Genomic DNA, 57,671 nt, shown 5'->3' with positions numbered 1-57,671 from the left:
CTAACAGTAACATGATTGATGACGCATTAGATAAATTAGTTGAATAATAATAAAAAGCCGCTGTCTTCAAGGAGACAGCGGCTTTTTATGTTCTAAGCAAAGAAAATATATAAGTACAGTCGTAGAAGTAATCATGCTGAATAGGAAGATAGGTTCCTATTTATGTCAAGCCGCTTTATGCTTAGTGGTAATTTTGAAATGATTCATGTGCTGGGATACCGTTCCGTCCAACCACTCCGCGTCCTGCGGGGCACGGCTGAAGCTAACTTTGTGAAGAAGGGCGCTTCACAAAGTGGATCTTCAGCGCCTGCATAATCCCGCGGGAGTCTACGTGGTTGGCCTACGCTAGGATGTGGACTCGACAACTTTTGTAAGAGAAAGCATATTGATCACTGTATATATAACAGCAATTGAATGAATAACATAATGCCTAGATCCACTGCTTTTAGCTGTTCCATATGATGTAGAACTTCCCTAAAGCGTAGTAAATAGGCGGAGACTCCCGTGGAATCAGCGCGAGCTGAAGATCCACTTCATTTGTGCCTGTGTCTTCTAGTATCGCTTCGAGGTAAGCTTCCTCGGCACAAGGCAGCACAGATGTATTTCAAGTAGTAGCCTAGCTGAAGCCTGCCCACAGGACGCGGAGCCTATTTCCGGAGCTTTGCAACGCAGATAAAATATATCAAAATGTTCATTCTGCAATACAGCCTTTGTTTGCATAATCCATATTATAGGTAGCGATATAATTCAATTGGGTAGGAATTTATCACGGCGCTAACCGTACGTCATACCCCCACTTTAAGATTCGGGAGATAGATAAGAAGTTAAGTGGGGGATAAACGAACGATAATTCCTGATAATTTTCGCTACTAATCAGTGAGGATATGAACTTTCACTGATTGAAGTCTCACTTTATTGATAATTCGAAAAAGGCTAGCCGGGCGACAAACGGACTTATATACAGAGATAAGCCAGCAATATTCCAAGTGCCCCGAATACTGCCGAGTAAATCAAATTGTAATAAGTGATATAATACGGACTTTGTTTCAGGCTCATGGATGTAATCGTGACGACGAGGCCGTAAGTACCGATTGGTACAGTGGACACGCCGCCAATAATGAGGCTGATAGCAAGACTTAATGGGCTGAGGATATCCATTAGCATCGTACTAATTCCACTCAAAATCCCCATTGTGGCGACAGGATGGACACCAAACATACTTAAAATTACGAACAACAGCTGAATCATTATTAAAATCAAAATTGGATAATCGGACACGTAAATAATTGGCTCCTGCAGCATCGTCAAAGCAGGTGATTCATTCAATGTATTGGTAAAAAGAGCAAGTGTAATAAATAGCACCACGAAATTATCCATATGATTGACGCTGTTTTTCCATCGTTGCCATCCGATAGTCCAGAAACTTTTCCATCTGCCAATTACGAGTGCCCATAAACAGGCAAATGGAAAAACGAGTAAGGTAACCGAGACGATAAATTCCACGTCAAAAATAACCCCTATTAAAATAACCAGTAATAAAAACGAACACAACGCAATCACTAATTGTACAATTTTTGACCGATTTTGACCGTTTTGTTTTCCGGCTATTACTTTCTCTTGAACTGGATAAGCATATTTTTTGAAATAAAGTCTTCCCCATAAGCTGTCTAATACATACATCACAACGGTGATCAACACCATTAATGGCATCAATGTCGTATAGCTTACCCCTGTAATGAAAATCCCCATTGCCAGTAATACTTCTAAAGGACTCCAGGGTAAAGCTAATGAATAGCCTCTTAAAGTTGTCATCATAATAAACTTGTTGGCTGTCTTTTTGACGACAGGCTTCAAGTTATCCACTAATACATCTTGTGCAATGGTTGCAGAAGATACGTTTAAGAATGCAGTTAACGACATCATGGTGGTTGTACTTCTTTGATAGAGCTGCCCTAAGTGTTTGACGTTACCACGTAATAAGTGCTGCATTAACCTGTCGTAACGACCAGCAGTTACGATGCTGTTCATCCATGGTAAAACAGCCAGAAGTGTTAACAATGACAAGTTATCTCCAAGTAAAGGAATGACTTGATTGACCGATAAATCAGTAGAAAAATACATGGCAATACCTGCAATAGTGAAGGAAGCGCCAAGTATTTGAAATAATCTTGATGCTCGCCTAAAGCTGATTAACAGCATAATCAAGGAAAGTACGCCTAAACAGTAGGCTAGAGCATCACTCGGAAAAAAGATCGAAAAGATATGTAAACCAAACACGAAAATCAAAAATAAGAATAAATAGCGCATAGTAATCCTTCTTTCCATATCATCTCTAGCTATCATAACATAATTAACTTGTGCAATAGTGATTGTTTTTGATTGAATGTGATTGACAATGACTGATTTTGAATGTATATTGAGTGTAAGCGATTAACGAATTAGTGATTTTATCACGGCGCTAACCGTCCGTAATACCACCACTTAAGATTCAAAAGATAAATAAGAAGCTAAGTGGGGGATAAACGGACGATAACTTCCATATAAGTGTCGCTAGCAATCAGTGGGGGGGCAAACTCCTGCTGATTGAAGTCTCACTTTATAGATAGAGGATGATCCCATTTGTTAACTATAGAACGGCAAGAATTAATTTTATCTCTTTTGAAAGAACAAGATGTTGTTACCGTTAAACAATTCTGTGAAACGGCCAATGCTTCTGAATCAACGATCCGCAGGGATTTAACGGAGTTAGAAAAGAAACAGTATATTAAACGTGTGCATGGAGGTGCCTCTCTATTAAAAAAGAAGAGAGAGGAGCCTACCATTCTAGAAAAATCAACCCAGCATCAGCACGAGAAAAGCATGATTGCCCAAAAAGCAGCCTCTTTTATTGAGCAAGGAGACACAGTATACCTAGATGCGGGAACCTCCACAATGGAATTAATCCCATTCTTAGCGGATAAGGAAGTTGTTGTCGTCACAAACGGTATTCCACATGTGCAATTATTAATCGAAAGTGGTATTGAGACATATGTCATTTCAGGGAAGGCGAAGAAAGGAACGGCAGCATTAATTGGCACGAAAGCAGTTGATGCGATTAAAGAATTTCATTTTGATAAGAGTTTTCTTGGGATTAATGGGATTCATCTTGAGCAGGGCTTAACAACCCCCGACCCAGAGGAGGCAAGTGTGAAACGGACAGCCATTGCACAATCACAGGCAAGCTATATGTTAGCAGACCCATCGAAATTCGGAGAAATTGCATTCGCGAATGTTGCACAGCTTTCAGAAGTTAGCATTATCACAACAAACGGCATCTCACAAGAGCAACTAAGAGAAATACGTAAGCAATCAACGTTGGAGGTAGTAGAAATATGATTTACACCATTACATTAAATCCAGCAATTGACTATGTCGTAAAGGTTAATTCCTTTGAGAAAGGCGGGATCAACCGCAGTCAATATGATTACAAAGAAGCGGGTGGAAAAGGAATTAACGTATCCCGCGTGCTGCAACAGTTTGGTCAAGCCTCGACAGCACTGGGATTTGTCGGTGGATTCACTGGTAAATTTATCACCGATAGTTTAACAGAGATGAAGATTCCGTATGACTTTGTCCAGTTGCAGCAAGATACACGGATTAATATGAAAATAAAAACAGAAACAGATGAAACAGAAGTAAATGGTCTTTCACCGACAATTGGAGAAGCAGAATACCAAGCATTACTAGCCAAACTAAAACATTTAAATGAAGGTGACATCGTTGTTTTGGCAGGGAGTTTGCCACATTCACTTTACAAAGCTGTATATCGTGAAATGGTTTCACTATTGCATGAGCAAGGAGCACTGGCGGTATTAGATACCAGTGGGACACCGTTAAAGGAAGCAATTCAAGCGAGTCCTGCTTTCATCAAGCCCAACCACCATGAGTTAGCGGAATTGTTTGAGGAAGAAGTACGTGAGGATCATGACATTGTTCGGTTGGCTAATCGTCTGCATCAGGAAAACGGTATTAATCATGTCTTAGTATCGATGGCAAATGCAGGTGCTATTTATGTTGGTGATGGCGGAATATTCAAGTTGCATGCACCAAAAGGTAAAGCGGTTCATTCGGTTGGTGCAGGAGATTCTGCGGTAGCTGGTTTCATCTACAAATGGAACGATACAAAAGATGCCAGGAAAGCTGCAACGTATGCAATTGCAGCTGGCAGTGCAACCGCATTTTCTAAAACACTTTGTACGCAAGCGGAAACGGATGTACTACTAGAACAGGTTGAAGTAATAGATTTATCACAGCGCTAACTGTCCGTAATATCCCCACTGATTTGAAGCCTCACTACTCAATAGAATTATAGAATTTGCAACAAGAAAGGATGAATAATGATGAGAATTACAGAATTGCTCGGTAAAGAGTTGATTATATTAGAGGCAGAAGCCCAAACGAAAGAGCAGATTATTGAAGAATTAGCAAATCAGCTTGGCAACAATCATTATTTACATGACCAGAAACAGTTCACACAAGCGATTTGGGATCGTGAAAACCAGACTAGTACCGGAATTGGAGATCATGTTGCCATTCCACATGCCAAGACAAAAGCGGTGTCCAAGCCTGCAATTGCTTTTGCCAGATCCAAGGATGGTATTGATTATGATTCATTAGATGGTCAGCCGACCCATTTATTTTTTATGATAGCAGCAAGTGAAGGTGCTAATAATGATCATTTACAAACATTATCAAGATTATCAACATTGTTAATGGATGAGGACTTTCGTAATCAACTAATGGAAGCGAATTCCATAGATGAATTAATAGAAATGGTAGATGCAAAAGAACAAGAAAAACTGGGTGAAGAGCTTGCAGACAATAGCAGTTCTAGTGAGGAAAAAGGACCGGAAATTTTAGCAGTGACTGGCTGCCCGACTGGTATTGCCCATACGTATATGGCAGCTGACGCATTGAAAGATAAAGCAAAAGCATTAGGGGTCTCGATAAAAGTAGAAACAAATGGTTCTGATGGTGTCAAAAACCGTTTGACAGCAGAAGAAATTGAACAGGCAAAAGCAATTATTGTTGCTTCTGATACAAAAGTGGAAATGGAACGTTTTGCTGGGAAACAAGTGTTACGAAAAGCAGTAACAGACGGAATTAGAAAGCCGGAAGAATTGATTCAAACCGCAATAAACGGAGAGGCATCTGTCTACCAAAGTGAGGGTGGCGGTGAAGGTGCAAGCTCTGGAGGCAGCAGATCAGGATTTTATAAGCACTTGATGAATGGTGTGTCCAATATGCTTCCGTTCGTCGTTGGTGGCGGTGTACTAATTGCGATTTCTTTTTTCTTCGGTATTCATTCAGCTGAGCAGGGTCATGAACAATATAATGAATTTGCCGCGGCTTTAAAAGCGATTGGCGGTGAGTATGGCTTTGGCTTAATGGTTGCTGTCTTAGCTGGTTTTATCGGGATGAGTATTGCGGATAGACCTGGTTTTGCACCAGCTATGATCGGTGGTTTTATGGCATCAAGTGGTGATGCTGGATTTTTAGGTGGTTTGGTTGCCGGGTTCCTAGGTGGTTATGTCGCATTACTTGTAAAACGTCTGCTTAAAGACTTGCCAAAATCGTTTGATGGGATTAAAACGATCCTTTTCTATCCTGTCATGAACATTTTTATTACTGGACTGATTATGTATGTATTGATTGAACCGATGGCCTCTATTATGTCAGGACTGGAATCTTGGCTTGGTGGATTAACTGGTGCTAACGCCTTGTTACTAGGCTTGATTTTAGGTGGTATGATGGCGGTTGATATGGGTGGACCAATTAACAAAACCGCCTTCACATTCGGAATTGCCATGATCGAAGCTGGTAACTTAGGTCCGCACGCAGCGGTAATGGCAGGTGGGATGGTACCGCCATTAGCACTTGCCCTAGCAACGACGTTTTTCCGTAAAAAGTTCACCAAAGAAGAACAAGATGCTGGAAAAACCAATTATGCCTTAGGTGCCTTCTTTATCACGGAAGGGGCTATCCCGTTTGCTGCAGCAGATCCCGGACGTGTTATTCCGTCGATTGTAGTAGGTTCTGCTGTTGCTGGAGGATTATCGATGCTGTTTGGTGCAGGTTTACCAGCTCCGCATGGCGGCGTGTTTGTTATTCTGGCAATAGAAGGGAATAGCTGGTTGTATTTGCTTGCTATTCTAATTGGAGCAGTTATTTCAGCGTTAATGATCGGGTTTTGGAAGAAGCCCATTCAAAAATAACTAAAGTGAAAGCTATTCTGCTGTTGCGGAATAGCTTTTTTCTATATTAAAGGTTTTTGCAAAAATTGGCGTGGTGTCATTTTCGTATGTTTTTTAAAGATTTTTGTAAAATAGCTTTGATCAGAAAAATTTAACAAACTGCAAATCTGAATGAGTGTATAGTTGGAATAAAACATAAGTTTTTTTGCTTCATCGACCTTTACCTTTTGAATATAGGAACTGATAGATATACCTACTTCTTTTTTGAATAAATTGGACAAATATTTTTTATTTATTTGCATGTCATCTGCTAGCTTTTCTAACCCAAGTTCTTTGTCGTATAAATGTTTGTATATATGTGCCTGACATTGGCTGATTACTTTGGTGTATTGCAATTTTTTACTCTTGGCTACTTTGGATGCAAATTCATACATAATTTCTTCTTTTAATTTTATCACGCGATCAGGAGTAGTCATTCCTTCTGATTGCTGAATAAATGCATCTCCTAATGAGTAAGCAATTTCAGGATGAACGCCTCCTCGAATTGCTGCACGTGTAGCCTGGGTGACAAGTGCAATGGTTAGGTTTTGTTGATTTCGCAATTCACTTCTTGTAGAAAGTATAGCGTGTTCGAAATCTGGTCTGCTTGTAAATGCTTTAAAGTAAGGTATGACTTCTGAAGTGTTCCCATCCTCGATAAATTGATAACATTTTCTTTCGAGTAAAGGATCGTGGTGAAAAGATGCATTTTGTCTTTTTTGATCAATATATTGAATGTGTTTTGGCATCTTCTCACCATTTATATCCTTATCTATAATAGATAATTGCTGATGAAGATTTATTTGCTCATGGAATAATAAATAAAAAATGAGATTACTACTTTTAAGTAATATGCTTCGATCGATGACGGGGAGTGATAAATAATAATCCTCCATTTCATCCAGGAGGTATTTCTTTTGCAAGTGAGAAAGTAACTGTTCGATAGCAATGCTTTTGGGTTCGGGATAAACAGTTGGACCAATAATTAGCCAGCCCTTCTCGAGGTGATGTTCAAATGAGATGCTAACAAATTTTTCAGAGTAGTCTGTTTCAATTAGACTGAACTGTTCAGTTAGAAGATCCGTATTATTGATAAAATCCTTGACGTTAGGAAAGAGGGGATTTAATGGGAAATCTTCAGGTATGCAGCTCAACTTGCCTTGGTCACGGATAATCATTATAGGAATGCCCAACGTTTCATAGGCCGTATATAAGAGTGTTTCTTTTTTTGTAAAGAATTCATTGCACATAATCGATCCTCCAAACAATATTTTTTGTAAGCGCAAACAACAAAAATGAATAAGTACCAAAATAGTACTATACCTACCATTATTCATTGTTTGTGTGTCTTATACTAGTCGCAAGTTACTTAAACAGTAACTTACAAAAACCAAGGGGTGATTAGTGATGAAGAAGCAATATTTTTCTGTTTTTCTTATTACTGTAATGGTTTTGTTGTTGACAGCGTGTAGTGGTTCTGGTGAAAGTGCAGCGGATGTATCGATTCCGCAGAATCCGGAAGACGTAGAAGGAGATGTGACAGTTTGGGCTTGGGCCTTGGAAGCAAACTACTTGGAGAAAGATGTGCTTCCAGCATTTGAAGAGAAGTATCCAAATGTCAACGTAACGATCGAACACATTGGAGTCGATCAAGTATATCAAAAGGTAAGTGCAGGATTGTCCAGTGGAGGAAGTGGCTTACCAGATGTTGTTCAAGTAGAAAATAATCGAATTCATTCTTTCACTGATGAATTTCCGGATGCCTTTACGAATTTAAGTGAACTAGGCTATGACGAGCATGAAGACGAATTTGCAGAAGCGAAAATAGCAGGATTAAAAGATAGCGATGGAAATATTATAGCAATGCCTCGAGATTTGGGACCTGTCGCTGTCCTTTACCGCACGGATATTTTTGAAGAGGCGGGAGTCGATCCGGCAAGTATTGAAACCTGGAATGACTATATTGCAGCCGGTAAAAAGGTATTAGAACAAACCGGCAAGTACTTTTTAGGTACGGACGGTGACGGTATTTTAAGAATTATGATGCAACAGCAAGGCAGTTATTACTTTGATGAAGACGGTAAATTAGATATATCATCCGACGCCGGTGAAAAAGCGGCAAATATATTACAACAGATGAAAGATAGTGAATTGATTACGTATACAAATAACTGGGACGGACAAGTGGCAGCCATGAAAAATGGAGAAGTTGCAACACATCCAGGTGCAGTATGGTGGAGTGGTACGATGATTGAACAAATGCCTGAACTCGCTGGAAAATGGGATATGTTTAAGCTTCCAGCCTTTGAAGAAGGTGGAACACGTGCTTCCAATGATGGTGGCTCTGCGTTGGCTATTCCATCTGAATCTGATAATAAGGCAGCAGCATATGTATTTGCGGAATTTGCGACGACTGACGTTGATTCGCAGATTAAAGCATTGACAAACAGAGGATTGTTTCCAGCTTTAACAGCGGCATATGAAGAGCCAGTTTTCTCCGAGGAACAGGAATATTTTAATAATCAGCCATTCTTCAAGAAGTTTGCTGATATTGTGCCAGAAATTCCTGCTGTCAATCATGATGGTGCTGAACTAGAAGTGCGATCGGTTATGGGCAGTGAAATAGAAGCCTTTCTGTTAGATGATAAGCCGGCACTGGAGATGTTGACCGAAGGAGAGAAACAGGCAGTACAACAAACTGGGAAGGAAACAACAGAATAAATAGGAATACCTTGCTTATGTGCTTGTATAAGCAAGGCGAAGTCTCCAAGGAAGTGAGGGATGATTATGACAAGTACAACGAAAAGACTGGAAGCTAGCAAAACGAAAAAAGGATTTATCACACCTAAAACAGCACCATATATTTTCGTGTTACCAGCGTTATTATTGTTTCTGGCTTTCACTGTTTATCCGATTATCGCATCGTTCTTATTAAGTTTTCAGACCAGAATCAGTGGTGTCTATTCTTTTACAGGGTTAGATAATTATATACGTTTATTCAGCGATCCTGTATTCTATAAAGCTTTAGGTAATACTTTTATCATCTTGCTGGTGCAGGTGCCCGTTATGTTATTTCTTGCTGTCATTCTGGCAGTGTTGTTACAATCAAAACTTTTAAATATGAAGGGCTTTTATCGAGTATCTTTCTTTACACCTGCCATAACTTCTCTGGTAGCGGCGTCTATTATTTTTATCTTGCTGCTTAATACGGATTATGGTCTGGTCAATTATATTTTGACATCAATAGGGATGGAGCGTGTCCCGTGGCTGAGTAATGGGCTTTGGGCTAAGATTTCATTAATTATGGTAACTACATGGAGATGGACTGGATACAACATGGTGATATTGCTTGCCGGATTGCAAAATATTCCACATGATCTATATGAAGCGGCCAGTATTGATGGCGCGAGTAGTATCAAAAAGTTTTTTCATATTACGATTCCACAGCTAAAGCCTGTTTTATTATTCTGTTTCGTGTTATCGACGATCGGGTCGTTTCAGTTATTTGATGAGCCATATAATTTAACAGGTGGAGGACCTAATAACGCTACACTGACGATTACTTATTATTTATATAATCAAGGCTTCGGTTATTTTGATTTCGGCTATGCCTCTGCAATTGCCTATGTGATTGTATTGTTTATTGCTGTACTATCGTGGCTTCAGTTTAAGGTGGTGAAAGAATAATGAACAATATTTATATAAAAAAATCATTATTGCATTTTATTCTGATTGTAGGTGTTGTGATTTCTTTAGGGCCTTTTTATTGGATGATCGTTGGAGCGACGAACCCATCAGGAGAAGTGTTAAGCTTTCCGCCCACGATCGTACCTGGAAATTATCTGCTGGAAAATCTCAAGAACTTAAGCGAAGCTATTCCGATTCTCAAAGCTCTGTTCAATTCAGCCTTGATAGCTGTTATTTTTGTTGGAGCCAGTTTACTTGTTTGTTCAGCGGCCGGTTACGCATTCGCAAAATTTAAGTTTAAAGGAAGTAATGTGATCTTTTCTAGCTTCTTGCTAGCAATGATGATTCCTTACCAAGCAACCATCATTCCGCTCTTTCAAATCTTTGGTGCATTAGACTGGATTAATACCTATCAGGCTGTGATTTTGCCGCAAATCTGCTATCCGTTTGCTATCTTTTTAATTAGACAGAACATGAAGGGGATTCCAGATTCTATGATTGAAGCTGCCAGAATCGATGGCGCAGGAGAGATCAGCATCTTTTTTAAATTAGCGTTACCAACCATGAAGCCTGCGTTAGCTGCAGTAGGGATTTTCTTGTTCACACACCAATGGAATAATTTTATGTGGCCGCTTATTGTGATGACGTCCAGTGATAAGTACACATTACCTGTTGCATTATCAACATTAGCAGGGTTAAATTCTGTCGACTACGGGCAATTAATGTTAGGGACAGCTATCTCGGTTTTGCCAATCATGGTTGTATTCTTATTTCTGCAAAAGCATTTTGTTTCTGGCATATTAGGTGGTTCTGTAAAAGAATAATGATAATATAGAAATAACTTACTAACGAAAAGGAGCATCATGTATGAAGGAGATTATCAATGAATCAGCAATTACACTAGGAGTCTGTTATTACCCGGAACATTGGTCAGAAGACTTATGGGAAAGTGATTTCGAAAGAATGAAAGCGCTAGGCTTTCGTTATGTCAGAATGGCGGAGTTTGCCTGGACCATATTTGAGCCGTGTGAAGGAGAATTTGATTTTAGTTTATTTGATAAAGCTATCAATCTAGCTGGGAAGTATGATTTGAAAGTAATTCTTGGTACACCTACTGCAACACCTCCAGTCTGGTTAACAGAAAAGTATCCGGAAGTATTGAATGTTTCACAGGATGGTGTCACTTATCGTCACGGCTCTCGCCGTCATTATAATTATAACTCAGATAAATATCGTGAACTGTCTGCAAGGATTACAACGAAAATGGCAGAGCATTACCACAATAATAAAAATGTTGTTGGCTGGCAAATTGATAATGAATTAAATTGTGAGATTAGTGTGTTTTATTCTGATGCTGATCATGAAAAATTTCGCGAATGGCTGCAGGAAAAATATCAATCCTTGAATGCGTTAAATGAAGCGTGGGGCACGGTGTTCTGGAATCAAACGTACACCGATTGGAATCAGGTCTATTTAACGAGACCAACCGTCAATGATTCCCAAAATCCGCATCACGCGCTGGATGAAAAACGATTTATATCAGATAGTACGATAGCCTTCGCCAAAATGCAGGCAGATATTATTCGAAGCTATACGAAGCAGCAATGGGTAACAACAAATGGGATGTTCGGTCATTTGGATAATCACAAATTGACGCAGGATATATTAGATTTCTATGCGTATGATTCTTATCCTAATTTTAATAAAATTATTGAGGATACTTCCGTTAAGCCATTACAGGATCGTAAATGGAGTCTTAATTTAAGTACAGTAAGAAATCTAGGTGGACCTTTTGCAATATTTGAACAACAGGCAGGTCCTGGTGGCTGGGTTAATCGTATTGAGCAGCCAACACCTAAACCAGGTCAATTACGGTTGTGGACGTATCAGTCCCTTGCACATGGTGCAGATATGATCCTCTATTTCCGCTGGAGAACAGCGACAAAAGGTTCTGAAATATACTGGCATGGCATCAATGATTATCATAACTTACCTAATCGCCGAATTGCTGAGATTGAGCAAACAAGTCAAGAAATTCAGAAGATTGGAAGCGATTTAATTGGTGCTAGTTACGAGGCAAACGTAGCCATTTTAACAGACTATGATAATGAGTGGGACGGGGAAGAAGATGTATGGTATGGACCATTTCTGAGTGAGAGTAAAGAGGCTTGGTTCAAAGCCTTTCAATATAATCATATTCCAGTAGACATATATAATCTGAGTGAGACAACAACGCTTGATGAATTAAAGAAATACCAAGTGCTTGTGTATCCACATGCCGCTATATTGACCGAAAAAACAGCAACGTTGCTAGAGGAATATGTGGCACAAGGTGGTAAGATCGTCTTTGGCTGCCGGACAGGGTACAAGGATAAAACTGGCCAGCCATATATGATGGCCTTTCCAGGTTATATTAAAGAATTAGCAGGCGTCACTGTGGAAGATTATACATTGCTGAATCATTTACAACCATCACCTACAGTCCAGCTGTTTGGCCAGGATAAACTGGACGTGCATGGATTTAATGAAATATTGCATAAGGAAAAAGACGATGTAGTGTTCCTGGGGTATTATGGTAATGCTTATTATGCTAACAAACCTGCCTTGTCTCGAAGAAGTCATGGAAATGGCTGCGCCTATTATTTTGGCGGAGTGTTTAATTTCGAGATTGCGAACGCCATTTTAGCGGATTTGAATGTACCGGATTATCGTAATGAATTCGATCTTACCGATAATGTCGAGCTTGCTGTACGTAAGAAAAAAGATAAGACTTATTATTTGCTGTTAAATTTTTCTGATAGCAAACAACATGTATATTTAAAGAGAAGTATGCGTGATTTGATTAGTGGAAAGCAATTAAATGGTGAAGTAGAAATAGATGGGTATGATGTGTTTATCTTGTCAGGTAAGAAAGTATAAAATTATTAGTTGTCGTATCACTTTCTAACATGAACAGCCATGTCCAGCTACAGCGCCCAGAAACTAGGCGACTTCCTGCATCGCCCTACGATAAGTCATCATCGGTTCGCAAGCTCACCGTGATTCCTTTATCTCAGTTGATGCCGTCCAGTCACTACGTTTCAAAACGGGCGCTTGCGCTTTTCCTAGAATAGATAGGAGGAGGCGCTCTGATGAGAGCGCCTTTTAACTATGTGTTTACTTTACAAATGTATATATTTCATCGATCGTTTTTAATTCTAAGATTTGATCAATCAACTGATTTAATGTTTCCTCATCCTGATCGTATAACTTTTTTTCCAGGTCATCAGGGATGGTGTCTATCTGTTTATTAATTAATTTAATAGCCACCTGAGCTAATGTTTGTTTTTTTCCTTCTTTTTTCCCTTCTCTTTTTCCTTCCTCTCGAAGCATATCTGCAATGGACATGGATATTTCGCTCCCTTCTGGAAAATAGTCTTCTATAAAATTTATCATATCATGAAAATGCTGATTTGTAAGATTACGATCTTATCATATGTATGGTGCTTCTTTTTTATAAGCAAAGAAAGTATATAAGTACAGTCGTAGAAGTAATCATGCTGAATAGGAAGATAGGTTCCTATAATATGGATTATGTAAACTAGCTGCTTTATGCTTAGTGGTAATTTTGAAATGATTCATGTGCTGGGATACCGCTCCGTCCAACCACTCCGCGTCCTGCGGGGCACGGCTGAAGCTAACTTTGTGAAGAAAGATCGCTTCACAAAGTGGATCTTCAGCGCCTGCATGTCCCGCGGGAGTCTCCGTGGTTGGACTACGCTAGTATTGGGACTCTACAATTTTTGGTAGAGCTAGAATATTGATCGTATACATATATAATAGTTATTGAAAAATGCTTAGAACCACTGCTTTTTGCTGTTCCATGCGTTGTAGCACTTCCCTTAAGCGTAGGAAATATGCGGAGACTCCCGTGGAATCAGCGCGAGCTGAAGATCCACTTCATTTGTGCCTGTGTCTGCAAGCATTGCATCGAAGTGGGCTTCCTCGGCACAAGGCAGCACAGATGCTTTTCAAGTAGTAGCCTAGCTGAAGTCGTGCCCCATAGCCGTCAAGCTAAGGAAAAGTGAGCTTAAACTGTCTTACATGTTCGGCCTATCATATAATTCATTCTTATGGACAGTTGAAAAGAGAAAGAGCAAAAGTTGTCTATAAGAATGGGTCTTATGGACAGTTGAAAAGAGAAAGAGTAAAAGTTGTCCATAAGAATCAAAAATATGACCACTCAAGGATATCAAAAGGACTCTTGCGGTCAAAAATCCGATTTCTTGTGCCAATACTTCAGGAAAAGCTACTATAAATGATATCTTACACTCAACTCACAAAGAATCACTGCACAATAGATAACTTGTATTCATTACGGCAACATATTCACTTTTCTTTTTAACAGCATTACCTTAACTTGACGGCTATGAGTCGTGCCCACAGGACGCGGAGCCTATTTCCGGAGCTTTGCAACGCAGATAAAATATTTCAATATGACCGTTTTGCCATATATCCTTAGTTTACATAATCCATATTATAGAAGGTTGTTTATTAATGAAGTCAACTAGGACCGGGTGGTTTATGGGCGGTTTTTCTTTTATCACTAATGGTCCGTTATCCTCCATCTTAAGTCTATTACGAGTAAGACGTGAGGATAACGGATCGACTAACTATTAGCTTGAAGAAGTAGACGCTTCGTTTTTATAGTGAATTCTTACTCATAAACAGCCGCCTGAATCTCTTCATCTTCCAAATTCGTTTGATCATACCAATAGAAACCAGTATCAATATTTTCCGGTACCTCTTCACCATTTATGGCACTTACCGCTGCTTTGACTGTTTCATAGCCTATTCCTTCAGGGTTCTGGGTGATTGCTCCGGCCATCACGCCGTCCTTGATAGCGTCAATTTGCTGTTTGCCTGAATCAAAACCGATGACGGTTACTTCTTCTTCTTTGCCTAATTCTCTTACAGCATTGACCACACCTATCGCAGAACCTTCATTGGAGCCATAAATTCCGGCAAGGTCAGGATTTGCCTGCATCATGGTTTTGGCAAGGTTTGTTGATTCTAAATGGTCACCTTTACCATATTGTACATCGACAATTTCAATATCAGGATATTTCTCCTCGATGGTTTCGACAAAACCATCGCGTCTTTGTGCACCTGTAACAGAAACCTGATCGTGAACGACAAGAGCAATCTTTCCTTTTTCACCAATTAACTCAGCCATTTTGTCGGCGGCTAGAGCTGCGGCTGCATAATTATCTGTAGACGCTGTTGTTAGCGGTATCTCACTATCAACACCAGAGTCAAAGGCAATAATAGGAATCCCTTTTTCATCGGCTTCTTCTAATAAGGGAGAGGAAGCTTGTGAATCTAATGCCGCAAAACCGATAGCATCTGGCTGTTTATCCAAAGCTGCCCGCAGCATTTCCATTTGCTTATCAACTTGTGATTCATTTTCTGGTCCTTCAAACGTAATCTCTACATTAAATTCTTCCGCAGCTTTTTCAGCGCCACTCTGGACAGCTTGCCAAAATTGATGCTGGAATCCTTTAGATATAATGGCTATATACGGTTTGCCAGAGTCTTCTTCCGCAGCCTTTTCATTGTCTGATGATTCTGTGTCCCCAGAACCAGAATCACTTGCCTCCTGTTCTGATTCGTTACCACATGCTGCCAACACGAATAAAAGTGACGTAAAAACAATTAGTATAGCGAACATTATTCTCTTCTTCACTGATTAACTCCCCTTTGCAGATTTTTGTATGAATAACTCCTAAAAAGAGTTGATTCCATCAGGCATTCTTTTTCCTTAACATATCAAAATAAACAGCCAGTAAGATGACGAACCCAATCACTACTGTTTGCCATTCTTGAGGTATGGACATGATGCGCAAGCCGTTTGTTAGTACGCTCATGATTAAGGCACCAATCATCGTTCCAATTAAGGAACCCTTGCCGCCACTTAAAGAAGTTCCGCCAATCACCACTGCTGCAATCGCTTCCAATTCGTAACCCATTCCTAGAGCGGGCTGAGCAGAATTTAAACGAGAAGCCATGATAACACCAGCAACCCCTGTGAAACATCCTGCAATCGTATAGATGATCAACTTCCACTTTTTCACATTAATTCCCGAGAGTCTTGTTGCTTCTTCATTACTGCCGATTGCAAAGGTATAGCGACCGACAATGGTCTTGGATAATAAAACCCAGCCAATCAAAACCATGAAAAAGAATACTAAAATAGCATTAGGAATCGATATGCCTGGAATGACAGAACCTAAAGCAATCGAATTGAATCCTTCGATATCGCTGAAATAAATCGGTGAAGCTCCGGATATAACGAGCGATAAGCCCTCTGCAATCATCATCATTGCCAATGTTGCAATAAATGGTGGAATACGCAGAATCGACACTGAAAACCCGGAAATAAATCCAATACATGCTCCAGACAAAATACCTCCGATAATACCGACAGAGAGAGGCAGTCCTAAATAGACAATGAATACACCTGTCATAACAGACGTCAATGTCATCCCTGTACCAATGGATAAGTCGATTCCTCCTGTTATGATGACAAAGGTAGTACCTAATGCCAGGATACCGATAACAGTAGTGGATAGCAGTATTCCCTCAATATTTGACCAATGCAGAAAATTGTCCGACGCAATAGAAAAAAAGATAATTAAAATAATTAAACTGGCAAAGGCAAGAATTTGTTGCAATGCTCCCGTTCCTTTAAAGTATTTCTTCTGAGCAGTCGCGTGAGAATTTGCAATATCTGTGGTCATTAACTTTCACCCCTTCATATTTATCACGGTGCTAACCGTTCGTAATACTCCCACTTCACACAAAGAAGCTAAGTGGGAGTAAACAGACGCTAACACCCTGCTAAGTTTCGCTAATGATCAATGGGGATCAAAAACCCCACTGATCAAAGTCTCACTTTATTGGTGGCTTGTAGCAAGTTCCATAATTTTCTCTTGATTCGCTTCTTTACTTGATAATTCTCCAGTTATGCTTCCTTCGTTCATGACGATAATACGATCACTTAATCGAAGTATTTCGGGTAATTCAGAGGAGATCATAATAATAGATTTGCCGGTTGCTGCCAGCATTTCTAATAAGTCATAGATTTCTTGTTTAGCACCGACATCAATCCCTCTTGTCGGTTCATCAAAAATCAAAATATCACAGTCCTTCAGAAGCCATTTAGCGATAACAACCTTTTGCTGATTACCACCAGATAGCAGTTTTACCGGCTGATTCACACTAGGTGTCTTCACCTTTAATCGTGCGACATAGTTCTCTGCATCTGCTGATATAGGGCTAGGCTGGACAAAAGCAGCTTTGGCATAATTTTTCATAGAAGAAAGTACGATATTGTCTTTGACACTCATCTCTAGCAATAAACCAAATTGCTTTCTATCCTCTGATAAATAGCCTATTCCATGCTTTACTGCATCTGCTGGTTGATTAATCGAAACAGTCTTTCCGTTTATCCTGATGTTACCGGTAAAAGGATCTGCTCCAAATATAGCTCTGGCAACTTCCGTTCTGCCGGCACCAACCAATCCGGCAAATCCTAGTATTTCCCCTTTGTTTAGATGAAAAGATACGTTCTTTAAATAGGTATTAGAAATGTTGTTTACTTCAAGAACGGTATCTGAATAGATACTTGGATCTGACTTTTTTTGCTCCATTGCTACTTCTCTGCCAACCATCAAAGAGACGACCTTTTTTATTTCGGTTGTGGCAATCGGTAACGTTGTGATATATTCGCCATCTCTCATAACGGTGATTCGGTCTGCAATCCGCTTCAATTCTTCCATACGATGGGAAATATAGATGATTCCCACGCCTTCTTTTTTTAACCAGAGAATGATATCAAATAATTTGTCAATTTCCTTATCTGTCAATGCAGCAGTTGGTTCATCCATTATTAGTATTTTAGATTCAAAAGATAGTGCCTTGGCGATTTCGACCATTTGTTGTTTGGCAACCGTTAAGTCAGCGATTTTCTTCTTTGGTTGTAAATCGATGTTTAATTTTTCAAACAATGCTGCTGCCTGCTGATTCAAATCTTTATTTCTTAAAAAGAACCGCATCCGATCCCTTGGTTCACGCCCTATGAATATATTTTCGGCAACCGTTAAGTCTGGCATTAGATTTAGTTCCTGGTGAATCATACTGATACCTAGCTCCTGCGCTTCCCTTGTGTGGGATGGCGCTATGTCTGTACCGTTATACTTGATGCTGCCCTGATCCATCTGATAAATGCCGGTCAGTATTTTCATTAATGTTGATTTTCCTGCACCATTTTCCCCAACCAATGCCAAAACTTCTCCTTTATTTAAATCTAATTGTACATTCGATAATGCTTTCACTCCGGGGAAAGATTTAGTAATGCTGGTCATTTCCAATATTTTTTCGGACATCTGTAAACTCCTTTCTTTTCCATAGTCTCGAAGCTTTGGTACCGATAACAGAATCTTATGCAGTCATTTGTATAAAATAGCGCTTACAGTTATCGGGAGCAAAAAGATTCAAATGCTAATACTAAATTTTTATGTGTGTTGTCGTGATTTTATAATAAAAATATACTAATTGTTTTCCTAACATGTTTTTCCATTTTGGGAGAGGTAGTTATATACTCTATTTTTTTGAATATAAATGTTATCGGTACCAATAAAATGATAAATGAGGTAGAAGCCTATGGTGACAATCTATGATATTGCTAAAAAAGCAAATGTATCACCAATGACCGTATCCAGAGTAATTAACAAAGCTCCTAATATAAGAAATGAAACGAGAGAAAAAGTAGAAATAGCAATCAAAGAATTAGGCTATATACCGAATTCTGCTGCACGGAGTTTAATCTCTAATCAGACAAAGACATTGGGGCTTATTTTGACCGATATATCGAATCCTTTCTTTTCAAAGATTGCAAGAGGAGCTGAGGATGCAGCAGTCCAAAGGGGGTATCGTGTCTTGATGAGCAATACGGATGAAGATAGTGAAAAGGAAATCAATTATATCGATATGATGCTTTCTGCACGGGTTGATGGAGTACTTATTGCTCCTACTAGTGATAAAACGCTCGAGCAAATTGAGCGTTTTAAGCGGCACCGTATTCCGGTAGTTCTGATTGATAGATTGATTGAAGGATTTTCAGGAGATTATGTAGTAGGAGACAGCTATGAAGGCAGCCGAAAACTTGTCGAGCACCTCATTGACAACGGTCACCATAATATTGCGCTCATCAATGGACCATCAAATGTCTCGACTGCAAGAGAAAGGAAGCGCGGTTATACAGAAACGTTGAAGTTAAATGACCTGCCTGTGTATGAGCATTACATCTCAGAAATTGACTATAGAAATGTCGAGGAAGATAGCGCGAAGATCATCGTGGATAGACTCATAAAGTCAGAGCCGGAAAAACGTCCCACCGCAATATTTGCCGCTAATAATTTTATTGCCATCAGTGTCATGAAGGCAGTAAGAGAATTGGGGCTGCAGGTACCAAAGGATATGTCGGTCGTTTGTTTTGATGAAGTGGAACCTGTCGCATATTTTGACCCATTCTTTACTGTTGCTGCACAGCCGGCTAATGAGATGGGCAAAATCGGTATTCAATTTCTAATGGAACGGGTGGAGCAAAAACAGGTTAACAACCAGAGAAAAGTAGTGTTACCACCTGATATCCACATTCGTAAATCTACCTGTAAAATTAGTTATTAAGCTTCAGGGAAAGGGGGAGTCTAGCTATGTTGAAACAAATACCGAGTATTATTTCACCTGATTTATTGAAAATACTTCATGAAATGGGGCATGGTGATGAAATTGTTTTGGGGGATGGCAATTTCCCTGCAGCTAGTCATGCTAACAGATTGATCCGTTGTGATGGTCATGATATTCCGAGATTATTAGAAGCCATTTTGCAACTGTTGCCTGTAGATACTTATGTGGAACAGCCGGTCCATCTAATGCAAGTAGTGGAAGGGGATAGTGTGCATGCGCCAGCTATTTGGAAAGAATATCAGGAGATTTTAGGGAACTACCAAGTAACGAAGCAACAGATAGGATTCTTGGAGCGATTTGCGTTTTATGAACGTGCGAAGGAAGCGCATGCAATTATAGCTACATCAGAACAAGCATTATACGCCAACATTATTTTAAAAAAAGGTGTTATTTCTTAAGAGGATGGTGAAGAGAAAATGGTCGTAAGTAAACAAGCATTATCTAACTATGCTGCAAAGTTAGTGGATACCGGATTGGTAGTAGGGGCAGGAGGTAATTTAAGTGTGCGGGATGGCGATGAAATGTATATATCGCCGAGCGGATTTGATTTGAAAGAAATTCAAGAGGATCAATGGGTGAAAGTCAATATTACCACAGGGGAAGTGGAAGGGAATATAAAGCCATCTTCTGAGGTGCTCATGCATTTAGAATGTTTTAGAAAGAGACCGGATATCACAGCAGTTCTGCATGCACATCCTAGTTATAGCGTCAGTGTGGGTTCTGCAGAAAAAGATATTCCGAGTATGTTTCCCGATTTCCCAGCAATGGTGAAGCAAGTTAGGTACTTAGATTACATGATTCCGACAACACAAGTACTCGCAGATGCAGTTGCAAATGTGATAACAGAAACAGATGTTGTTATCATGCGCAATCATGGCGTATTAACGGTTGGCAAATCGCTGAAGGAAGCCTATTTCTTTATGCAGCTTACGGAAGAGGCAGCAAAAGTGTATGCGATTTCCTGTATGGTTGGAACTCCAAGAGTATTAACGGAAGGAGAATGCCAGGAACTTAGAGATTTATCCAGTGAAAAATACCGTGCCAAATTATTAAAAAATGATTAAAGGGGGGGGAGGCACTCATGAAAAAAGTATGGGCATTTGATATAGGAGCATCAAATGGCCGATTAATGTTAAGCAGTTTTGATGGTCACAAGCTTTACCTAGAAGAAATATACCGATTCTCGAATCAGCCTGTTCACCTTACCGGTCATTATTATTGGAATATCCTGTCTATCTTCACTAAAATGAAAAAAGCGATGCAAATGAGTGTGCAACAAGGGCATCAGCAGATCGAGAGTATGGGGATTGATACATGGGGTGCTGATTTCGGGCTGCTTTCTGACACAGGCGAATTACTTGCGAATCCATACAGCTATCGAAACCCGCTGAATGACCGAGGAATGAACGAAGCATTGCAACATATATCGGCAAAGGAACTCTTTGATATTACTGGTGTTGAAACTGCAGCCATTAATACGGTTTTTCAATTATATACGTTAAAAAAATACAATCCGGCCTTACTGGATAATGCTGATATGTTATTGTTAACGCCCAATTTATTAGCTTATTTGTTTTGTGGTGAGAAGCAAAATGAATTTACCATCAGCTCGACTACGCAACTGCTACGTGCAGGTGAAACAAGCTGGAATAAACAAATCTTGCAAAGATTATCTCTTCCTGATGATCTTTTAGCACCAACGACAGCTTCGTTGACAATTGCTGGTCAGTCTTTATCAGTAATTAATCGGGAAATTGGAATGAGTCCGGTGAAAGTAATTAACACGGCAAGCCATGATACCGCGAGTGCGATAGCTGCACTTCCGTTAGAGGATCAGTACTCTGTATTTATGAGTTGTGGTACATGGGTATTGATGGGAGTGCCTGTGGAGCGACCGGTTATCAGTGAGGACGTGATGGAATCAGGGTTTACCAATGAAGGAACGATAGATGGCAAATATCGGTTGCAAAAAAATAATATGGGTATGTGGTTGCTGCAGCAATGTCGTGTCAGCTGGGAAAGGGAAGGCATTGCAACGGATTTTAATAAGGAGAATCAGCTATTTGAAGAAGCACCAGCCTTTCGATCGTTTATTAATCCGGATGATCAGCGATTTTTTAATCCTTTAAATATGATGACAGAAATTCAAGGCTATTGTAAAGAAACGCAGCAACCGGTTCCAGCAACTCAAGGTGAAATGATCCGCTGTATTCTGGAGAGCCTGGCTTTAAAATATGGCTGGCTGCTTCATCGTTTAGAAAAATTAACAGGAAAATATTTAAAGCGCATTCATATGGGTGGGGGTGCGATTCGCAATCAAACGTTATGTCAATTAACAGCGAATGCGACTGGAAGAGAGGTAGTTGCAGGACCAATTGAAGCGAGTGCGATTGGTAATGCTATTGGTCAGTGGATTGCATTAGGAGAAGTAAAGGATTTGAAGCAAGCAAGACAGCTTGTGAGAGAATCATTTCCTCTCCAATATTACCAGCCACAAGATCAAATCAAATGGCAAGAGGCTTACCAGCGATTTGAACGATATACAGGACTATAATACGAGGGGGAAATAATATGACAACTAATCAACGATTTATAGGAGATATGCCGAAAATAGGGATTCGTCCAACCATTGATGGCCGTAGAAAAGGTGTAAGAGAATCCTTAGAAGTGAAAACAATGAATATGGCAAAGTCTGTAGCAAATCTGTTAGCAGAGAGTGTGCGTTATCCTAATGGACAACATGTCGAAACCGTAATAGCTGATACTTGTATCGGCGGGGTAGCAGAAGCAGCGATGGCGAAAAATAAATTTGACAAAGAAAATGTTGGTGTAACGATAACAGTGACTCCGTGCTGGTGTTATGGATCAGAAACAATGGATATGAATCCGCAAAGGCCCAATGCAATATGGGGATTTAACGGAACAGAGCGCCCAGGTGCCGTTTATTTAGCTGCGGTGCTGGCAGCGCATAACCAAAAAGGATTGCCGGCATTTGGGATTTACGGTGAGGATGTGCAAGATATCGATGATGATGCCATCCCATCTGATGTTCAAGAAAAAATAACTCGTTTTGCAAGAGCAGGGCTGACGGTTGCTATGCTCAAGGATAAATCTTACTTGTCTATTGGCTCGGTATCAATGGGGATAGCTGGAAGCATGGTGGATGAAAGCTTCTTCCAAGAGTATTTAGGTATGCGCAATGAATATGTAGATATGACAGAATTAACGCGGAGGATCAATGAGGAGATTTATGATAAAGAAGAATTTGCCGTTGCTTACCAATGGATAAAAGAAAATGGTATCTTTGGATCTGATATAAATAAAGCGGCAAATCAACGAAATACAGTCCAGAAAGAGGAAGACTTAAAAACGAATATAAAAATGACGATGATCACTAGAGATTTGATGCAAGGCAATGCTAAGTTAACAGAGTTAGGGTATGAAGAGGAGGCAATGGGACGCAATGCCATTGCTTCAGGGTTTCAGGGGCAGCGTCAGTGGACTGATCATTTTCCTAATGGCGATTTCATGGAGGCAATCCTGAATTCTTCTTTTGATTGGAATGGGATACGCGCACCATATATTGTAGCAACTGAAAATGATACGTTAAATGCTGCTACAATGCTATTCGGTCATTTGTTAACGAATACTGCGCAAGTATTTGCCGATGTAAGAACGTATTGGAGTCCATCCGCTGTCGAGCGTGTGACCAAACATCAGCTTGAAGGCAGAGCAAGTAATGGTATTATTCATTTATTAAACTCAGGGTCTGCAGCGCTTGATGGTACAGGGGAACAAGAGCGACATGGCAAACCAGTGATGAAGCCTTTCTGGGAAGTGACGAAAGAAGAAGCCGCCAATTGCTTGCAGGCAACAGAATGGAGACCAGCAAATACCGAATATTTCAGAGGTGGCGGCTTATCGAGTAACTTCAAAACACGCGGAGATATGCCAGTCACCATTGCACGTATTAATTTAATTAAAGGTCTTGGTCCGGTACTGCAACTTGCAGAAGGGTACACAGTGGAGCTTCCGGAGCATATACATGGAGTACTGAATGATCGCACAGATCCGACATGGCCGACCACCTGGTTTGTCCCCAATCTAACAGGTCATGGGGCCTTTCAAGATGTCTACTCGGTGATGAATAACTGGGGCGCAAACCACTGTGCGATGAGCTATGGTCATATCGGTGCCGATCTTATCACGCTAGCATCGATGCTGCGGATTCCTGTAAACATGCATAATGTTGCAGAAGAAAATATTTTTCGTCCAACTGCCTGGAATATGTTTGGTACCGGTGATAAAGAAGGAGCAGATTTCCGAGCCTGTCAGGTGTATGGACCATTATATAAATAAGATAACTTCTTAATCATAACAACAACCGGGCGGAACACGTATCCAACAAAAATACGTGTTCCGCTCGATTGTCTACATTTGTAGTACGAACATTCGTCTAAATAATATCTAATCAAATCGTGAAAAAGCGCGAGTCAATCAATAAGAAAACATTATGTTGACATATGCAAAGCTCCGAAATAGGCTCCTCAGTTGTTTTTATCACGACGCTAATCGTCCGTAATACACGACTGTTTGAAGTCTCATTTTATTATCCTGTTCTTGGCTAAAAACTAAGCACTTCTTTATTCGTTCGCGCCAGCAATTCTTTATAAAAAGGATCCTTGCCAATGGTTATTATACGATCACATAGTGCGGTAATCTCATCCATGTCATGAGAAGTGTAGAGTATCATCTTTTGGTGCGTCTTAGCTTGGTTACGTAAATAGGCGCCAATCTCTTTTCGAGACTTTAAATCAATTCCTGCTGTCGGTTCATCTAATAGCAGGAGGCCAGGGTCATGAATCAGGCTGATAGCCAGGTTTAATTTTCGTTTCATCCCGCCAGATAAATTCTTTACCGGCGTTTTCCAACGGTCCAAATTCATATCAAGACAAAGTTGTTCGAGCTGAGCTTTCGTTTTTTTCTTCCAGGATAGTTTCTCGAAAAATACCATGTTTTCTTCTACTGTTTGCTGTTCCCATATCGCAATATCTTGTGGTACAAAACCAATGTGCTGCCGTATTTGTTTTATGTGTTTATGGTAACTGGAGTCATACAAAGAAATCTCACCTGCTGTCGACTTCATTGTGGTAGCGAGTATTTGAAGCAGTGTAGACTTTCCAGCACCGTTTTCGCCAACAAGACCAACTATCTCACCTGGATAAACAGTAAAGGAAAGCTGATCTAAAACATGTTTTCTTTTAAAATGTTTTTGTAGATCTTCCACTTTAAGCATTATTTTTCTCCTCTCGTTTAAACCAGATTACGATGCCGATAAGGCAGACAACGAACCAGCCAATTGTCCATTCACCTGATAGAAATCGATCTAATGGATTAAGGAAGGATAGCCATATATGCAGGTTCCCGATCCAAGGAATGTTGCTGATGGCAATTAATACTATAATCCAAGTAATCGCTGCAACATACATGAAATAGACGTTTTTCCAAACGGTTACAAACAAAAAGGCAACGAAACAGATTGTCAATCTGAATGTCAGCAACGTAATTAGGGAAATCTCTGCTCCATATTGTAAGGACAGTACAATAGCCGTTACCCCATCCGTGATAAGAAATAAAATCAGGTATACGAATACGTTATATAATATATATGCCGGATAGGAAACCTTCATAAACTGAAAGCGAACACGCACATTTTGCTGACGCTCTTTGATTATCCAGTCGAAAACAAAAATGGTAATCAACATGGTTGAAAAAGCCCAGATCATCCAAGGGTTTAATGACCTTCTGCTATTGTCTGCGGCCGCTTTCTCTCCTTGGTATTGAAATTGATGGATCAGCAAATTTTCTGTTGTTTGTATTTGTTTCGACTTGGCTATCACTTCATTGATCGACCAATCTTCTGCACCATTTAATTGCTGTTCTAATTGAATAACAGTGTTAGCGGCATGTACCCGTCCGGTCTCTTGTTGAAGAATCGATACAATAGATTCTTTTACAATATCATAGGCAAAGGAGCGATCGGAATAATATCCTTCCAGCAAATTGTTTCTGTTTCCTTCTTGCAAGGCGTTTTGATAACCTTCCTTTATCACAAATACACTATCAAGTTCATGCCTTTCTAATTGTCGAAGTGCTTTCCGTTCTGACATTACAGTAGCCGTAACAAGCGATGTGTTATTTAGTTCGTTGTATAAGGCGAGAGAAGAATTGGTTTCTTCTTCTAAGACAATACCTATTGGTACAGTAAAGTCTTCTTGTACCGACTCAGTCACAGAGAGAATGGCAATGGTGATCAAGAGTGGCAGAAACAACCAGATGCAAAGACTGAACGATTGTTTTTTTACTAGTAACCAGCGTGTGTACAGAATGTCTTTCATTTATAAACACGCCCTTTCCATGAGGACACAATGAGAAGGACAATCCAACCGATCAAAACCGTCCACATCAGGCTCTTCATTTCAGCATAAAATCGTCCATTCAGCATAATTTGTTCAATCCAATAAAAGGATTGATGAGCAAAGCTGTATGAAAATAGATTTTCCAGATAAATAGGAAAATAAATTTTGGGAATAATAGCGCCGCTGAACAGGATGACAATGGCGGTGAAGATTGTCAGCATTAATAATGTAACTTTTTGAGATTTTAGCAGCCATCCAATCAATGTAAAGCTTTGCAGAACAATCATACTATGCAATAGCAGTAAACAAGCTATTCGGATGGCATTTTCTGTCATAATCGTTATATCTTCAAAGAAATAAAGGTATGATAAGAAAGTAACGGTTGCCATTATAGCTGTTACGAACAAGGTAGTGATGATGGCAGCAGCTGCTTGTTGAAAGTCTGTCACTCCATACAATTGGACGCGCTCTTTCATTTTTGTACTGATGTCCTTTTGCAACATTGTGTAAATAATCACTAACCAGATTGTTACTATCGTGAACCATCCAGCCAAACTGAAATATTCAGTAGGGGAGGAGGTTGCGTTATTGGTCAGTTTCTCCTCGGTTACCACTCTGTCACTGCCCAGAACATAAAAAAAGTAATCAGTGAATTGTTCCAGCAGTAGTGCGTTTCTTTCTTGATCGTTCATTTCTAATTGTGTGGCGTAGTGATTGATGGTTAGAATGTTAGCCTGTGAACTACGAATGTGACGTGTAAGGGTTTCGATTAATTCATTAATTATTTGGCTTTGCAGCGGTTTTTCGGGATTCCCAATAATAGAAACTCGCGATGCTTCTCCATTCATCAGTTTTTGAAAAAAGTTCTCCGGAAAAATGACGTAAGAACTTAAATTATTGCTGGTTATACCTTGCTTTGCTTGTGTCTCTTCCATTTCTTGCATGGATAATACATCACCAAGCTGGGAAGAGTCCTCTAATAATTCAATAATCAATTTCGTTTCCTCTGATTGATCAAAATCGACTAGTCCTACCGTGAGGGATTCTGTTTCAGCAACATCCATCATGGATACAAGCGAAAAGGCAAGAAGGCCAGTAATAATTATCGGTACCAGTAAAATAAGAGGAAGTGATACCCACTTCCTCCTTAGTTGGATTAAATTGCTTTTTGTAAACAAGTAAATATGTTTCAAAGATTTCATCTATGACACCTACTTTAAACGCTAATGTTAAAAGCCGCCGGTTCCCATTCCACCCATCATATTACTCATCCACACTTGAAATTGTTGCATAACGTCTGTTTCAACGTATTCTGTAATTTCTTCACCGCTCATGTCGCTTAAGTTTTTCACTTGATCTGTGTCTGGGGTTTCTACCTCACTGATAGTAGTACCTTCTTGCGAGAGTTTGATGGACAAGCTGTCTTGATTGAGTGTCGCGCCATCTTCCGCGAAAAGCGTATGATCCACCGTCATTTGATCCTCTTCATACGTTCCTTCACCAATCCAGTGAAGGCTCATTAATTGTGTACCTTGCTGTGAAAAAGAAAAAATATGTTCAAATGATTTATCTGTCTCATTTTGCTCTGTCTGATTGGACTCAATCGTAAAGTTTGCATCAGGAACAGATAAGGTAATGACATCGTTGGTTGTTCCGTCTTGTTGAGACAGATCAGCATTCATATTCATTGTCTCTTCTGTATTACCATCATCTACCGTGAAGTTATAATCCAATACTTGAGTAGAATCAGTGATGGCATTCGTTCCGTCGACCCGAACTGTTGCTGTTGTTCCAGCATCTTCAATTGTAGCGGAAAGTTCCCTTTTTACGATAATATCGTCTTGCACCCAAATCACGGATTCAAAACCGTCTGGAAGTTTAATGGCGTCTACATTTGCTGAAGCATCCTCCATTGTTGATACGAAGTCTTCTTCAAATGCAGTGATTTCTTCATTAGCTACTTCTACATTAGCGTAGTCGAGATAAAAGGTTTGATTAACGAGGATTTCTCGAAGTTTTTCATCGGCTGCCATTTTGTCGAACAGACCCTTTAGTATATTTTGTACTTCTTCCTCTGATAAGGAAAAGGTAATTTTTTCAGCGTTCACACTATTATCGCCAAGCGTAATGTCCTCTGATGTTGATTCAAATGCCTCATCGGGAATTTGGTCATATAGATACATCATGTATTCTTCGTTAATGTAAGTAAAGTCTTCTGTCATGAATGGATTTTCGTTATACAATGTACTGAAGTCTATATTTTCCTCTCCAGAAAAGGTTTCAGGATCGAGTTCCTGCAGAATTCTTCCGAGATCGTCTCCATTTACTTGAATGATGTTATCCAGAAACGGTAAACCTACGTATAAGTCATTATTGTCGAGTGTTGCTTCCATACCATTCAGTTCAATACCAGCCATACCCGCTGAAATAGTAACGGACGACATGTTTTCCTGTCTATCCATTGCGGATTCTATCGTAATATTGGCGTTATTAATAATTTGGTCATATCCCATCCCCGCCATGCTGGGAACGTTCATTTGACCAGTTATTTCTGTTACAGATTCAATGGCATTTTCATCGGTGTGTTCTTTCCAGGCTATTTCCTGCTCGAACCTTGATTCGAAGGTTTCCTGCAATTGCTCAATCGATTTCTTCTCAGCTAAGAAATAATCTTCTTTAGCCGATGTAAGTATAAAGGCTTGAACAGATATGATTCCTGCGATTAATATAGCCGCAACTGCCACCGCAATGATAATCCATTTTGTTCTCTTTTTCTGTTGTTTGGGTTGTTCTTGCTGAATCGCTTCTTCCATAGATTAGTCCTCCCCTAAATTCAAATGGCTTACAATGATTCCCCATATATTCTCTATTTGTTATGATAGGTATAAAGACGTGATGTTCGTGGATAAAGATGGAAAATCACACATAGTTGCCATAATATCATGAGTCATTAAAATCATCTATACTTTCGACAATTAAAGACAAGAAAGTCGAAAAATATACCGAAAATGGACAGGAGAGAGCAGATCCCATGAAATACGAACATGGTTATAAAAGATATATTCCGAAAGCAAAGCACTATTTTCAAGATAAGGAAAAATCGAAACAGTTATTAAAACAGGCAGAAATAAAAGCAAATGATAAAAAAGGTAAGTTAGAAGAAGTGTGGGGAAAGCTGCAATTATTATTTGAAGCACTTCGGGCATGGATTCAAGGCGAGTATAAAGAAATTCCGAAGGGATCTATTGTGATGATCCTGGCAGCAATTATTTATTTCGTTACTCCGATAGATATCGTTCCTGATTTTTTAGTTGGGTTAGGTTTGTTTGATGATGCGGCTGTGCTTGGGTTTGTCATCAGACAAGTAAGTGAAGATTTAGATCGGTTTAAGGTGTGGCAGGAGAGCCATGGTGAGGAAAAGCCATCTGTGGAGGAAGGCTGATTCTCCAAGATGACTAGTTCGTTAATTATTCTTTAGCTGATCACTGTTTACGCTGGGGTGATATCCGAGCTCTTTTATAGCGTTTGAGATATCCCAAGGCTTATCGGTGTTATTCGATACACCATAATAGGTACCATGCTTTGTGTTTGTTTCGATGGCAGAGATAAATAAATGGATTAAGTCATGTTGAGAAAGTAATGTGCGTGATACTCGATCATTTTCAAGTAATGCCTTCTTTTCATCCTTAGGTACTGAACCGATTCTGATATTAATAACGGATAAATCCGTATGTAATGAAAAAATAAAGCCTGCTTCCTCTGAGGTTACTTTTAGCACACCATATAAGCCTTTAGGATAAGGATAATCCTTGGTAGTAATTTCTCTTCCTAATTGAGAGTATCCATTTTCCTCATAATAATCAGAGGCATGATTACTGCTCGCATAAATCACTTTATCTATGTGATACTCCTTGGCAATCAGCATGAGATAATAACTCGCCTTAAAGAATACATCTGTCATTTGATCAAATGCCTCTACGTCTTCAATCGCTCGACTCGTTTCTATACGTAATAAATTGATCATGACGTCGGTGTCTTTTGGGATTTTTTTAAGCATATCATGATAGTTTGTTGCATCCATTTGTTTATGCGTAGCGGTTTCGTTTTTAACCATTTTATCGAAAACCAGCACATGATAGTCAGGTGATAAATGTTTGTATAATATCTCTCCAACGGTTCCTGCTCCGCCAATGATGATGACTTTTTTCAATTGGAAAACACCCCTTTAATCGTTCTAGGCATTAGTCTGGCTTATTTAGGTGAGGACATTCATCTTGTAAGCAAAGAAAGTACAAAAGTGCAGTCACAGCAGTAATCTTATGGAACATAAAACGGACTTCCTATAATATGGATTATGTCAACTGGAAATGTCTGACATGGAGTTAATTATGATAGTTTTCATCTGCTTAGCAAAGCTCCGGAAATAGGCTCCGCGTCCTGTGGGCACGGCTTCAGCTAACTTATGAAAGAAAATTCTTTTCTTTCATAAGTGGATCTTCAGCTCGCGCTGATTCCACGGGAGTCTCCGCCTATTTCCTACGCTTGAGGGAAGTACTACAACGTTTGAAATAGCTGTGAGCAGTGGTGCTAGGCATTATAAATTATAAAAATGGTGACTGATTTATGTAGATAGCAATCGATATCCTTCCTATGACATCAGTTGTAGAGCAATCATCCTAGCGTAGGCCAACCACGGAGACTCCCGCGGGATTGTGCAGGTGCTGGAGATCCACTTTGTGAAGCGCCCTTCTTCACAAAGTTAGCTTCAGCCGTGCCCCGCAGGACGCGGAGTGGTTGGACGGAGCGGTATCCTAGCACTTGAAACATTTCAAAATTACCGTACCGCTAAGCAGTTAGTTTACATAATCCATATTATAGGAAGTTGTTTATTAATGAAGTCAATTAGGACCGGGTGGTTTATGCTCGGTTTTTATAATGAATCTATCAATTAAAAAACTTTTGTAATTCCCCATACAAGAACACTTATAGCGAATAGGATATATAGTATATGGAAAAATGTCCATTTTTTTGTGCCGTCTTTAAGAGAGCGATATAAATCGTAAAAACCTTGAAAAATATAAGCGGCAAATATAAGTAGAATACTGATACTATCATTATAATAATGATTATCGAAAATCATTATACCAGCCCCTGTAAGCAAGGTGGCGACTATAGCGTAGTAGCCAAATTTTATTGCTTTTCCATTGTCAACTCCCATTTTATCACCTTTCATCATTTTTTGCTTTTGAATATACTAACATAAACAGCGAGTTATTTTTCGTAAAAAAGAGTGTGATAGACTTAACTATCAGCACTCCGTTGTTTTAACGATGTTTTTTCATTTTTCGGTGTTGTGTAGCCTGGTGACGATAGTGTTTTGTCTTTTCGATTTTGTCCCGCATGTATGCCGTTGAATTCTCAATAAAAGCTGTTTCTCTCAGCAACTTTAAATAACTGTGATACCGTGCTTCAGTTATTATTCCGTCCTCTATTGCTTTTTGAATCGCGCAGCCTGGTTCTGATTCGTGCTGGCAATCACGGAATTTGCATGCGTTTTCTAACCCTTTAATATCTTGAAAAGTGTTGGATACCGCTTCCTCTGTGTTCCATAATTGTAACTCTCTTAAGCCGGGTGTATCCAGAATCAAGCCTTTATCAAATACTAACAGATCCCTTGAAGTAGTAGTATGTCGTCCTTTGTCGTCATTTCGGATAGCATGGACCGCTTGTTGTTCTTTCTCCGATAATATATTTGATAACGTTGATTTACCAACACCAGATGAACCAAGCAACGCGATGGTTGTTCCTGACTGCAAATATTTGTTCAAGTCCTCTATCCCCTGATGGGTAATCGAGCTTGTTACATGGATGGGAACGCCGATCGCTACTTCTTCCACTTCAAGTACTTTTGCATCGATGTCGTCAGATAAATCAGCCTTTGTGAGTACAATCACCGGACTTGCTCCTGATTCCCAAGCTAATGTCACATATCTTTCAATTCGCCGAATATTAAAGTCATTATTCAAGGCGCTAACTAGAAAGACCGTATCAATATTACTGGCGATTAGTTGTTCTTCCATATTATTGCCGGCTACTTTCCTTGAAAAAACACTTTTCTCTCTAAATTACCGTGAATGATGGCAAATTGGTCACCGTCTTCATGAGCGAAGACAACCCAGTCACCTACAGCAGGTAACTGCGACGATACTTCTGCTTCGAATAACAGCTTGCCGGCTATTTTCGCGTTCATATCACCTTGTTTTGTCGCTAATTTATAAATGTTTTTCCCTTGGCCTACAACTCGACCAACCTGCCATTCATTCGAAAATCTCCGTTGAAAATCTGTTTCAAAAAATGCAGACCATCCTAATCTCTCTAAATTCACCGTTTTTTCCTCCCAAAGAATGTAGTGGTGGGAGAAAATCTCTGGGTTAAGCCGTTAGAAATCCTCCCATTTTAACAAAAACTCCTGTATATACACTCATCAACAACACGTCCTTTCCTTAATATTACATTAAGATTAATGTGAGTTTGCCTGTTAGTCAAGCAAATATGAGATGTGTATGAAATAAAACAGTAGGGGAGAATGAAGGACAGTACAAATAGAGTGGGGAGTATAGAAAGCGGACGCTAGCATTCAATTCAAGCAGCGAAAATAAGCAATAATTATGGATTTAGAAGATTAACCTGACTGTGCCTACTGCAAATCCGGATTGTGTAATGTGCTTTGTAGACATTTTTGAAATGGTACGTGTGCTGAAATAACTTCTGCTAACGACTTCGCGTCCTGCGAGACACGGCTGAAGCTAGGCTACTACCCGAAATACTTCTTTGCTGCCTCAGCACATGGCAGTACAGAAGCAGTTTAAGTTGTAACCTAGCTAACCCGATCGATACAGGACGCGGAGCAATTTTTAGGGGCTTTGCTAGTACCTTTAAAATATCAAAATAACCTCATAGATAATGCGGTTCCACTTGACTTAATCCATAATTTGGCAAAGTGATATAAGACAGTGAGGGTTTTTATACTAAACTTCCTCTACTTTGTTAAATCAACAACAACCTTGACAGTATCTTTTGCTTCGATTGCTTTATCAAAAGCTTCCTGGATCTTGTCTAATGGATAGACTTGTGTAACCATAGTGGAAATATTAGTCTTCTTTTGGTTCAAATGGTCAATTACACGGGTAATGTTATCGTGAGTATATCCGCTCGCACCGATGATTTTTACTTCTTTACTCATGATTTGAGCAAGGCTTACAGGCACCTCGTTTTTATACACAGCGATGATAGCAATACGAGCCTGTGGTTTAACGATCTGCATAACTTGTTCAAATAATGGGGGAGCACCAGCAGCATCAACAAAACCATGTACATTTGGAACATTGATTCCGTAAACATTCTCTTCGCCAAAATGGTTGATCAATCCTTCTGCAAGGCTTTCATTTTTGGTGTTAACGGTTCGTGCACCTAATTCTTTAGCCTTGTTCAGGCGGAAATCATCGATATCTACAACGCAGACATTAGTAATTCCTTCTCCGATCAGACCGGCTGCAGCAGACAGTCCAATTGGTCCTGCTCCAAGCACAACAATGTTTTCGTCTTTTTTCGGTTCGATGCTGAAGGCACCGTGAAAGCCTACGCTCATTGGCTCCATTAACACAGCTTCTTCTGGTGTTACCGAATCATTCATCTCATATAAATTATAGTTAAGTTCAGCATCTTCAATTAGCACATATTGGCTGAATGCTCCACATTCTAATGAAAATCTGCGACCTGCACGTTTTGCTGTAATCGGATTGATACCAACACGCATTCCTTTAGAGATGGCTGAAGGGACATCTTTTCCAAGTTCGACTACTTCGCCAAACAATTCATGTCCAAATTCAGCACCAAATCGTATCCCCATTTCATTTCCTGCTTTTACGATATTGATATCGGTTCCACAGATGCCCCCACGCAACGTTTTAATTAATACATCCTTAGCGCCGACAGAAGGGATCTCGCGTTCTTCAATCTTCACATCATTTTGTCCATGATAAATACCAACTTTCATACGCCACACTCCTTACATTAGTAGTACTTTAATCGTAATCTGTTTGGATGAGAAAGACAATGAACAAAAAAATGAATGATGGTGACTAATCAACAAAGGAAGCATGATTGTTGATTATTGATAAGAAGTGTGGAAATAAGAGGGGAATAAAAGATAGCTTATTTATCATTCTTAATAGTGCTGTAGATGACAAAGAAGAACAAGGAAAAAATTACAACACCGACACCAATAAACAGGCTGATTAATTGGTCCATTAAAATTTCCTCCTTATAAAGGTAATGGTATGTATCCTATGCAAAAGCACCCGGTAATATGAACGACTTTCATCGTACGGATCACCTGGGTGCTAAATAAATTAAATATAATTTTTAGCTTCTAAGAATGCCAAGATGTCTTCAACGGCTTCTTCAACTGACTTTTCCTCAGTGTCTACAACGAGCTCTGGCGCGACTGGTTCTTCGTAAGGCGCATCAATGCCAGTAAAACCTTTGATCTCACCTGCGCGAGCTTTTTGATACAAGCCTTTTGGATCACGAGCTTCACAGCTTTCAAGACTGCACTTTACATACACTTCGATAAATTCACCATCGTTTAACAATTCGCGGACATTATCACGGTCTTCACGATAGGGAGAAATAAACGCGGTCAATGTAAATAAGCCAGCGTCATTTAAGAGCTTGGAAACTTCACCGATCCGACGTATGTTTTCTTTACGATCATCTGGACTGAAGCCTAGATTATTGTTAAGGCCGTGACGGATGTTATCACCGTCAAGTCGGTAGGAGCGAATGCCACGATCGAACAGTGCTTTTTCTAATGCCACCGTAATGGTAGATTTGCCTGAACCTGAAAGTCCGGTGAACCATAGTACAGGACTTTGATGCTGATTTTGTTTGATACGATCCTGCTTTGTTACTGCTGAATCGTGCCAGACAATATTTTTTGTCTCTGCCATTAGTTTGAACCCCTTTGTAATCCTTTAATTAATACCTCTGCCACTTCCGGTCTCGAGAACTGTCGTGGTAAAGCTTCACCGTTACGAAGCTTCTCGCGGACCTTTGTGCCACTTAAATGAACGTGCTCAGACTTGTCGTGTGGGCATGTTTTTTGTGATGCCATATTTTCGCATTTCTTGCAGTAGAAGGCATGCTCAAATTTGAAAATTTGAATGCCAAGCTCTGCTTCATATTCAGCTATTAAATCTTGTGCCTCGTACGTACCATAATAATCACCGACACCGGCATGGTCACGACCGACGATGAAGTGGGTACAGCCATAATTTTTACGGACGAGGGCATGCAGAATAGCTTCACGTGGACCTGCATAACGCATTGCGGCCGGATAAATTACTAAACGAGTACGATTTTTCGGATAGTAGTGTTTTAGAATAACTTGATAGCTTTCCATACGAATGTCAGCGGGGATATCGTCAGATTTGGTTTCACCAACTAATGGATTTAATAATAAGCCATCAACCGATTCCAGTGCGCATTTCTGAATGTATTCGTGCGCGCGATGGACTGGATTTCTCGTTTGGAATCCGACCACTGTTTTCCAGCCAAGATCCTGAAATAGTTGTCTTGTCTCAACAGGATCGAGATAAAAATCTTTAAATTGATCATGGTTTGGGCGATTTAATAAAGAGATAGGACCTGCTAAATATACATTGCCTTTCTCATACAATTTCTTTACTCCTGGGTGTGCTTCCTCTGTTGTGCCATAGACCAATTGTGCTTCTTTCTCTTGATCATAGCTGTACTTCTCGGTAAGCTCCAATGTACCGTATAATACATCGTCTTCACCATAGAGGGCAATATGTTCACCAATCTCTAATTCATTTGCTTCAGCTTCTGTTACCGCAAGATTAATTGGGATACTCCATACAGTGCCGTCTGCGAGATGCAAATTCTCGACGACTTCCTGGTAGTCCTTCTCACCGAGAAAACCAGTCAATGGGCTGAATCCACCAATTCCGATTAATTCCAGATCAGAAATGCTCCATGCATTAATGGTAATTCTCTTGAATTGTTCTGCTTTGTTAAGTAATTGTTCTCTTTCGGCACCTGTTACTTCGCGATTTACTAATTTACCGCCATGTGCTTCAATTGTTTCGTTTGCTTTCTTCTCGATTACTGCCATTATAAAACTCCTTTCTGCTCACGGTGAAACTTTCTGCCATCATTCACTTCATCCACATATTCTTTGCGGACGACGAAGTCACCAAAGTGTTCCTTTTCATTTCGATTGGTTGCGTAATCATGAAAAATTTCTTTCAATGTTGCCAATATTTCCTCTTCGCCAATATTTTCACGATATAACTGGTTCAAGCGGTCACCGATAAAACTTCCACCAAGATAGAAATTATATTTACCAGGTGCTTTTCCAATAAAGGCGATCTCGGCAAGACCAGGACGTGCACAACCATTAGGACAGCCGGTCATTCGGATCACGATTTCTTGCTCTTTCAGTCCTTCTGCTTCTAACAATCCCTCGATTTTATCAATGAGAGAAGGGAGGTAGCGTTCAGATTCTGCCATAGCTAGGCCACAAGTTGGGAAGGCAACACATGCCATGGAATTTCGGCGCAACCCTGAATAATTTTTTCCTTCTGTAATGCCATAAGCTTCAATAATTTCATTGATTTGCTTTTTCTTTTGGGCGGTTACGTTGGCAATTACTAGATTTTGGTTCGGTGTCAAACGGAAATCACCAGTGTGCACGTTCGCGATTTCTCGTAGTGCTGTCAATAACTGATAATCGTCGGTGTCTTTCACTCTGCCATTTTGGACAAAAAGCGTAAAATGCCATCTGTTATGGCCTTTTACCCAGCCATAGCGATCGCCATTGTGGTCGAAATGATAGGGTTTCGCTTGCTGTAATTCGAATCCTAGACGTTCGTTCAGTTCTTCTTTAAACCAATCCAGTCCATAGCGATCGATAGTGTATTTAAAGCGTGCATTTTTTCGGTCAGAACGATTACCGTAATCCCGTTGAATCGTCACCACTTTTTCCGCAACGTCAATAGCATCTTCTTTGTTACAGTACCCGGCGATTTTTCCGACTTGCGGATAGGTGTCGGTATTTCCATGCGTAGAACCCATACCGCCTCCTACTACTACGTTAAAGCCTTGAACTTCATTATCTTCAATGATGGCAATAAAGCCTAAGTCTTGAGAGAAGACGTCGACATCATTGGATGGGGGAGCTGCTATCCCGATTTTAAACTTTCGTGGCAAATAAGTTTTGCCATAAATAGGCTCATCTTCTTCTTTGGAATCAATAATTTTTTCTCTATCTAACCATATTTCATGATAAGCTCCGGTTTTTGGTGAGAGATGATCGCTGATTTTTTGCGCCCAATCTTGAATTTCTTGGTGAATGTCCGATTGATAAGGGTTCGGATTACACATTACATTCCGGTTAACATCCCCACAGGCTGCAATGGTTGTCATCAATTCATCGTTGATTGTTTTTATTGTATCTTTCAAGTTCCATTTCAATATCCCGTGCAATTGAAATGCTTGACGGGTGGTTAATTTGATTGTCTGATCACCATATCGTTGTGATAAGTCATCAATAGAAAGCCATTGCTTAGGAGTGGCTACACCGCCAGGAATGGCAACACGAAGCATAAATTGATAAGCAGGTTCAAGTTTTTGCTTACGTCTCTCATCTCGGATATCACGATCATCCTGCTGGTAACTTCCGTGGAACTTCAGTAACTTTGTATCGTCTTCGGAAATGGCTGAAGTGATAGGATCTTGCAGGCCTTCTTCAATCGTACCTCGTAAATAGCGACTTTCGACTTTCAATTTTTCCATTGGATCTAGATTATTAGAATTGTTTCCCATTGTATTTTCCCCCCTAATACACGTCTCGTTGATATCTCTTCTCTTGTTTTAATTTATTGATGTATTCTGTCGCCTGTTCTTGTGACAGCTTCCCTTGTTCACTGACAATGGCGAGCAGTGCCTCATGAACATCTTTAGCCATTCGTTTCTCATCCCCGCATACGAAGAAATAAGCCCCTGCTTCTAGCCATTCATACAATTGTTGAGCATTTTCCTTCATGCGGTGCTGTACGTAAACTTTCTCCTCAGTATCTCTTGAGAAGGCTACATCCATTTTGCTTAAAAAGCCTTTGTTCAGCCAATTTTGCCAATCAACTTGATAAAGGAAATCAGAGCGGAAATGCTGATCGCCAAAGAATAGCCATGTTTTTCCTTTTAGTTCTAATTCTTCACGTTCTTCAATATAACCTCTAAAAGGCGCAACTCCAGTACCTGGTCCCACCATAATTACCGGTGTTTCTTCATCAAATGGGAATTTGAAATTTGGATTTTTGTGTACATAGACATTTAACTGATCACCTGGCTTGATTCTGTCTGCTATTTCTCCGGAACAAACACCATTGCGATCACGTCCATGTGTATTGTATCGAACTGTTGCAATAGTTAAATGCACTTCATCCTCATTTGCTTTGTAGCTGCTTGAAATCGAATATTGTCTCGCTGGAATCTTACGTAAAATCTGCATAAGTAAAGATGGTTCAAATGGTGCAGGTGGATAATCGATAATTAGATCAAATAAGTCGCGGCCATCGATATACGATTTTACTTGCTCTGGTTCAGCGAGAAGCTTGGTCAGCTTTTCGTTCTCAAAATGTGCTGCCGCTTTCTCCAGCAAGCCTTTCGTTAATCTAGTAATCTCAAATATAGAAGTTAACGCTTCCTGTACAGATCGTATTTCTCCTTGTTTATTAATCGGAATTGTTTGTTCAGGATTCCATTTAAACTCGTTTATAATTTGCTGTACGAGTGTTGGATCATTTTTCGGATAGATAGCTAAGCAATCACCTGGTTCATAGCTTAAATTGGAACCATCTAACGCAATTTCTATATGTCTTGTCTCTTTGTTAGATCCTTGACCGCTAAGTTTAATATTATCTAATACTTCTGCAGTATAAGGATTACTCTTTGAATATATCGGTTGTTCTGCTGGGGTTGGCTCCGTAACGGTAGCATTAGCTCCTGACTCGTTTTCTTGTTTCATGTAGTCGAGTACACCTGCAAACCATTCCTCAGCTAGTTCTTCATAATCGACATCACAATCCACGCGTGGGTGGATTCGTGTAGCTCCTAGCTCCTCGAGTCGTTTGTCAAAATCTTTACCAGTTTGACAGAAATGCTCATAGGATTCGTCCCCTAATGATAAGACGGCAAAGTTCACGTTATCCAATTTTGGCGCTTTTCGACCATGGAGAAATTCATGGAATTGAATCGCATTATCAGGCGGATCTCCTTCGCCGTGGGTTGCTGTAACAATGAATAAGTCTTCTGCTTCTTTTAATTTTTTTGGTTTATAATCGTCCATACAGGAGATGGTAACATCCCTTTGGATTGATTTGAGTTGCCCCGATAATTTCTCCGCAAGCTCTTGGCTGTTACCTGTTTCGGATCCGTAAAGAATCGTTGCCGTTCTCGTTGCCACTGGCTGGGTGGCAGTTTGTTCGGGAGCAGGTGCCGCCTGGCTAGCGTTAGCCTGAGAGGCGGCTAAATATCCTGCTAGCCAATTCTTCTGTGCATCTGTCAATGTTGGGAGCAGCTGATTTAAGATTTCGGTCTGTTTCTGATCAAAGGGACTATTTACTACTTGTAATGTCAACGCGTTCACCTCTTTAAATAATTAATCCGATAGATTTACTTTGTTATAGCCATAAAAAAATAGTTATTTTGCCGACTGCGGAGCAACGTGAAGTCCGCATTCTGTTTTATTGAAATTGGCCCATCTGCCTGCACGTTCATCTTCGTTATCCAATACTTTGGACGTACAAGGTATACAGCCAATGCTCGGATAGTTCTCATCATGAAGTGAGTTGTAAGGTAATTGATGATCTTTAATGTAGTTCCAAACATCATCCCAAGTCCAATGAATTAATGGACATACCTTTACAGATTCGAACCTGTCATCTTTATTAATAAAGTCGGTATTAGCTCTTGAAGGTGATTGAGCTCTTCTCAGACCAGATATCCAGGCTGTCGCTCCACTCAGCACTTCTTCAAGCGGTTTTATCTTACGAATGTAGCAGCATTGATTAGGATCGCGGCTCCATAGGGCGGAACCATATTGTTCCCGCTGTTCGTCGACTGTAAGAGAAGGTTCTTTCATGACGATATCCAGTTTTGGATATTTTTCCTTCACTTCGTCGATTAAATCATAGGTTTCTTGGAAATGGAGACCAGTATCTAAAAATACCAATTTGGCATCTGGTTTCACATTCGCAATCAAATCTATCATTACCATACTCTCAGCACCAAAACTACAAGCATAGACAAGTGAGTCACCATACGTCTGATAAGCCCAATTAAGGATACCTTGTGCACCTTTGGTTGGGTCCGATGCAGATGGTTCCTCATGATTTAAAGGACTGTCGCTATAGTTTGCGTAAGTCAACATGATTGCATCCTCCTTATTAAAAAAACCTTCCTATCGGTCTGTGATAAGAAGGTTGTCAGTGTATCAGCATTCCTTCTTATCTTCCGGTTGCAACATATTCGTTACACCGCAGGATTTGGCACAGTGTTTATTCCATACAACCTGTTGCCGAGATTTCATTGGGCCTGCCCCTCCATCTCTCTGGATAAGAATTCCATTCATTTTCATTTAATAACATAGTAAATGTTATAGCGCTAAATGTCAATACAGATACATGTAAAAATTGTAAAAATCATCATTTGTTTTTGCTTATTCGATCTGTTTCGTGGACTGCTGCAGTTTCTGGAAACTTGTAATACCAGTTTGTATTAAGCTCTATCAGGGTGTTTGATTAATGATTCCAAGGCATCTTTAACAGTTTGAAATACTTGTTTATTTTTTAATTTTTCACTAAGCAATGAGGAGTGCATGGCTGATTGACTTCTTATTCCAGTAAATATTATCGTCAAACCAATTAGCTCCATCAGTTGTACCGTATAAAAAAGGTTATAGATACCAGAGTCGGTTACAGTTTTTATCCCAGTAAAATCAAAAATCACGTAATCCATTTTCGTTTCTGCAATGTGATGGATAGTAGTGTTGATTAAAAGTATTGTCTTGTTATCATCCAGTGTACCAATTAACGGACAAATATCAATATCATCGTCCACTTTTATAATAGGTACGGGAAGGTCTTGTGCATGTTTATTGTCTGAACGAGGAGGCAGAGATTCCTGGTGAGAATCAAGATAGCCATGGATAAACCCTGCATTGTAAAACAAAATGATTTCATCTATTGTTTTTCTTATGCCATCATATTCGTAATTGGGGAATTTGTGCAACATTTTCTCCTCCAATAAGTGCTGAATAATATGGGCGCTAATATAAGGAAAACAATCGATCATCTGCAGGAAAATACGTTGATCTGTTATAACATGCCCTTTTTTATATCCGATTTCTTTTATATTGTCTAAAACAGCTTCCCCTGTCGTAATAGGTAACTTCTTACTGATTAAGTAGATTAGACTTTGCAACAGAACAGTCAGCTGTTCTGATTGTTGATGATCGTTAAGTGACGAGACAATTAGTTGCCTCTTATCTTTCATCCAGTTTGAAACCTGTTCTTTTGATACGGGTGAGGTCACATATTGCACTCCTTTCTGTAGAAACGTGCGTTTGGTTTTGTATTGGTAAACGGCGACAAAACGTTGTCTATCCTAAAAAAAATAGCATCACTTACTAGTTTATAAGATTAAAAGAATATTTAAAGTGGTATATTTATATATACCTTATAAGGAGCGATAGATGATGAATCAGAACTTGGAGAGTATAAAGGTGACTTTAGATGTTGTTTGTGGAAAATGGAAAGCAGTTATTTTGTTAACCCTTTATGAGGAAGGTACTTTACGTTTTGGTGAATTAAAGAAGCAGATCCCGTTAATCAATCATCAGACGTTGATCAAACAGCTAAAAGAATTAGAAAACGATAGGTTAATCAAGAAGAAGTCCTATCAGGTTGTACCTCCCAAAGTAGAATATTCATTAACAGACTATGGACAAAGTATCAAAGGTTTATTATATAAAATGATAGAATGGGGGGAGCAGCACAGCGAGCAGAACAAAACACCTTCCTGAGGAATAATGTCGACATTCCCATTTATGTAATCTAACAAAATGAGTGATCAAGATAAATGTAACAATTTATAAGTAATACAGCGTAGAAGCAAACTGCGCAGCAACTTTAGCGATAGATCATTTTGAAATAGATAATGTGCAGGGATACCGCTCCGTCCAACCACTCCGCGTCCTGCGGGGCACGGCTGGAGCTAGGCAACTACCCGAATTACTTCACTGCTGCCTTGCACCGAGAAAGCCTACTTCGAAGCGTTACTAGTAGACGCAGGTGCAGACGTAGTGGATCTCCAGCACCTGCACAATCCCGCGGGAGTCTCCGTGGTTGGCCTACGCTAATATTTAGGCTCTACAACTGATGTAGGTTGTAGTATTTTTGAGTGTTATTCATAAACGTTCATCCTACACTACTACTAGAATAATGCCTAGAACTGTTGCTTTTGATTATTGCAATCGTTGTAGCACTTCCCTTAAGCGTAGGAAATAGGCGGAGACTCCTCATGCCTCAGCGCGAGCTGAAGATCCACTTGGTAAAGAAAAGAATTTTCTTTACCAAGTTAGCTGAAGCCGTGCCCACAGGACGCGGAGCCTATTTCCGGAGCTTTGCCAAGCACATTAAAAATATCAAAATGACCAAATCGAAATAAAATGTTTTCCTATTCATATGATCACGCTTTTTCTAGATCTGTTTTAGAACTTACTTCGCAGTATATCCATACTACATAAATGCAAAGCCGAGTGTAATACGAACAAATGAGAATTCGTGTTACACTCGGCTTTTGTTGTGTCTGGAATTTTTCTCCCGACTCTATTTGTCTACTTATCTATTGCAGGATTTCTTCTACTTTTGCCAATGCCTCCGGTGATAGTTCGATGCCAGACGCTTGCACATTCTCTTCAATTTGTTCTGGTCGGCTTGCCCCTATTAATGCGCTGGATACGTTCGGTTGGCGAAGAATCCATGCAATAGCTAATTGGGCAAGTGATAGGTTTTCGTTGGCTGCGACATTTTTTAACGCTTCGACACGCTCTAAGTTATCATCCGTCAACTTACGAGATAGATTTATGTTGTCCTGCGCGGCTCGGCTATCGGACGGGATAGACGCTCCTTTTTTGTATTTGCCGGTTAAGATCCCCTGCGCTAAAGGAGAAAAAACGACTTGGCCGATGCCGTGCTTTTCACTGACCGGAATAATTTCTTGTTCAATATTACGGTGGAGCATACTGTAATTTGGCTGGTTGACCACAATACGATCTAAAAGTTTCTGATCAGCCAAATGGATGGCTTCTGTCATTTGCTCTGCTGTCCATTCACTGACGCCAATATATAAAACCTTACCTTGCCGTATCAAATCATCCAATGCTCGTAATGTCTCTTCAATCGGTGTGTCTGGATGATAGCGATGACAATAGTAAAGGTCGACGTAATCCAAACCTAATCGCTGCAAACTGGCATCGCATTGCTCCATAATGTGTTTACGTGACAAGCCTTGATCATTGGGACCATCTCCCATTTTCCCAAATACTTTGGTTGCAAGAACATAGGAACTGCGCGGGTATTTACGTAATGCTCTCCCTACGACTTTTTCTGCCTCTCCCCGCATGTAAACATTGGCAGTATCAAAGAAATTGATCCCGAGTTCATACGCCTTATCAATAGATGCCTCGGCATTCTTTTCAGCTACATAACCCCCGTATGTAAGCCAGCTGCCTAAACTTATTTCACTCACCTTCAGTCCAGTATTGCCTAAATGTCGATATTGCATGGAAATACCTCCTAATATTAAGCGTTTACATTATTATAAAAGATAGTTGAATAAGTTGCGAATAATCTGATCCTTTACTTGAAATTATTTTATTAATAATAATTTCATATAATCCTGTAATTTCCAATCGTTTATGATATATTTAGCTTGAATATATAGTGATCACGGAGGTTTTTTAGTGGGATTCTGGATATGGTTTCTGCTTTGGATATTAACTTGGTCTGGTGCGATTTGGCTGGAATGGTGGCATGGATCGGTTGCTATCACATATTTGCTATTAATGATGGCGTTGTTTTTTGCTGTTTTTTTCTTTACCTCTATGGGCGAAAGAGTTTTCGGGGTTCTCTGGTTTGTTCTGATTGTAATTGTTTCAGTTGCGTTTATATGGCCGGTTAATGCCGTTTTTAATCCTTTTGTCTTACTAATGTTCTGTTTCATTCTAGCTATTATGATAAGGCGAGCAGAGGGCTGGTCCTTATACTTATTGGTTGCCGCGTGGTTACTGGCGTTATTTGGCCTGCATATACAATATAGTTCAACATCTATTATTCTATTTTTCTTATTATTGAGTACGTCTTTATTCCTCTTTGTTTATTATTACAAACAACATGTAGTGGATCAACATGACATATCTTTACGTTATCAAGCATTGCTGCAAACGTATCGACAACTAAAGCGTGACTCTGTTGCGAAAGAACAATGGACTCGACAGCAGGAAAGGGTCTTTATTGGCAGGGAGATTCATGATCGTGTCGGGCACACCCTTACAAATCTGTTAATGCAAATTGAAATATTACGTTTGCAAAATGATAACAAAGATTTAGAGCAACTAAAACAATTAACTCAAGAAAGTTTATCTGAAACAAGGAAAGCAGTAAGGGCATTGCAAGATGATAATGAGACCGGCTTAGCAGCTATTCTTCATCTTATTCGGAAGTTAGAGGCAGAGCAATACATATCGATACAATTCTCCATGAAACAAAACGTTCTTTCCGTTGTATTAAATCCGGATCAGGCTGTTGTATTATATCGGGCGATTCAGGAAGCTTTAACAAATGTGATGCGACATAGTTCAGATAAAGAAGCGGTAATTGTATTGGAAGTACCTGGTTTGTCCATTTTTCGGTTTGAGGTGATTAGTCCAATAGAACAGCAGACAGAAATAAAAAAAGGATTTGGCCTGAACGCGATGAGTGAGAGACTTGCGCAAATTAATGGTTCACTCGAAATACAACAATTTGATCAGCAATTTATCATTAGAGGACAATTTCCGTTAGAGGAGGTTACGAGATGACCGATATATTACTAGCTGAAGATCAGGCGATTGTAAGGCAAGGTATAAAGATGATGTTAGAGACGGAACGTACATTTACAGTTAAAGGAGAAGCGAAAAATGGAAAAGAAGCGTTGGCATTACGTGAGAAATACCATTTTGATTTGGCGCTGTTAGATATACGGATGCCTGAAATGGATGGTCTGCAAACAGCAAAAGAGTTATTAAGACGATTTCCTAAAATGAAAGTTTTAATTCTGACTACATTTAACGATCAGGACTATGCTATACAAGCTTTACGAATAGGAGTACATGGATATTTACTAAAAGATGCGGAGGCAGACCAGCTCATTCACGCAATTAAGGATTGTATCGCGGGAGGCTTACAGTTGCCTGGATTGGTTGCGCAAAAAGTAGTACCGGAATTATTAGAAAGACATGAAAAGAAAGCCGTAGAAGTAGCTGGCCATTTAACGAAACGGGAGATGGATATCCTTTCGTTATTAGGCGAAGGAAAAAGCAATAAAGAGATTGCTGCAGCACTATCGTTATCTGTAGGCACAATCAAAAATCATATTACTCATCTGTTGGATAAATTAGGATTGAGGGATCGTACCCAACTAGCCATTTATGCGATTCGAAATGGTCTGGTATAAAAAGTGACGGAGGTCACGATTAGGGTGAGAAGTGATGACGGAGGTCAGTGTTCGCGCTGTCCTTTTTTACGTAGAATGAAAAGAAAGATTGAAAGGAGGAATACGGCATGCTTGAAACAGATTCGTTACGTAAGGAATACAAAGGCAAAACGGCGGTTGATAATGTTAATCTCTATTTAAAACAAGGAGAATCAGTTGGTTTGCTTGGTCCCAATGGTGCAGGTAAATCAACTTTAATTTCGATGATGGCAACTTTGTTAAAGCCATCCTCTGGAACAGTAACGTGGAATGGTGAAGATATACTGAAAAATACAAACGTGATTCGTCCCATTTTAGGAATGGTGCCACAGGGAATTGCACTTTATCAAGAATTATCGGCTTATGAGAATGTGAAATTTTTCGGGAAAATATATGGACTGAAAGGCAAACAACTTGAAGAACGAACACAGGCAGTCTTGGAATTAGTTGGCCTTGCTGATCGTCAGAAAGAAATAGTCAGAACATATTCTGGTGGTATGCAGCGCCGCATCAATATTGCGGTCGCTTTACTGCATGAACCAGCGATTATCATTATGGATGAGCCGACAGTAGGAATTGATCCTCAATCACGATTTTATATTCTGGATATGGTGAAGAAGCTTCAGGAAGAACAAGGGATGACCGTTCTGTATACGTCGCATTACATGGAAGAAGTGGAGAAGTTATGTGATCGGATTTATATCATGGATCATGGTAAAGTGATTGCAACTGGTTCAAAGGAAGAGCTGATCAGTATTTTGTCTTCAGAAGAAATGATTAAGCTGGAATTAGATCAGGTAAGTGTTACGTTTAAACAAGCGCTTCAAGCTCAAGAACACATATTAAAAGTAAATGATTGGGAAAAAGGAATCCAATTAGTTGTCTCCAAAAACAACAGAAAGCTGGCGACTATTTTTCGGTTGGCGGAGGAGCATCAAGTTGCTGTTCATAGTGTGCATGTTGCTGTGCCATCATTGGAAGATGTATTCCTTCATTTAACCGGAAGAAAGCTACGTGATTAGGAGGTAGAGTCATGCTGGATTTTATCAAGAAAGATTTAAAACTCCTGTTACGAGACCGAACCGAGTTAATGGTGATGATCTTAATGCCGTTTATATTAATGGTTATTTTAGGATTTGCATTAGGTGGAGTCATGGGGATGAACAGCACTGGTACGGATATTCATGTTGGTTTAATTGATAAAGACAACGAAGAACAAGGTCAGAAGCAGTTTATGAATCAGATACAATCATCACCGGCATCAAAGGCATTAGAGACCGCAGCAAAAATAGTAGCTCCTAAAACCATCCTGACAGAAGTATTGAAGGAAGATTTGAAAGGGGTTGTAACGGTTCAAACGATGACAGAGGCAGACGCTGAAGAAGCGATGGCATCGCAAGAGATAGATGCCTTGATCGTCATTCCGGAGAATTTTACTTATCAGACCCTGATGAATATGCTGTTAGCTGAAAAAGTGACAAGTACGTTGGTAGTAAAAAAAACAGAGCATGCGCACTTTGAAGGAGATATTTTTCAAACGATCTTAGAACAGTTTACACATAGAATGAATGTAGAAGCAGCTATCGGGCAGGTAACACAAGGGAATGCCGTTGCATTAGAGGTCGAGAATGTTGGACAACACGAAACGGTAACCGATAAAGGACCAATATCGGCAATGGAGTATTATACCACTGGTATGGCTGTAATGTTTGCTTTGTATGTTGCGTCAACGATTGCTGCGATGGCCTATCACGAAAAGAACCAGCAAGTGGTAGAACGGATTTTATTGTCCGGTAAGCCTCCGTTATATTTTTTATTAGGTAAAACATTCACGACAATTGTGATTGTCTTTTTTCAAATATGGATTTTATTAGCGATGTCTTCGATCCTGTTGCAATCTTTTCAACCTTACGATGTGGAATTAATTGTAAACGCGCTGTTAATTTCTATGTTTTATGCAATTGCTGTTGGATCTATGGCAAGTTTGCTCGTCGCTTTAACGGTTCGTTACAATGAACCATCGATTGCTGGCATTTTCTCGAGTGGGATTGTCAGTGTCATGGCATTATTGGGAGGAAGTATGATACCTGCTAACAGTTTTCCGGAGGTGATCCAAGCGGTAGGGGACTGGACTCCGAATGGAATGGCGATGAAGGCTTTTATGCTGGTGAATCAAGGAATGTCAGTACAAGATGTATTCCCTTATCTAACACGTTTATTACTTGTGACAATGATTGTTTTGTTGATCAGCTTGCTTATTTTTCCTAAAAGGAGGGTGCAATCATGAGACATATCTTTGTTTTACAGTGCCAACGATTAAGACGGAAACCTTTTATGACCATATCGATGATTGCTCTTACTTTTATTTTTATCATGTTCGTTGGTGGTGCCAATGCTGGGCAACAAACAATTGCAATTCCTGTTCACTTCTCAGAAGATGTCTCGAAAGAAACAGAATTATGGTTAATCGATAAATTGGAAGAACTAGACGGTTTTTCATTTGAAGATACGGAATTGGGCCAGATGAGAGAAGATGTAGCGTTAGGAAATGTCAGCTTAGGTATTACATTGGCAGAGGGTCAATATACCATTATAGCCAGTACCGAAAATCAAAATCAAATGCTTATCGATAATCATCTTCAACTTGTTTACTGGGAAAAACTGAAGCTTGATCAAATTGCAGTTGAGGACCATATAGCAGTGGAAGAGGCATTACAGCAACCTCCTATTGAAGTGGAAAGTTCTTTGAATGAAACAAGCAGCGATGTCCCGCTGTTTGATAATAATTTGCAGGCGTTATTTGGAATGACCTTATTCTTTGCTATTTATACCATAGTTTTCAGTTTGAGTGAAGTAGCAGAAGAAAAACAGCGGGGCAGCTGGGATCGTCTGATTTTGTCTCCTGTTCGCAAATGGCAAATTTATATCGGCTATCTAAGCTATGCATTTGTGATAGGAATGGTGCAAATGATGCTAGTGTTTATTATGTTTGATCGTCTGTTTGACTTTGACATTGGTGACAGCTGGCTGGCTATTATTGTGGTTTGCAGTTTCTATACGTTTGCGATTGTAGCACTTGGTATGCTGTTAATTGGTCTGGTAAACCGATCGTCACAATTAAATGCGGTGGTTCCAACTATTGCGGTAAGTATGGCGATGCTTGGCGGGGCATACTGGCCAAGTGAAATTGTGGATAATCAAGTGGTTGAATTCGCTGCGCAACTGATTCCTGTAACATATGCGATGGATGCTTTAAAGGGAGTGGCAATCTATGGGCATCCATTACAGGACATTACGCAATCAGTCGTCATCCTGTTTTTAATGGGAGTGTTTTTTATGGGAATCGGTATTAACCTGATGGAGAGGCGATAATCGCAGCTGGTACACGCTCCATTTCAGTTTGTTAAACCAGAGTCTATAATCATTGGCTTACAGAAATGCTTAAGCCAACCGTTATTCGTCTTGAGGGAATCGGAATGGTTGGCTTAAGTTGCAGGATTGAAAGTCGAATATTGAACGGAGCATTTATTTTAATGATTACCACCTATTTGTATTCCTTTTCTTATACTGTATATGATGGTGACGATCACTAGCACAATGGCACAGGCATAGGCTGTTACGGCGACGTTCATATAATCTGATTGATTCTTCACACCAATTCCGATAAAAGCCCAAATAAACACTAGCACATAGAAAATATCCTTTTGGCTCCAAAGAAAAAAATAAGCTAATAATGTAGCGACGATAATCATTACCATCGTCCAAAAAACCGCATGCTGATCCCATCCAATAAATACTAGATAATAGCTAATATTAGCAATAGTCGCAACACTGATCCATCCTAAATAAATAGAAAAGGGTAAGATGTCAAAGGTTGATCCTTTCACTTGTCGCGCACGTAAGTACAGTGTAATTAGGGTTAGCAACAGACCGATCATCAAGATGGTGCTCAGCCAGAAGATCTGATAATGCCAGCAAAGTAACCAGGCCACATTAAGAATGGAACTAATCCAGAATAATTCGCTGCATGCTTGATACACAGGAGCATTTCGTCTGTTGCTAGGTAACTGCGCAAATACCCAGATAGCCAGTAATAGATAAATCAGTCCCCAAATACTAAAAACATAACCTGCAGGAGTAAATAAAACAGTTAGTTGATTAGATATTTCTCCAGTTGTCATGCCGTTTATCGGGATGATATTTGCTAAGGCATTAACAACTACAACGAGTAATAAAGCGGTCAAGTTTACCCAAAAATTTCTCAATGGTTACGTTCCTCCTTTTTAAGTTGCTGGAAAGTCTCCAACGCACGTTCTCTGGCGTATTGGTGTTCAATAATTGGATGTGGATAGTCTTTACCTAGCGTTATACCTGCATCTTGCAATACTTCCTCCGGTGCTTTCTGAGGAAAGTGGAGGTGTTCGATAGGTAGATCTCGTAATTCTGGCAGCCATTTTTGTATATACGTTCCATCTGGATCGAATTTCTCTGCTTGTTTCACAGGGTTGAAAATTCGAAAGAAAGGGGAGGAGTCAAATCCTGTTCCAGCTACCCATTGCCACCCCATCGTATTATTAGCTAAGTCATGATCCACTAACAGCCGTGAAAACCAGGCCTGTCCTTCCAGCCAGTGAATTAACAGATGTTTAACTAAAAATGAACCGGTAACCATACGCACACGATTATGCATGTAACCTGTTTCAAGAAGCTGACGCATACCAGCATCGACCAAGGGATAACCAGTTAGTCCTTTTTTCCAGCTCTCAAGTAGCATAGGATCCGGCTTCTGCCATTGAAATGCTTGAAACTTTGTCTGAAGTGGCTGATCGATAATGTGAGGAAAAAATGTTAGCTGATGATAGGCGAATTCACGCCAAACAAGCTGTTTCAAAAAAGTTTCCGTGCTTTCTTCCATTGTATGTTGTAATCGATTTTCGATGCTGGTTATTTCTAATGCATCCTTAGCTTCATGCCAGATCAGCTTTGGACTAATCTCGCCATGTGATAAATGATGAGATAAGCGAGAGGTAGCATCAACTCCTGGAAAATCGCGATATTCCTGGTAGTCGTCGATTTGATCATGCAGAAATCGACGCCATTTGTATAGCGCTTGTTGCTCACCTGCTTGCCAGTACATGTTTAATTGCGAATTTTTGGTATGTGGGACTGTCGATGCTTTGCCGTTATACCAATCCACTTTATGCGGTACTGGATAAGGTTTGGCTATTGGTAAGGAACGCAAGCTTTTCCAAAAGGATGTAAACACTTTGTATGGCTTTTGTTGTTTATTTAAAATAGTGCCAGGTTCGGTAAGCACGTTCCCGTGGAATCGTCTGACTGGAACTGATAAGCAGTCCATTAGTTGTTCGTCTTGTTTGCGGCTCTCTGGTCCGTATTGATAATGATAATACACCGCATCCGCATTAAATGCTTGGACAACCTCTTGTATGATTTGAACAGGATTTCCTTGTTTGATAACTAAAGTGGCACCTTTGTCTTGTAGTTGCTGCTGAAAGGCAGTAATAGCCTGCAGGCGGTACCATTCACTGTTGGTATCTTCAGTTTCATTATGTATATAAAGGGGTATCACTTTACCATCCATAGCGGCGTGGTACAGAGCCGGATGATCCAAAATGCGTAAGTCATCTTTGAACCAGACAATTATTGTTTTATTCATTGTAGGCACCTCACTATTCTATTTGTAGTATACCCGTTATTACTTCTGATGAACGTAAAAATGTAAGGAGATGACGATGAACCAACTTCAATTTAACTATTACAGAAAAATGTTGATGACTGAAATTGCTGATAACGCGACACAGGCAAATCTTGTTGCTTTTCAAACAAGACATAAATATCTGCTAATGGCACTAGCGCCAGCTACACAAAAAGAAATAGGACGAGTGATTGCTAATCATCAACAGCTAGAAATAACAAAGATAGGTAAAGAAGTGCAAGGAAGGATTGCATTAATAAGTGACATTCCTTCTCGTGGAGTGGTAGCAAATGCTGTCAGTCATATGTTTGGGTATTTTCGAGAGGAGTTAACCGTAGAGGAGAAAGATCAATTTTTATGGAAACTTACAAAATATCGTGAAGGGAGTATACAGCTGCCAGAGATTTTGCATCAAATAGCAGAGTGGGCATGGCTTTTTCAGAAAAAGTATGTGCAAGTCCAATCGATTCTTTCTGGATAGTAAAGAAAGCATAAAAGTGCAGTCACAGCAGTGATCATATGGAATATGAAGTGGAGTTCCTATAATATGGATTATGTCAACTAACCCATCGCTAGCCAAGCATTCATATTGATATATTTAATGTGCTGGGATACCGCTTCGGCCAACCACTTCGCGTCCTGCGGGGCACGGCTGGAGCTAACTTTGTGAAGAAGAACGCTTCACAAAGTGGATCTCCAGCACCTGCACAATCCCGCGGGAGTCTCCGTGGTTGGCCTCCGCTGATGTGTAGCTCCACAATTTATTCGACAGCTAGGATATGAAGCACTATCTGCAAGATTCATACCATAATTGATGAAATACATTGCTAAGCACCACTGCTTCTAGCTGTTCCAATCGTTGTAGTACTTCCCATTAGCGTAGGAAATAGGCGGAGACTCCCGTGGAATCAGCGCGAGCTGAAGATCCAATTAGGAAAGAAAAGTATTTTCTTTCCTAATTTAGCTGAAGCCGTGCCCACAGGACGCGGAGCCTATTTCCGGAGCTTTGCTAAGCAGATAAAATATTTCAAAATGACCATTCAGCAATACAGCCTATGTGTTGACATAATCCATATTATAGGAAGTTATATATATAATTTATTTCAATAAAACCGGGCGGGGTTGCTCGGTTTTTCTCTATTAGATGAGAATAGATGATAGAAAAAAGGAAACAGCACTAAATGATTGGCTGCTTCCTTCTTGTTGCTTAGTTTTGGATATATTTTTCAAATACTTCGCCGAAATCTTTACGAGTATTCTCGTTGTAAGTAGCCTGAAACCAGTCATAGGCAAAATGGGTTGCTTTCTCAAATTCGGTTGCGATATTTCCATCATGGAATCGGTTGTCGGTAAAAAGAGACTGTGAAGCTTGTAAACTGTCTTTAGCAAAATCTTTCATTCGTGACTCTTCATCCTGAATGTGTGAGATTTTTACTAATGATTTATATAAGTCTGCGATTGCTTCGCCTTCTTTTTTGTCAATATCGACGGAAAGGGCTTGGTTGCCAATCGAAAATTTAATTTCCAAATCTAAATCGATTGTTCCAGCTGTCTCAACGGAAACATGACGAATTTGATGCTGATAGTAATCGTAACGGAAGATGTTTCGTTTACTGCTGGAAGCTTTTTCACCGTCGAGGTGGATCAAAGCGCGATTAGTAAAGCAATATTCATCTGATTTTGATTTGATTAGAAAATGAATCTTTTCCCCATCTTCATGTAATACATAATCATCAGAGTCTGTTTTGTCAAAATCTTCTGGAAGAATGATCTTACCAATATCACTTAATCCTAAAGCGTCACTTGCAATTTTTTTAAACATATAACTCCTCCTCAATGTTTAGATACATGTATATCTTAACGTATTTTTCCCCATACAAGAAGTAATTCACGAACGAATCTTATTCTTTTTTCTAGTGCGCCAAAGAATTCCTCCGAGAAGCGCGGCAAAATAAATAATTAAAGCTAGCATCGTATACACATACATAATTGGTTGATTTTGTACATATCCAACTACTGGAATGTTTAAAATAAGTAATAACGGAAAACCGAAAAGTAATGCTGTCCCGCTACCCATCACAAGATTGTCTGTTGTATTGGAACGGAATTTTGGGTCCACAGCTTTGACCAGCGCCATTCCCGTTGAAATCGTTCCTGTCTGCATGCCGTAGAATCCAAGAATGTTCGGTAATACGTCCTCAGGATACACTCTTGGAATAATCCATACAAAGAATAAAATGGTAATAAGACCGCCAGCCGTGGTAATGATCACTACTGGTAATAAGTAATCCTGTAAGGCATAAATCGAAATGGCAGTAATCGCAGCTGCAATCATATAATCAAAAGAGAAACCAGCAATACGCTGCAATAAATAGTTATTCGGTGTGTGTTCTAATTTGAAACCACGATTTTTAAGTTTATTTAAGATGATACGGAATAGTACAGCATACAGACTTCCGATAATGAAGTGGAAGCCGATTAACAACTGTCCTAAGGTTTCTCCGAACGCTCCAATAGGGGAGAGTAAATCACTTAAGCCATAAATGGTGATATACGTAATGAAATAAATAGTCCCGATTAAGGCTACCTGGAACGTCAGTTTGTCAATAGCATCTCCGAGCGGAATTTCATCTGGTTCCATTTTTTCTACTAATTTGTCATGTGTTGTATCTTGTTTGGATTTAGAAGCGGTGCGATATCGTTTCGCTAATAGATTCATAAAAATGATACCAACTAATGTTGCCCAAATAAATCCGATTCCAGCGATCGTCAGTCCGAGGTTGCCTCCACCTGTTACACCAAGCTCTTGCCACTGTGTACCAATGGAAAAAGCCTGACCAGGTCCTTGACCAAAGCCTAGTGGTAACAACAGACCGATACCGGGGAAGAAATCTGGATAGATTGTTTCTACTAATAACAGAAACAAACCAAAACCAATAATCCCTTGTAGAACATAGCCCGTAACAATTAGCATACCCGCGTTCATGACACCTGGCGTATTTTCCATATTACGCTCCTTGAGAGAAAGAGCAATAAAGCCGATTGCCATTAAATGATAGACAAGATTACCGAGCATATCCTGATCAAATGGAATAATTCCTAATAGTTCTTCTCCTAACAGAAGACCGATAAATCCGGCAATCATGGAAGTGGGGATGATTAATTTATTTAAGATCGGAATTCTTGTTTTAAACACAGTCGCAATTGCTAAGATAATAGATATATAAATAAAGTCGAGGACAAAATCCCATGTACCTGTCATGAAGTCTGCTCCTTTTCTAACAGATTCTGCTGCAGCCGCTGGATCATTTGTAACCATTGATAGCAAGAGGAACGAGGACTGGTAAAAATCACTTCGTATAGATGATCATCATGAAAGAAGCTTAGCTTATGATGAAAGTGGATATTAACAGCTTCCATATCATCTAAAAAGAAGGTCTGTCTCGCACCATCTTCTGCTGCAAACGTAATTGTATTTTCCTTTAAATGAATCGTACCTTCTAATAGTTTCTCGAAAGGCTTCTGATCTATTGAACGATATAAGGTAACGATATCTTCCATTTGTGGTGGATCAAGAATGATTTGATTCAACGCTTGTAATTGCCAGTCGCTCCACTGATGTGGTGTGTCGAATCTGGATGATTCCCCAGCGAAGAAGCCTTGTTCTGTATACGTAACCTGATAATGACAGGATGTACAGGAAAAGGTATCATGATCAGAATGCATGGAGCCTACGGACTCGCAGGCTGGACATACAAATAGAAGCCTCTCCAGATAATGCGCATTATGCTTACCTCGGAAGCGATAGCCTTTTTCTTTTTGCCATTCCATTTCATCATGATATAGGGAAGTTGTCAGTGTTTGATGAATCTCTGCAACAGAGAGATTGCTTACTTCTTCTGTGTCCCATATCTTTTGATAACTTATTTCAATTGTACCTTTTCGATCACCGTCGCCCCAACGTGGATGCGTTAAATAGCCACCTTTAATTTTGGCCGCAACTACCGGAATTTTTAGCAATTTTACTAATTTAGCTGTTGAATAGATAACAGGCTCTGTCACACCATCCCAATTCCTGTTTCCCTCAGGAAAAAGTCCAATAACTCGGCCGTGATTTTTCGCTTTGATTGCATTGCGGATTGTACTGGTGTCATTTTTGAACTTCGTTTTACGGATAGCGCCTGTATAATCTAATACTCTTTTTAGTAATGGTTTGCGAAAAAGTGGTTCACCTGCGATAAATGAAATCGGCTCATCTACAAAAAGATTAATATATAATGGATCCCAGTTGTTAACATGGTTACTGACGATTAAATACGGAGGCTGTATGTCTTTTGTATCATTTCTTGTTACCTTAAAGGTTGTCGTTCTCCTTAAATAGAGATGTATACTTGATAATAGGAAGTTCTTTACCCATTTACTTGGTTTTTTCTCGATGCTCATTGCAGTACCTCGCTTTCCTTTTTATTTCCAGTAACTATAAGCAGTAGTACGCTATTATTATATTACATGATTACTAAGAGATAGTGAATATGAGAATACTGGATATTGTTCGTTAATTTGAGTAAAAAGTCCTGAGGTATCCAAATGACAAAAAAGCAACTGGAGTGTCATTTGTGACAAAACAGTTGCTTTCTTCAAGGTATTTTGCTTCTAAGCGTTCTTATAAAAAAGGATATGCCCTGCTTCAGCTAACCAATTCGCTTCCTCATTATTTACATGTACGAGAAAGGGAAGGGGGGGGACGTAATTCCGGTCATACCACTCCTTGTTCTACCATAGCATCGGCAACTTTTTCAAAACCTGCAATGTTAGCGCCCATGACGAGGTTGCCGGCATGCCCATATTCTGTTGCTGCATTTACACAACGTTTGTATATGTTCGCCATGATTTTTTGAAGCTGATCATCCACTTCCTTGAAGTCCCAAGAAAGTCTTAGACTGTTCTGTGACATTTCTAAAGCAGAGACAGCTACACCACCAGCATTTGCAGCCTTACCAGGAGCAAATAATATACCATGATTCATAAACGTTTCGATCGCATCTGCAGTACAAGGCATATTGGCACCTTCACCGACAGCTTGTACGCCATTTTCCACTAATCTCTTTGCCGCATCTTTGTCTAATTCATTTTGTGTGGCACATGGCAGTGCAATATCACAGGCAATATCCCAAATGGCAGAAGAATTAGAGATGAATTCTGCATCTTGGTGTTGGTTCACATATTCTTTAATTCGTTTCTCTTCCACTTGCTTGATTTGTTTCACAGTATCAATATTAATACCATTTTTGTCATAGATATAGCCATCTGAATCACTGCATGCTACCACTTTGGCGCCTAATTCCTTGGCTTTTTCCATCGCATAAGTTGCGACGTTACCGCTGCCGGAAACGACTACTGTCTTATTCTCGAAATTATCTTGCTGATCTTGCAGCATTTCTTTTACAAAATAGACAGCTCCGAAACCAGTCGCCTCTTTTCGTGCCAAACTGCCTCCATAGTTTAAGCCTTTTCCGGTTAACACACCTGCTTCGTATTGACCGCGCATTTTTTTGTATTGACCAAAGAGATAGCCGACTTCGCGAGAACCGACACCGATATCTCCAGCAGGGACATCTTTGTCAGGACCGATGTGCTTGAATAATTCACTCATGAAGCTCTGACAGAAGCGCATGATTTCAACGTCTGATTTCCCTTTTGGATCAAAATCAGCGCCACCTTTACCGCCACCAATCGGCAAACCGGTCAATGAATTTTTGAAAATCTGTTCGAATCCAAGAAATTTAACAATACTTAAATTGACAGAAGGGTGAAAACGAACTCCTCCTTTATAAGGGCCGATCGTATTGTTAAATTGAATGCGATAACCGCGATTGACCTGAATTACTCCATCATCGTCTACCCAGGGTACAC

49 protein-coding genes and 1 riboswitch (2 of these 50 cut by a window edge) are annotated in these 57,671 nt (G+C 39.8%); of the genes, 21 read left to right on the top strand and 28 right to left on the bottom strand.

Annotation, left to right across the window (positions count from 1 at the left end; translation table 11 throughout):
- Positions 1-47, top strand: partial view of an iron-hydroxamate ABC transporter substrate-binding protein gene (locus MUN87_RS11150; protein ID WP_244740131.1) — the final stretch only. It extends 946 nt beyond the left edge of the window; only the last 47 of its 993 coding nucleotides appear in the window; its start codon lies off the left edge, out of view; the stop codon is at positions 45-47.
- Between the two features lie 907 nt (positions 48-954).
- Here MUN87_RS11150 and MUN87_RS11145 read toward each other — a convergent pair.
- Positions 955-2,307, bottom strand: coding sequence for a hypothetical protein (locus MUN87_RS11145; protein WP_244740129.1), 1,353 nt, complete (start codon positions 2,305-2,307; stop codon positions 955-957).
- Positions 2,308-2,619: 312 nt separating this feature from the next.
- Between MUN87_RS11145 and MUN87_RS11140 the strand changes: the two genes are divergently transcribed.
- The 3 genes from MUN87_RS11140 (at position 2,620) to MUN87_RS11130 (ending at position 6,254) form a co-directional block, all read left to right on the top strand.
- Entirely contained in the window at positions 2,620-3,375 is a 756-nt protein-coding gene (locus MUN87_RS11140; RefSeq protein ID WP_244740127.1) for a DeoR/GlpR family DNA-binding transcription regulator, read from the top strand.
- On the top strand, positions 3,372-4,298 hold the full coding sequence (pfkB, locus tag MUN87_RS11135; RefSeq protein WP_244740125.1) for a 1-phosphofructokinase: 927 nt from the start codon (positions 3,372-3,374) through the stop codon (positions 4,296-4,298). The genes MUN87_RS11140 and pfkB overlap by 4 nt, the downstream gene beginning before the upstream one ends.
- Positions 4,299-4,379: 81 nt before the next feature.
- Positions 4,380-6,254 carry a PTS fructose transporter subunit IIABC gene (locus MUN87_RS11130; protein WP_244747953.1) on the top strand — a complete coding sequence of 625 codons (1,875 nt, stop codon included), beginning with the start codon at positions 4,380-4,382 and terminating at the stop codon, positions 6,252-6,254.
- A 41-nt stretch (positions 6,255-6,295) separates the two neighbouring features.
- Here the strand turns inward: MUN87_RS11130 and MUN87_RS11125 are convergent, their stop codons facing one another.
- The gene (locus tag MUN87_RS11125; protein ID WP_244740124.1) at positions 6,296-7,522 is read right to left on the bottom strand and encodes a helix-turn-helix domain-containing protein; all 1,227 of its coding nucleotides are present in this window, start codon (positions 7,520-7,522) and stop codon (positions 6,296-6,298) included.
- A 157-nt stretch (positions 7,523-7,679) separates the two neighbouring features.
- Here MUN87_RS11125 and MUN87_RS11120 point away from each other — a divergent pair, with 157 nt between their 5' ends.
- The 4 genes from MUN87_RS11120 (at position 7,680) to MUN87_RS11105 (ending at position 12,878) form a co-directional block, all read left to right on the top strand.
- Positions 7,680-8,993 (top strand): ABC transporter substrate-binding protein, encoded by a 1,314-nt coding sequence (locus MUN87_RS11120; RefSeq protein WP_244740122.1) that lies wholly within the window; start codon positions 7,680-7,682, stop codon positions 8,991-8,993.
- 66 nt (positions 8,994-9,059) lie between these two features.
- Positions 9,060-9,959 (top strand): carbohydrate ABC transporter permease, encoded by a 900-nt coding sequence (locus MUN87_RS11115; protein WP_244740120.1) that lies wholly within the window; start codon positions 9,060-9,062, stop codon positions 9,957-9,959.
- Positions 9,959-10,783 (top strand): carbohydrate ABC transporter permease, encoded by an 825-nt coding sequence (locus MUN87_RS11110; RefSeq protein ID WP_244740118.1) that lies wholly within the window; start codon positions 9,959-9,961, stop codon positions 10,781-10,783. Before MUN87_RS11115 ends, MUN87_RS11110 begins: the two co-directional genes overlap by 1 nt.
- Before the next feature lie 43 nt (positions 10,784-10,826).
- Positions 10,827-12,878, top strand: a complete 2,052-nt coding sequence (locus MUN87_RS11105) for a beta-galactosidase (RefSeq protein WP_244740117.1) — start codon at positions 10,827-10,829, stop codon at positions 12,876-12,878.
- Between the two features lie 237 nt (positions 12,879-13,115).
- On the opposite strand, the gene MUN87_RS11100 is transcribed toward MUN87_RS11105, so the two are convergent.
- The 4 genes from MUN87_RS11100 to MUN87_RS11085 form a co-directional block, all read right to left on the bottom strand.
- A complete protein-coding gene (locus tag MUN87_RS11100; protein WP_244740115.1) occupies positions 13,116-13,346 on the bottom strand; it encodes a hypothetical protein in 231 nt (76 codons plus the stop codon).
- Between the two features lie 1,309 nt (positions 13,347-14,655).
- On the bottom strand, positions 14,656-15,669 hold the full coding sequence (locus MUN87_RS11095) for an ABC transporter substrate-binding protein (RefSeq protein ID WP_439649670.1): 1,014 nt from the start codon (positions 15,667-15,669) through the stop codon (positions 14,656-14,658).
- 73 nt (positions 15,670-15,742) lie between these two features.
- Positions 15,743-16,738 (bottom strand): ABC transporter permease, encoded by a 996-nt coding sequence (locus MUN87_RS11090; protein ID WP_244740111.1) that lies wholly within the window; start codon positions 16,736-16,738, stop codon positions 15,743-15,745.
- Positions 16,739-16,894: 156 nt separating this feature from the next.
- Entirely contained in the window at positions 16,895-18,385 is a 1,491-nt protein-coding gene (locus MUN87_RS11085; RefSeq protein ID WP_244740109.1) for a sugar ABC transporter ATP-binding protein, read from the bottom strand.
- Between the two features lie 277 nt (positions 18,386-18,662).
- Here MUN87_RS11085 and MUN87_RS11080 point away from each other — a divergent pair, with 277 nt between their 5' ends.
- The 5 genes from MUN87_RS11080 to MUN87_RS11060 are packed head-to-tail and all read left to right on the top strand — an operon-like array spanning position 18,663 to position 24,107.
- Entirely contained in the window at positions 18,663-19,688 is a 1,026-nt protein-coding gene (locus MUN87_RS11080) for a LacI family DNA-binding transcriptional regulator (protein ID WP_244740107.1), read from the top strand.
- 26 nt (positions 19,689-19,714) lie between these two features.
- The gene (locus MUN87_RS11075) at positions 19,715-20,146 is read left to right on the top strand and encodes an RbsD/FucU family protein (RefSeq protein WP_244740106.1); all 432 of its coding nucleotides are present in this window, start codon (positions 19,715-19,717) and stop codon (positions 20,144-20,146) included.
- A gap of 18 nt (positions 20,147-20,164) precedes the next feature.
- Complete coding sequence (locus MUN87_RS11070) at positions 20,165-20,812, top strand: class II aldolase/adducin family protein (protein WP_244740104.1); 648 nt, start codon at positions 20,165-20,167, stop codon at positions 20,810-20,812.
- 17 nt (positions 20,813-20,829) lie between these two features.
- Positions 20,830-22,302: a rhamnulokinase gene (locus MUN87_RS11065; protein ID WP_244747839.1), complete on the top strand. Its 1,473-nt coding sequence runs from the start codon at positions 20,830-20,832 to the stop codon at positions 22,300-22,302.
- Between the two features lie 17 nt (positions 22,303-22,319).
- Positions 22,320-24,107 carry an L-fucose isomerase gene (locus tag MUN87_RS11060; RefSeq protein ID WP_244747838.1) on the top strand — a complete coding sequence of 596 codons (1,788 nt, stop codon included), beginning with the start codon at positions 22,320-22,322 and terminating at the stop codon, positions 24,105-24,107.
- Between the two features lie 265 nt (positions 24,108-24,372).
- Here the strand turns inward: MUN87_RS11060 and MUN87_RS11055 are convergent, their stop codons facing one another.
- The 4 genes from MUN87_RS11055 to MUN87_RS11040 are packed head-to-tail and all read right to left on the bottom strand — an operon-like array spanning position 24,373 to position 28,980.
- Positions 24,373-25,044: an ABC transporter ATP-binding protein gene (locus tag MUN87_RS11055; RefSeq protein ID WP_244747837.1), complete on the bottom strand. Its 672-nt coding sequence runs from the start codon at positions 25,042-25,044 to the stop codon at positions 24,373-24,375.
- Positions 25,037-26,146: an ABC transporter permease gene (locus MUN87_RS11050; protein WP_244747835.1), complete on the bottom strand. Its 1,110-nt coding sequence runs from the start codon at positions 26,144-26,146 to the stop codon at positions 25,037-25,039. Before MUN87_RS11050 ends, MUN87_RS11055 begins: the two co-directional genes overlap by 8 nt.
- On the bottom strand, positions 26,143-27,369 hold the full coding sequence (locus MUN87_RS11045; protein WP_244747833.1) for an ABC transporter permease: 1,227 nt from the start codon (positions 27,367-27,369) through the stop codon (positions 26,143-26,145). The genes MUN87_RS11050 and MUN87_RS11045 overlap by 4 nt, the downstream gene beginning before the upstream one ends.
- Positions 27,370-27,396: 27 nt before the next feature.
- Positions 27,397-28,980, bottom strand: a complete 1,584-nt coding sequence (locus MUN87_RS11040; RefSeq protein WP_244747831.1) for a DUF6583 family protein — start codon at positions 28,978-28,980, stop codon at positions 27,397-27,399.
- Between the two features lie 218 nt (positions 28,981-29,198).
- Here MUN87_RS11040 and MUN87_RS11035 point away from each other — a divergent pair, with 218 nt between their 5' ends.
- Entirely contained in the window at positions 29,199-29,609 is a 411-nt protein-coding gene (locus MUN87_RS11035; protein ID WP_244747830.1) for a YkvA family protein, read from the top strand.
- 21 nt (positions 29,610-29,630) lie between these two features.
- Here MUN87_RS11035 and MUN87_RS11030 read toward each other — a convergent pair whose 3' ends face one another.
- The 11 genes from MUN87_RS11030 to MUN87_RS10980 form a co-directional block, all read right to left on the bottom strand.
- Positions 29,631-30,377 (bottom strand): NAD-dependent epimerase/dehydratase family protein, encoded by a 747-nt coding sequence (locus MUN87_RS11030; protein ID WP_244747828.1) that lies wholly within the window; start codon positions 30,375-30,377, stop codon positions 29,631-29,633.
- Between the two features lie 738 nt (positions 30,378-31,115).
- Positions 31,116-31,403 carry a hypothetical protein gene (locus MUN87_RS11025; protein WP_244747826.1) on the bottom strand — a complete coding sequence of 96 codons (288 nt, stop codon included), beginning with the start codon at positions 31,401-31,403 and terminating at the stop codon, positions 31,116-31,118.
- A gap of 88 nt (positions 31,404-31,491) precedes the next feature.
- Positions 31,492-32,247, bottom strand: a complete 756-nt coding sequence (gene rsgA / locus MUN87_RS11020) for a ribosome small subunit-dependent GTPase A (RefSeq protein WP_244747825.1) — start codon at positions 32,245-32,247, stop codon at positions 31,492-31,494.
- 11 nt (positions 32,248-32,258) lie between these two features.
- Positions 32,259-32,552, bottom strand: coding sequence for a ribosome small subunit-dependent GTPase A (locus MUN87_RS11015; RefSeq protein WP_244747823.1), 294 nt, complete (start codon positions 32,550-32,552; stop codon positions 32,259-32,261).
- A 654-nt stretch (positions 32,553-33,206) separates the two neighbouring features.
- Positions 33,207-34,223, bottom strand: a complete 1,017-nt coding sequence (locus MUN87_RS11010; RefSeq protein ID WP_244747822.1) for a zinc-dependent alcohol dehydrogenase — start codon at positions 34,221-34,223, stop codon at positions 33,207-33,209.
- A gap of 355 nt (positions 34,224-34,578) precedes the next feature.
- Positions 34,579-35,178: an adenylyl-sulfate kinase gene (cysC, locus tag MUN87_RS11005; protein ID WP_244747821.1), complete on the bottom strand. Its 600-nt coding sequence runs from the start codon at positions 35,176-35,178 to the stop codon at positions 34,579-34,581.
- A complete protein-coding gene (gene sat / locus MUN87_RS11000; protein ID WP_244747819.1) occupies positions 35,178-36,362 on the bottom strand; it encodes a sulfate adenylyltransferase in 1,185 nt (394 codons plus the stop codon). Before sat ends, cysC begins: the two co-directional genes overlap by 1 nt.
- On the bottom strand, positions 36,362-38,074 hold the full coding sequence (gene cysI / locus MUN87_RS10995; RefSeq protein ID WP_244747818.1) for an assimilatory sulfite reductase (NADPH) hemoprotein subunit: 1,713 nt from the start codon (positions 38,072-38,074) through the stop codon (positions 36,362-36,364). Before cysI ends, sat begins: the two co-directional genes overlap by 1 nt.
- Positions 38,075-38,087: 13 nt before the next feature.
- Positions 38,088-39,887: an assimilatory sulfite reductase (NADPH) flavoprotein subunit gene (locus MUN87_RS10990; RefSeq protein ID WP_244747817.1), complete on the bottom strand. Its 1,800-nt coding sequence runs from the start codon at positions 39,885-39,887 to the stop codon at positions 38,088-38,090.
- A gap of 63 nt (positions 39,888-39,950) precedes the next feature.
- Positions 39,951-40,679 (bottom strand): phosphoadenylyl-sulfate reductase, encoded by a 729-nt coding sequence (locus tag MUN87_RS10985; RefSeq protein ID WP_244747816.1) that lies wholly within the window; start codon positions 40,677-40,679, stop codon positions 39,951-39,953.
- 73 nt (positions 40,680-40,752) lie between these two features.
- Positions 40,753-40,870: riboswitch (SAM riboswitch) on the bottom strand.
- A 156-nt stretch (positions 40,871-41,026) separates the two neighbouring features.
- A complete protein-coding gene (locus tag MUN87_RS10980) occupies positions 41,027-41,842 on the bottom strand; it encodes an STAS domain-containing protein (protein ID WP_244747815.1) in 816 nt (271 codons plus the stop codon).
- A gap of 160 nt (positions 41,843-42,002) precedes the next feature.
- On the opposite strand from MUN87_RS10980, the gene MUN87_RS10975 reads away from it, so the two are divergent.
- Positions 42,003-42,332 (top strand): winged helix-turn-helix transcriptional regulator, encoded by a 330-nt coding sequence (locus MUN87_RS10975; protein ID WP_244747813.1) that lies wholly within the window; start codon positions 42,003-42,005, stop codon positions 42,330-42,332.
- 821 nt (positions 42,333-43,153) lie between these two features.
- Here MUN87_RS10975 and MUN87_RS10970 read toward each other — a convergent pair.
- Positions 43,154-44,095, bottom strand: coding sequence for an aldo/keto reductase family protein (locus MUN87_RS10970; RefSeq protein WP_244747812.1), 942 nt, complete (start codon positions 44,093-44,095; stop codon positions 43,154-43,156).
- A gap of 178 nt (positions 44,096-44,273) precedes the next feature.
- Here MUN87_RS10970 and MUN87_RS10965 point away from each other — a divergent pair, with 178 nt between their 5' ends.
- The 5 genes from MUN87_RS10965 to MUN87_RS10945 all read left to right on the top strand — a co-directional run bounded on the left by MUN87_RS10965 (position 44,274) and on the right by MUN87_RS10945 (position 49,414).
- Positions 44,274-45,389 carry a sensor histidine kinase gene (locus MUN87_RS10965; protein ID WP_244747810.1) on the top strand — a complete coding sequence of 372 codons (1,116 nt, stop codon included), beginning with the start codon at positions 44,274-44,276 and terminating at the stop codon, positions 45,387-45,389.
- On the top strand, positions 45,386-46,024 hold the full coding sequence (locus MUN87_RS10960) for a response regulator (protein ID WP_244747808.1): 639 nt from the start codon (positions 45,386-45,388) through the stop codon (positions 46,022-46,024). Before MUN87_RS10965 ends, MUN87_RS10960 begins: the two co-directional genes overlap by 4 nt.
- A gap of 107 nt (positions 46,025-46,131) precedes the next feature.
- Positions 46,132-47,064: an ABC transporter ATP-binding protein gene (locus tag MUN87_RS10955; RefSeq protein ID WP_244747807.1), complete on the top strand. Its 933-nt coding sequence runs from the start codon at positions 46,132-46,134 to the stop codon at positions 47,062-47,064.
- A gap of 11 nt (positions 47,065-47,075) precedes the next feature.
- Positions 47,076-48,329, top strand: coding sequence for an ABC transporter permease (locus tag MUN87_RS10950; protein ID WP_244747805.1), 1,254 nt, complete (start codon positions 47,076-47,078; stop codon positions 48,327-48,329).
- The gene (locus MUN87_RS10945; protein ID WP_244747804.1) at positions 48,326-49,414 is read left to right on the top strand and encodes an ABC transporter permease; all 1,089 of its coding nucleotides are present in this window, start codon (positions 48,326-48,328) and stop codon (positions 49,412-49,414) included. The genes MUN87_RS10950 and MUN87_RS10945 overlap by 4 nt, the downstream gene beginning before the upstream one ends.
- A gap of 158 nt (positions 49,415-49,572) precedes the next feature.
- Here MUN87_RS10945 and MUN87_RS10940 read toward each other — a convergent pair whose 3' ends face one another.
- On the bottom strand, positions 49,573-50,307 hold the full coding sequence (locus MUN87_RS10940) for a TspO-related membrane protein (protein WP_244747802.1): 735 nt from the start codon (positions 50,305-50,307) through the stop codon (positions 49,573-49,575).
- Positions 50,304-51,719 (bottom strand): cryptochrome/photolyase family protein, encoded by a 1,416-nt coding sequence (locus tag MUN87_RS10935; RefSeq protein ID WP_244747801.1) that lies wholly within the window; start codon positions 51,717-51,719, stop codon positions 50,304-50,306. Before MUN87_RS10935 ends, MUN87_RS10940 begins: the two co-directional genes overlap by 4 nt.
- Positions 51,720-51,795: 76 nt before the next feature.
- Between MUN87_RS10935 and MUN87_RS10930 the strand changes: the two genes are divergently transcribed.
- On the top strand, positions 51,796-52,239 hold the full coding sequence (locus MUN87_RS10930; protein WP_244747800.1) for a DUF1722 domain-containing protein: 444 nt from the start codon (positions 51,796-51,798) through the stop codon (positions 52,237-52,239).
- 726 nt (positions 52,240-52,965) lie between these two features.
- Here MUN87_RS10930 and MUN87_RS10925 read toward each other — a convergent pair.
- The 4 genes from MUN87_RS10925 to gdhA all read right to left on the bottom strand — a co-directional run.
- Positions 52,966-53,580 carry a PH domain-containing protein gene (locus tag MUN87_RS10925; protein WP_244747799.1) on the bottom strand — a complete coding sequence of 205 codons (615 nt, stop codon included), beginning with the start codon at positions 53,578-53,580 and terminating at the stop codon, positions 52,966-52,968.
- 66 nt (positions 53,581-53,646) lie between these two features.
- Positions 53,647-55,020, bottom strand: a complete 1,374-nt coding sequence (locus MUN87_RS10920) for a sodium/glutamate symporter (RefSeq protein ID WP_244747798.1) — start codon at positions 55,018-55,020, stop codon at positions 53,647-53,649.
- Entirely contained in the window at positions 55,017-56,201 is a 1,185-nt protein-coding gene (locus MUN87_RS10915) for a lysophospholipid acyltransferase family protein (RefSeq protein WP_244747797.1), read from the bottom strand. The genes MUN87_RS10920 and MUN87_RS10915 overlap by 4 nt, the downstream gene beginning before the upstream one ends.
- A 313-nt stretch (positions 56,202-56,514) precedes the next feature.
- Positions 56,515-57,671 carry the 3' portion of an NADP-specific glutamate dehydrogenase gene (gene gdhA / locus MUN87_RS10910; RefSeq protein ID WP_244747796.1) on the bottom strand. The gene runs 205 nt beyond the window's last position, so the window shows 1,157 of its 1,362 coding nt (coding positions 206-1,362); its start codon lies off the right edge, out of view — the gene reads right to left on this strand; its stop codon occupies positions 56,515-56,517.

It is taken from the genome of Gracilibacillus salinarum (assembly GCF_022919575.1).
Lineage (GTDB): Bacteria > Bacillota > Bacilli > Bacillales > Amphibacillaceae > Gracilibacillus > Gracilibacillus salinarum.
The sequence above is the reverse complement of the archived record's forward strand: the minus strand, read 5'-3'. Positions and strand labels throughout refer to the sequence as shown.

Excerpts from the sequence above, each read along its gene's own strand:
- MUN87_RS11145 (WP_244740129.1), bottom strand. The coding sequence starts at position 2,307 with ATGCGCTATTTATTCTTATTTTTGATTTTCGTGTTTGGTTTACATATC.
- pfkB (WP_244740125.1), top strand. The coding sequence starts at position 3,372 with ATGATTTACACCATTACATTAAATCCAGCAATTGACTATGTCGTAAAG.
- MUN87_RS11130 (WP_244747953.1), top strand. The coding sequence starts at position 4,380 with ATGAGAATTACAGAATTGCTCGGTAAAGAGTTGATTATATTAGAGGCA.
- MUN87_RS11125 (WP_244740124.1), bottom strand. The coding sequence starts at position 7,522 with ATGTGCAATGAATTCTTTACAAAAAAAGAAACACTCTTATATACGGCC.
- MUN87_RS11120 (WP_244740122.1), top strand. The coding sequence starts at position 7,680 with ATGAAGAAGCAATATTTTTCTGTTTTTCTTATTACTGTAATGGTTTTG.
- MUN87_RS11115 (WP_244740120.1), top strand. The coding sequence starts at position 9,060 with ATGACAAGTACAACGAAAAGACTGGAAGCTAGCAAAACGAAAAAAGGA.
- MUN87_RS11110 (WP_244740118.1), top strand. The coding sequence starts at position 9,959 with ATGAACAATATTTATATAAAAAAATCATTATTGCATTTTATTCTGATT.
- MUN87_RS11105 (WP_244740117.1), top strand. The coding sequence starts at position 10,827 with ATGAAGGAGATTATCAATGAATCAGCAATTACACTAGGAGTCTGTTAT.
- MUN87_RS11100 (WP_244740115.1), bottom strand. The coding sequence starts at position 13,346 with ATGTCCATTGCAGATATGCTTCGAGAGGAAGGAAAAAGAGAAGGGAAA.
- MUN87_RS11095 (WP_439649670.1), bottom strand. The coding sequence starts at position 15,669 with ATGTTCGCTATACTAATTGTTTTTACGTCACTTTTATTCGTGTTGGCA.
- MUN87_RS11090 (WP_244740111.1), bottom strand. The coding sequence starts at position 16,738 with ATGACCACAGATATTGCAAATTCTCACGCGACTGCTCAGAAGAAATAC.
- MUN87_RS11085 (WP_244740109.1), bottom strand. The coding sequence starts at position 18,385 with ATGTCCGAAAAAATATTGGAAATGACCAGCATTACTAAATCTTTCCCC.
- MUN87_RS11080 (WP_244740107.1), top strand. The coding sequence starts at position 18,663 with ATGGTGACAATCTATGATATTGCTAAAAAAGCAAATGTATCACCAATG.
- MUN87_RS11075 (WP_244740106.1), top strand. The coding sequence starts at position 19,715 with ATGTTGAAACAAATACCGAGTATTATTTCACCTGATTTATTGAAAATA.
- MUN87_RS11070 (WP_244740104.1), top strand. The coding sequence starts at position 20,165 with ATGGTCGTAAGTAAACAAGCATTATCTAACTATGCTGCAAAGTTAGTG.
- MUN87_RS11065 (WP_244747839.1), top strand. The coding sequence starts at position 20,830 with ATGAAAAAAGTATGGGCATTTGATATAGGAGCATCAAATGGCCGATTA.
- MUN87_RS11060 (WP_244747838.1), top strand. The coding sequence starts at position 22,320 with ATGACAACTAATCAACGATTTATAGGAGATATGCCGAAAATAGGGATT.
- MUN87_RS11055 (WP_244747837.1), bottom strand. The coding sequence starts at position 25,044 with ATGCTTAAAGTGGAAGATCTACAAAAACATTTTAAAAGAAAACATGTT.
- MUN87_RS11050 (WP_244747835.1), bottom strand. The coding sequence starts at position 26,146 with ATGAAAGACATTCTGTACACACGCTGGTTACTAGTAAAAAAACAATCG.
- MUN87_RS11045 (WP_244747833.1), bottom strand. The coding sequence starts at position 27,369 with ATGAAATCTTTGAAACATATTTACTTGTTTACAAAAAGCAATTTAATC.
- MUN87_RS11040 (WP_244747831.1), bottom strand. The coding sequence starts at position 28,980 with ATGGAAGAAGCGATTCAGCAAGAACAACCCAAACAACAGAAAAAGAGA.
- MUN87_RS11035 (WP_244747830.1), top strand. The coding sequence starts at position 29,199 with ATGAAATACGAACATGGTTATAAAAGATATATTCCGAAAGCAAAGCAC.
- MUN87_RS11025 (WP_244747826.1), bottom strand. The coding sequence starts at position 31,403 with ATGATGAAAGGTGATAAAATGGGAGTTGACAATGGAAAAGCAATAAAA.
- rsgA (WP_244747825.1), bottom strand. The coding sequence starts at position 32,247 with ATGGAAGAACAACTAATCGCCAGTAATATTGATACGGTCTTTCTAGTT.
- MUN87_RS11010 (WP_244747822.1), bottom strand. The coding sequence starts at position 34,223 with ATGAAAGTTGGTATTTATCATGGACAAAATGATGTGAAGATTGAAGAA.
- cysC (WP_244747821.1), bottom strand. The coding sequence starts at position 35,178 with ATGGCAGAGACAAAAAATATTGTCTGGCACGATTCAGCAGTAACAAAG.
- sat (WP_244747819.1), bottom strand. The coding sequence starts at position 36,362 with ATGGCAGTAATCGAGAAGAAAGCAAACGAAACAATTGAAGCACATGGC.
- cysI (WP_244747818.1), bottom strand. The coding sequence starts at position 38,074 with ATGGGAAACAATTCTAATAATCTAGATCCAATGGAAAAATTGAAAGTC.
- MUN87_RS10985 (WP_244747816.1), bottom strand. The coding sequence starts at position 40,679 with ATGTTGACTTACGCAAACTATAGCGACAGTCCTTTAAATCATGAGGAA.
- MUN87_RS10975 (WP_244747813.1), top strand. The coding sequence starts at position 42,003 with ATGATGAATCAGAACTTGGAGAGTATAAAGGTGACTTTAGATGTTGTT.
- MUN87_RS10970 (WP_244747812.1), bottom strand. The coding sequence starts at position 44,095 with ATGCAATATCGACATTTAGGCAATACTGGACTGAAGGTGAGTGAAATA.
- MUN87_RS10960 (WP_244747808.1), top strand. The coding sequence starts at position 45,386 with ATGACCGATATATTACTAGCTGAAGATCAGGCGATTGTAAGGCAAGGT.
- MUN87_RS10955 (WP_244747807.1), top strand. The coding sequence starts at position 46,132 with ATGCTTGAAACAGATTCGTTACGTAAGGAATACAAAGGCAAAACGGCG.
- MUN87_RS10950 (WP_244747805.1), top strand. The coding sequence starts at position 47,076 with ATGCTGGATTTTATCAAGAAAGATTTAAAACTCCTGTTACGAGACCGA.
- MUN87_RS10945 (WP_244747804.1), top strand. The coding sequence starts at position 48,326 with ATGAGACATATCTTTGTTTTACAGTGCCAACGATTAAGACGGAAACCT.
- MUN87_RS10935 (WP_244747801.1), bottom strand. The coding sequence starts at position 51,719 with ATGAATAAAACAATAATTGTCTGGTTCAAAGATGACTTACGCATTTTG.
- MUN87_RS10930 (WP_244747800.1), top strand. The coding sequence starts at position 51,796 with ATGAACCAACTTCAATTTAACTATTACAGAAAAATGTTGATGACTGAA.
- MUN87_RS10925 (WP_244747799.1), bottom strand. The coding sequence starts at position 53,580 with ATGTTTAAAAAAATTGCAAGTGACGCTTTAGGATTAAGTGATATTGGT.
- MUN87_RS10920 (WP_244747798.1), bottom strand. The coding sequence starts at position 55,020 with ATGACAGGTACATGGGATTTTGTCCTCGACTTTATTTATATATCTATT.
- MUN87_RS10915 (WP_244747797.1), bottom strand. The coding sequence starts at position 56,201 with ATGAGCATCGAGAAAAAACCAAGTAAATGGGTAAAGAACTTCCTATTA.